The sequence below is a fragment of the Ruegeria sp. EL01 genome (assembly GCF_900313035.1).
Taxonomy (GTDB): domain Bacteria; phylum Pseudomonadota; class Alphaproteobacteria; order Rhodobacterales; family Rhodobacteraceae; genus Ruegeria.
Window position 1 is genome coordinate 57,672 of the sequence record NZ_OMPS01000014.1, and the last position, 57,671, is coordinate 115,342.

Here is a 57,671-nt window from a genome sequence, read left to right on the forward strand (position 1 = left end):
GCGATGCCGTCTTCAAAGATGCTGCATATCAGCGGTGAGATTTCCAACGGCACGTTGTTACGCTCGGCTATTTCCTGGAACAACCCGACGTCTTTTTTGACTAGATCCATGGTAAACGAAATATCCCGAGAACCATTTAAAATGACCTGGCTTTCCGTGACATGGCTGAACGAAGTGCCGGAAGAGATCTTGATCGCTTCATATGTCGTATTCAGGTCCATTCCGGCGGCTTTGGCGGTTACCAGTGCCTCGGCGCTAGCGGCCAGATGAACGGTCGCAAGATAGTTCGTCAGCACTTTCAGCATCGACGCTGATCCAAGATCACCTGTATGCAAAACGCGACGCCCCAAAGTGGTCAGCAAAGGCAGAATGCGTTCGAACGTGGCGCGATCACAGCCCGCAAAGATCGAAATGTTCCCAGTGTCGGCCCGGTGGCATCCACCCGAAACGGGGCAATCTACTGCGGCCCCGCCTGCTGCAATCACCAGACCTCCAAGACGTTCGGCCTCGGACTGATCAGTCGTGGACATCTCCATCCAGATCTTGCTTTCGCAAATCTCAGGCAACATCTCCTGCATGACTGCATCAGAGGCCGCGGGCGACGGCAGGCATGTAATCACTGCATCGCAGTCACGCATCATCTGTGCCGGATTTTCGCCGGCTGTTGCGCCCTTGGCAACTTTTTCGGCAACCAGATCGGGGTTCAGATCATACACAGTCAGATCAAAGCCGTTCCGCAGCAGGCTGCCACTCAGTTTGCCGCCGACATTCCCGAGCCCAATAAATCCTATTTTCATTGTTCCACACCCTGTTGTTGAGAAAAGTTGTAAATCACGTCACCAAAGCGACTTTCCGGAAACCCGTAGATGAACTCAATGCCCTCAGCGCCCGCCGTTATGCCATGTATTGCACCGCCGGGAATGAAGATCGCCATGCCCGACCCAACTGTTGCAATCTTGCCGTCAATTGAAACCTCTGCATATCCGGATACGACAAAATAGAACTCTGCCGGGTCGTGACTGTGCAGCGGCAAACTGCCGAAGGCGGGAATATGCGCAATCCCCAGGACCAAATCCGTCGATTGCATACGGTCCCCGCAAATCAGCGTTTGCCACATGACGTCGCCGTACTTGGCGTCAAAACCGCCTTCGATGGGCGCGTCATCGCGATGGGTCGCCCAGGGGCTGGATGTGTTTTCGGAGTCCGGGCCAGACGGCTCCGGAAGAAAATCGAGGGTGGTGTGCGACATTGCACTCTCCGATGAAATGGCTGCCTTTTTTGGCCAGACCGGGTTGATATTGGGAATGTAAGGATTCGGCTTGGCTCAGGCTGATAACCCGAGCCCGCCTCTGACTTTGAGTTCGATGTAGTCTTCCAGCCCAAACGGCCCACCTTCGCGCCCGTTTCCGGATTGTTTATAACCTCCAAACGGCGAGCCGTAGCTGGTGCTCTGACCGTTGATCGTAACGGTGCCTGCGCGCAACGCGGCACAGACGCGGTTGGCACGCTCCGCGTCTCCGGTCTGAAGGAATGCGGCCAGGCCAAATACAGTATCGTTGGCGATGGTGATCCCTTGCTCTTCGGTCTCAAAGGGAATGATGACCAAAACAGGGCCAAAGATCTCTTCGCGCGCGATGCGCATCTGGTTGTTCACATCCGCGAAAATGGTCGGGCGGGCATACCAGCCGTGTTCGAACCCATCGGGTTTGCCGAGGCCACCAGCTAAAAGCCGCGCACCTTCATCTAGCCCGACCTGGATCATCGCCTGAACGCGGTCATATTGCAGCTGATCGAAGAGAGGTCCGATATGATCACCGGGATCAGCAGGATCCCCGATCTTTTGATCAGCAGCGGCGCGTGACGCAATCTCAAGGACGGTTTCGTAACACCTACGTTCGACTAGCATACGGGTCGGTGCATTGCAGGACTGGCCCGTGTTATGAAAGCAATTGGCAACCGATGCAGTCACCCGCGCCTCCAGATCTTCACCGTTGTCGGCGAAGATCAGGTTGGGGGACTTTCCGCCCAGCTCCAACGCCACGCGTTTGACCGTATCAGCCGCGTCCTTTGACACCAGTATGCCCGCCCGGGTGGAACCGGTGAAGGACATCATGGCAACGTCGGGGTGGTGCGACATTGCCGATCCAACCTCTGGACCATCGCCGAAGACCAAATTGAAAACACCTGCCGGATAACCCGCTTCGTGGACAAACTCCGCAAAAAGCGCGGCCGAAAGCGGCGTGTATTCTGAGGGCTTCAAAACGCAGGTGGCCCCGGTCGCCAAAGCAGGCAGCACCTTTTGCGCGACCTGGCTGATCGGCCAGTTCCAAGGTGTGATCAGCCCACAGACACCGATCGGTTCGCGATACAACACATCGCCGTTGGGCAGGGTCTCGGATTCATGGTGGTCTTTCAGTGTTTCGATAAACGACTTGATATGGTCTATGCCGCAGCCCGCTTGCATTGCACGTGACATGTCGATGGGCGCGCCCATCTCGCGGGTGATCGCCCAAGCCATCTCTTCCAATCGGTTGGTATAGACCTGCAGTAAACAGTTCAAAAGCGCGATACGCTCAGCCTTGGAGGTTTTGGAGAATGTCTCAAAGGCCCGGTTGGCGGCCGCCACGGCCTGATCGACATCTGCAGCGGAACCAAGAGTGACTTCACCCAGAACGCTGTTGTCCGCAGGGTTCCTTATCGGGAAGCGCTTGCCGTTGGTGGGTGCTACCCAACTGCCGTCGATGTAGTGTTTATTCAGGTTTTCCATTGGGTTCACCGTTGATGAGTGATCATGGGTTCACCGGCTCTGTCACCAAGTTCAGGTGCAATTCTTTGCCGGTGTAAGGATGCGCGGCGATGACCGCGTCGTTTAACTCCACACCCAACCCCGGAGACACGGGGGGGAGGACAAAACCCGCCTCCCAAGAGATGGGTGTGGTCAGGAAGTCCATAAGCGGGCCGTCGAAGCGACCGATGGATTCCAGGATTAGAAAATTCGGGCTACAGGTTGCGATCTGGATATTTGCCGCGGCCACAACAGGGCCGCAATACAAATGCGGTGCAATCTGTACCTGACGCGTTTCGGCCATGGATGCTATTTTCTTGGCCTCCAGCAAGCCACCCACCCGACCCAGGTTCATCTGTAAAATTGAGGCTGCGCCAGCTTCGAGCAGGCGGGCAAACTCATGCTTGGTGCAAAGCCTTTCACCTGCGGCAACCGGGATGGCGGTGTAACGGGCAACTTCTGCCATATCGGCAGGGTTTTCTGGCGGAATGGGTTCTTCAAACCAAAGCGGGTCATACGCCTCGAGCCGTCGTGCCATCCGTTTGGCACCTGACACCGTGAACTGACCGTGGGTACCAAACAGAAGATCGGCCTTATCGCCCACAGCGCTACGGATCTGCCGGCAAAACGCTTCGGACAGGTCCAGATCGCTAAGCCGTGGCTGATGACCATCATAGACGGTGTACGGACCTGCGGGGTCGAATTTGACGGCGGTAAAGCCTTGTTCAACAGCCCGCACCGCCGCCTCAGCGGCGATATCCGCGTCATTGTAGACATTGGGCTTATCAAGGTCTGGGTAAACATCCCCGTCAGCCGGGTAGAGGTATGTGTAACTGCGAAGGCAATCATGAACTTTACCACCCAACAGCTGATAGACCGGCTGATCCGCGGCTTTGCCGATTATGTCCCAGCAAGCCATTTCAAGCCCGCTCAGCACTCCCATCACCGTTACGTCGGGGCGCATGGTAAACCCGGCGCCATAGGTCTGACGCCAGAGGCGTTCAATATGGTGCGGATCCCGGCCAGCGAATTGCCGTTCAAACACATCATGTGCCATGGCCGTGCAAAGACCGGGCCCGAAGGTTGCATTGTAAATCTCGCCCACGCCGGTGACGCCGCAGGCCGTTGTGAGGCGCAGAAAGATAAAATACCGGCCACCGTGGCGTGGCGGCGGGTTTGCCACGACAAAGGTTTCGAGCTTTTCGAGTCTCATATGGCACCGCCTTGCCGGATCGGATGTGCCGTATCCTGCAGGATCATTTCAGCGCCGCGCGCGGCCAGCATCATGACAGGTGCATTGGTGTTGCCAGATGTCACGTTCGGAAAGGACGACGCATCAATCACCCGCAACCCCGCCACGCCATGCACCCGCAATCGCGCATCCAGAACCGAAGATTTTTCCGAGGCGCCCATGCGGCAGGTGCAACTGGCATGGTAAACTGAACCGGCACGCGCCTGGAAATCCGCAAGCAAATCATTGTCGGACATAGCGGCGATATCCGGACCGTCGCGCGATACAGATTGAATGGCTGGCGTACCTGCCAGTTTTTGGGCGGCACGGCCTGCTGCGATGGCCAGCGCGCAGTCGTCGTTGGTCGAAAGCGAATAAGGCCTGATGTCTGGCCCAACTTTTGGATCCGCTGATGTGATCGTAACCTCGCCCCGGCTGGTCGGGCGGCACGGCTGCGCGCATATCAGAAACCCTGCCTTAGATGCGACGTCAGGTTTGCCATCAGCGCGCATTGTGTAAGACATCGGGTTGCAGTACATCTGCAAATCGGCACGCTGACCCTGATCGGAACGCACAAAGCCACTCACCTGATTGATCGGTACACTGAGCGGCCCAGCCCGTGTCAAAAGGTACTGTAGCCCTGCCGCGATTTTACCGGGCCAATTACCCAGACTGTTGTTCAATGTCGGTTCGGTCGCGGCAAACTGATAGGAAATCCCCAGATGATCCTGCAGCCCCTGCCCCACCTGCGACAGGTTGGCGTGAACTTTGATCCCGTGGCGCTGCAACACCTCTGCCGGGCCGATCCCTGAAATCTGCAAAAGCTGTGGCGAGTTGATCGCGCCAGCGCTGACAATCACTTCGCGTGCCGCCCTAGCCTGCACGCGCTGCGTGCCTTGAGTGTACTCGACACCAGTGGCAACACCATTTTGTAAAACAACGCGTTCTACCAGAGCGTTGGACACAACGCGCAGGTTGTTTCGCTTCAAGGCTGGCCGCAAAAACGCATCAGCTGCCGACCAGCGCCGACCGTTTTTTACAGTACTGCGCAGTCGCGCAATCCCTTCTCGTTTTGACCCGTTCAAATCGTCAACGACGGGCCAACCCGCCTGCCGGGCCGCCTGCAGAAAATGAGCGGAGAACGGGTGCATCCGCGCGCTGGTGTCACTGACATGCACGCGCCCGAAACTGGGTTTTTCAGCTTCGCTGGGGGCTACCTGTGTTTCAAGCTGGGAATAGGTTGCCCTGACGGATTGCCAGTTCCAACCTACCGCACCTGCGGTCTCCCAATCGTCGAAGTCATGCGGAAGGCCTTGCAGATAGGCCATCGCATTGATCGAAGACGACCCGCCAATCACCCGGCCACGCGGCCAAAAGGTGGTACGATTGGCAAGCCCAGGGTCTGCCTTGGCAGTGTAGCACCAGTTCAAAGATGGATCATCGTAGGTTTTGCCATACCCCAACGGGACCTTGATCCTGAAGCGGCGGTCACTGCCGCCCGCCTCGATCAGCAAAACCTTGTGACGTCCACTCGCCGAAAGCCGATCAGCCAGAACACATCCTGCTGAGCCTGCCCCAACAACAATGAAATCGTACGTCTCCACCCATGTCTCTCCCTGCAATTGCCGTGGCGTAGCTGTTGGCCAAGTGACAGTTCTGCAAAGAGTTCCCACATGGAGATTGTTAAATCAAACAATGGATTTTATGGTATTGACCTAAAATAATTTAAAGGTCATGCACTCATGGAGTTACCTCATCCAACATGGCTTCGCACGTTCGAAGCAGCCACTCGGCTCGGTAGTTTTTCTGCTGCGGCCGCTGAACTTGGGTTGACGCCAGCAGCAGTCAGTCAACAGATGCGCTTGCTTGAAAAGCATTTGAAAACAACGTTGTTTGAAAGATTGCCGCGCGGAGTTGCTTTGACGGATATGGGCAAAGCCTACGCCCAACCTGTGCGGAAAGGCCTGAGCGATATGCAGGTCGCCACCACCGGTTTGTTCGGCGGGGCGAAACGACAACACGTCAAAGTCCGGGCATCAATCTCTTTTGCGGCCTTGATCATCGCACCCAGGCTGAACGAGTTTCTCGCCAGTCATCCCCATATCGAAGTGGAGCTGTCTACTTTCGTCTGGGCAAACAGATTTCAGGACGGGATAAGTGACGTCGATATCCGTTTTGGATATGGCGATTGGTCGGATGGTCATATTACACACCTTGGTCATGAATTTGCCGTCCCGGTTTGTCGCCCGGACTACCTGGCAAGTTTCCAAGGCAAACCAACGCTCGATAAGCTCGCCGCCCAGCATATCATCACAATTCATGGGTCGGAGTCCGACTGGCCACATCTGTTTCAACAACTCGATCTTTCTATGCCTGTGCAGACGAAGGTAACGCGTTTTGATTCATCCTTGATGGCTTTGCAGGCCATCAGTGCCGGACCCGGAATGGCCATCGTACTAGAGAGCTTTGCGCAATCGTTTATTCAAAAAGGTCTTGTTACATGCCCGGTGGCGGAGAAAATTGCCATCCGCCCCGCTCATTTTTTGGTGGAACGCGACGGCGCCGAACGCCGTGACGAGATCCGCGCTTTTTCGGATTGGATCAGAACCATCTATTTGGGAGTCGCAGGCTAACCGTTCCACCAATTGCTTGGTTTCTCGCGCCCGCCGCGTTTGCGATCCAGCCACAGCGCCAACTTGCGGAACCGCGACAGCGCCAATTTAAGCCAAACGCGATGATGCCATTTCTTGAAGTCACGGTTAAACGGGCAAACGCGCATGCAGATCGCACAATCAGTTGATGTTTTTGCCCAAAAACTAAAACACTTCTCTGCATCCGAGGTCCACTTTTTAACGCCCTTGATTGCAGAAACATTGCGGCCTCCTACTTCGGGTGGCCCAAAAGGCAACGCCTTGACCGGGCAGGCATCTGCGCATTTGGAGCAGATGTCGCAAAAATCCCTAACACCTTTTGGTATGGGCGTATCGTGTGTGACGGGTAAATTCGTGAAGATTTTTGAAAACCGCAACCGCGGTCCGAATTCCGGCGTTATCACAAGCTGGTTTCGCGCATATTCTCCTAACCCGGCCTTGATCGCAAAAGGTATGACAAGGCCTGAGTCATTCATCGACGCAACCGCCTCATAGCCCAAATTCCGAATATATGCCGCCAATTGCATGACGATGGCCGCCTCATGCGAGTATTCTCTTCCTGTCGCTGCGCCCGCTAAAGCTGAAGGGTATGTAGCGACCAGATCAGCATCCATTTCGTGACCCAGAACTATGACCGATGTCATTCCTTCCGGAAGGTCGTTTGGTGACTCTGAAAAATCGCGCGTGTCAACTCGGCTGGTGTAAAGCCATCTTTCGTCCATGTCCGTTATTCCGCACAGGTCAGCACCAAAGAACTTTGCGACGCGCTTTACTTCCTTGGACATTTCCGCCGGATCGTCGATGTCGATCCGATCTGGGGCAACAGGTGTGTCATAGCTGATTGGGGCCTGAAACCCTTCGCGACGCCCTTGATCCGCATATCGGTCTGTCATTACATCCGATATGAGCCAGGCCGCGTTTCTAAGCGCAAAATCACGCTGCGTGAAACCGTCCCCACGCCTTGGGGTTGCCTCCATTCTGTAGGACGCAAAGAATCCATCGCTCTGTTTGCTTCGAACGGTTCCATCCCAAAATGCGCGGGAAAAGACATCATTACGCTGGGAAAAGCGTTCAAATTCTGGCGTTACCTCAATACCGCTTTCGGCATCTCCGTCTCGTCGGGAAAATTCGTTTTTTGGATAAACCATTCGGATATGTTAACTTTCCCTGTGAACGTTGTGCAACCGCATGGTCAATAGCTGACTGGCTGGCCATTGCGTCGGATAGAACAAAGCTGCCAAGGCACAAGAAATCAACCCGGATTACCCTTCGGAAGGATCTCATATCAGGGGGGTTGGGCACATCTGTCATTTCTGCCCGAAAATCGGCTGCTTGAATGCCCAGACCTGTGGCATCCCCTCAGCTTTGATCTCTTAGTCGCGCCTATGGTCTTCCGATTTCCCGATCATTGAGGCGGACCGATCAGATGGGCTGGAGACAGGGCAGAGCTCCGGGCCTTAAATTCGACTTTGAGGACAAACACTCTTTGGTCTTATTGGTTTGACGGTTCACCTGAAAAACGTCGATTTCGTACGTCTCTTGGCTTTGTTTTATAATGAGCCAAAAACGCCCGCGTCAGAGAAACATTTGATGAAAACCCTGTTGCAGCGGAAATTTCACTCTGCGACATATCCGTAAGTCGCAAAAGACTATGCGCGCGTTCGATGCGAAGTTCCCGGTAAGTCGCCAGAAGCTTTGCGCCTGTCTTGCTCTGGAACCGGCGCTGAAGCTGGCGAGTGGACGTGTTAAGTAAATTCGAAAGATCCGATATACTCAGTGGGTCTTCGATATGGTTCAACATTGTATCCAAGGCGAGCGTGATCAGGTGATCTCCTCCCGCACGATGAGTCAGCCGCATGGCAAGCTGGCTCTCATAATTTCGCTGAGGTTCCGTCAAACCGATATAGCCGCGCAAGATATCTGCCAAATATGCCCCATGGTCTTGCGTCACGAATTCCGACATCAGACGAAGCGCACCCAATCGAGTAGAGGCACTATGCGTGCGCCCATCCGTTGCAAAGTGGGTTCCTGCACCACTGTTTGTAAGGCCAAGCTCCAGCGCTGCTGCTTCAAAGTTGGAATGGATGGCGGCAGGCACTTGGTCCGGTCTGCCAATCTGGGCAAGCAATAGCACCGCTCCACCAACCAGAACCGTTCTGGAAGACAGGTTCAGAACCTGTGAGGTCCAAGACCTCTCTGATTCCAGAAGTGTCCATTTGTTTTCAAGATCACCCCAAAAAATTGCCGTGCGCCCTGACCAATACAACGGCCCGCCAGCCGGTTCTTCGGCGGGGACACGCAGGTTAACAACATAAGTTTGATCGCAAACCAGATTGCTCAAAGCCTGATAAAATTCGACGATTATTTCGGCAGACGCTTTTGCCGCGCTGTCGCAAAGAATGACATCGATGTTGCGAACTCGCTCGGACATCGTGGTCTCGTCCTCGACCACGTTCGAGTTATTATTTTTGAGGACATAGTGTTTCATTATTCCTCCACCGCATTGGAATGGGTTACTCCAATGCTCCACAAACAGCATTTGGAAAACCCCCGCTTTATTGCGGGGGTTTTTTGTGTGTGAGATTATTCTGCGGCGTCTTCGTAGTCTGACATTGGTGGGCATGTGCAGATGAGGTTTCGATCGCCATATGCGTTGTCGACGCGGTTGACGGGGGACCAGTATTTGTCGACGCCCATGGAGCCCGGGGGGAAGCAGGCCTGTTCGCGGGTGTAGGGGCGGTCCCAGTCGCCGACCAGATCGCGCACCGTGTGGGGGGCGTTTTTCAGCGGGTTGTTCTCCGCGTCGATCTTGCCGTCGATGATGTCCTGCGCTTCGGCCCGGATTGACAGCATGGCGTCGCAGAAGCGGTCCAGCTCGTCTTTGGGTTCGGATTCCGTGGGCTCGACCATCAGGGTGCCGGCCACCGGCCAGGACATGGTTGGCGCGTGAAAGCCGGAATCGACCAGACGCTTGGCCACGTCGTCGACACTGACATGCGCCGCCTCGTCCAAGGGTCGGGTGTCGAGGATGCATTCATGCGCGACACGACCCGTTTCCGAGGTGTAGAGGATCGGATAGGCCTCAGCCAGGCGCGCCGCGATGTAGTTGGCGTTCAGGATCGCCACTTTGGTCGCCTGCGTCAGACCGGCACCGCCCATCAGCAGCACATAGGCCCAGCTGACCGGCAGAATGGACGGAGATCCAAATGGTGCGGCCGAGACCGGACCCACGGCGGTGCCGTATTCCGGGTGACCCGGCAGGTGTTCTTCCAGATGCGCCTTGACGCCGATCGGACCCATGCCGGGGCCGCCACCGCCATGCGGAATGCAGAAGGTCTTGTGCAGGTTCAGGTGGCTGACATCGCCGCCGATATCGCCGGGACGCGACAGGCCGACCATGGCGTTCATGTTCGCGCCGTCGATATAGACCTGACCGCCGTGATCATGGGTGATCTGGCAGACCTCCTGCACGGTGGTCTCGAACACGCCATGGGTCGAGGGGTAGGTGATCATGCAGGCGGCCAGATGGTCGGAGTGCTTCTCGGCCTTTTCGCGGAAATCGGCGACGTCGATATTGCCCTTGTCGTCCGCTTTCACCGGCACAACCTGATAGCCCACCATCTGCGCCGAGGCCGGGTTGGTGCCATGCGCCGAGGTCGGGATCAGGCAGACATTGCGGTGCGCCTCACCCCGCGCAGCGTGATAGTTGCGGATGGTCAGAAGACCCGCATATTCGCCCTGCGCGCCCGAGTTGGGCTGCTGGGAGATCGCGTCATAGCCGGTGATCTGGCACAGCTTGTCGTTCAGATCCGCAATCATCTCGTGATAGCCCTGCGCCTGATCTTGCGGGCAGAACGGGTGCAAATTGCCGAACTCGGGCCAGGTGACCGGGATCATCTCGACCGTTGCGTTCAGCTTCATGGTGCAGGAGCCCAGCGGGATCATCGCCCGGTCCAGCGCCAGATCGCGGTCGGCCAGACGGCGCATATACCGCGTGATCTCGGCCTCGGCCCGGTTCTTGTGGAAGATCGGGTGGGTCAGATAGGCGCTTTCGCGCAGGGCGTAATCCGGCAGGCGGTATTGCTTGTTCGAACTGTCATCCTGGCGGTCGATGCCGAAGGCCCCCCAGACCGCCTCGATGGTCTCGGGGCGGGTCTGTTCGTCCAGGCTGATGCCGACCTTGCTGTCCCCCACCTTGCGCAGGTTGACGCCGCGGGCCACGGCGGCCTCCATGACGACGTTCTGCAGATGGCCAACCTCAACCGTGATGGTATCGAAGAACACCTCTGGTTCCACGGCAAAGCCCGCCTCTTCCAGACCGGCAGCCAGGCGCGAGGTCTTGCGGTGCACCGATTGCGCGATGGCCTTGATGCCATCGGGGCCGTGATACACGGCATACATCGAGGCAATCACCGCCAGCAGCGCCTGCGCGGTACAGACGTTCGAGTTGGCTTTTTCGCGGCGGATATGCTGTTCGCGGGTCTGCAGCGACAGGCGGTAGGCCTTGTTGCCACGGCTGTCGATCGACACCCCGATGATCCGGCCCGGCATCGACCGCTTCAGCTTGTCGGTGGTTGCCATATAGGCCGCGTGCGGGCCACCATAGCCCATCGGCACCCCAAAGCGCTGGGTCGAGCCGATGGCAATGTCCGCGCCCATCTCACCCGGCGACTTCAGCAGCGCCAGCGACAGGATGTCAGCCGCCACGATGGCAATCGCTTTATGTTCATGCAGCGCCGCGATTTCCGATGTGAAGTCGCGCACGTGACCATGGGTGCCCGGGTACTGGAAGATCGCACCAAAGACCGCGCCCGCATCCAGCGTGTCCGGATCGGCCACCTGCACGTCGATGCCCAAAGGCTCGGCCCGGGTCTTGATCACTGCGATGGTCTGCGGGTGGCAGTTCTTGTCGACAAAGAAGGCCGCGTTGTTGGCCTTGGAGCGGCCACCGCGCTTGGCCATCGCCATCGCTTCGGCAGCAGCAGTCGCCTCGTCCAGCAGCGAGGCATTGGCCACGTCCAGCCCGGTCAGATCGCTGACCATGGTCTGGAAGTTCAACAACGCCTCAAGCCGGCCCTGGCTGATCTCGGGCTGATACGGCGTATACGCCGTGTACCAGGCCGGGTTTTCCAGGATGTTGCGCAGGATCGGCGCCGGGGTGGTGGTGCCGTGGTATCCCTGACCGATCAGCGAGGTCAGAACCTTGTTCTTGCTCGCCACCTCTTTCATGTAGAACAGCGCATCGCGTTCCGTCATCGCCGGACCCCAGTCCAGCGGGTCTTTCTGCCGGATCGCAGGCGGGACGGTGGCATCGATCAGCTCGTCCAGCGTCTTGAAGCCGATCACCTTGAGCATGTCGCGCATCTCGGTAGGCGACGGGCCGATATGGCGGCGATTGGCAAAGTCATAGGCTTCGTAGTCGGTCAGTTTGAAGGCCATTGCAGCGCTCCTCAAGGAATGTCTCACCCAGCCGCCCTGGCAGGAGCCTCCGGCGGGAGTATTTATCAAAAAGATGAAGCGGCGGGCCCACGTAAGGACCCGGCCAGGGATCAGCCGATCAGGGCCTTGTAGCCGTCCAGATCCATCAGATCTTCCAGCTGCGCGGCATCCGTAATCTTGATCTTGTAGATCCACGCCTCGCCCTCGGGATCATCGTTCAGCGAACCGGGATTGTCACCCAGCGCCTCGTTCACCTCAACGATCTCACCATCAACCGGCGCGTAAAGCTCAGACGCCGCCTTGACGGATTCGATCACGCCGATCTCGCCGCCCTTCTCGAACTCATCGCCTGCTTCCTGCTGTTCCACGAACACCACATCGCCCAGCTGTTCAGCCGCGTGTTTGGTGATGCCCAGCGTGGCGGTGTCTCCTTCGACGGTCAGCCATTCATGCTCTTCGGAATAATAGGTTGCCATGTTGTCTCTCTCCTGACTTCAACGCTTGTAATTCTGGGTGACAAAGGGCAGCGCCACGATCTCAGCTGGTTGCGACTTGCCCCGAATGATAAGGTTCACTTTCTCGCCCGGCTCACCATGGCCTGCCGCGACATAGCCCATTGCAACAGGGCCGCTGACCGTTGGGCCAAACCCGCCCGAGGTGATCTGGCCGATGGTGTTGCCATGCGCGCATTGGATCTCAACGCCCTGACGGGCGGGCGCGCGGCCTTCGGGCTTGATGCCAACCAGTTTGCGCGCGGCCCCTTCGGCCAGTTCCTTTTGCACCCGCTCCGCGCCCGGAAAGCCGCCCTCTTCCTTGCGGCGCTTCTGGATCGCCCAACCAAGGCTGGCCTCGATCGGTGAGGTGCTCTGGTCGATGTCATTGCCATACAGGCACAGGCCCGCCTCCAGCCGCAGGCTGTCGCGCGCGCCCAAACCGGCTGCTTCGCAATCCTCATGCGCCAGGAACGCTTTGGTGACCTCGATGGCCTTATCCTCGGGGATCGAGATCTCGTAGCCATCCTCGCCCGTATAACCCAGCCGCGAGATCCGGCATTCAACGCCGTTGATGTCGGCCACGATGGTCTCCATGAACTTCATATCGCGCGCAGCGGGGCAGAGCGCACCCACAACGTTTTCCGCCGCAGGACCCTGCACAGCCACAAGCGCTCGGTCAAAGATCTCGATCACCTCAACGCCGTCCAGATGAGCCTGCATATGAGAAATGTCCTGATGGCGCAGCGCCGCGTTCACCACCACAAAGTAATGATCCCCCGCATTCGACACGATCAGGTCATCCATGATCCCGCCGTCCGCGTTCGTAAAGAAACCGTATCGCGCCTTGCCCGGCTTCAGCGTCGCATAAGCCTGAGGGCAAAGCGCCTCAAGCTTCTCGCCCACATTCTCGCCCCGCAGGATCACCTGACCCATATGAGACACATCAAAAACCGACGCCTTCTCACGACAATGAACATGCTCACCCATAATCCCCAACGGATACTGAACAGGCATCTCCCAACCAGCAAAATCAACCAGCTTACCGCCCAACTCAACATGCAAATCATACAACGGTGTGCGCTTCAGTAATGTCATAGGATAATCCTCTTTTTGCAGTTGGTATCAGTCGCGGACGACCACGACAGTGCAATGTGCATTTCGCACCACACGCGCCAGATTCGGGCCGATTTCATAGTTCGGGAAGTCGCCCTTGGCCGAGGCCATGACGATCATGTCAAAGCCGTCCTTATGAGCCAGCTTCAGAATCTCGCGGTAAACGCTGCCTTCTTCGATATGCACGGGAACGTTCGCGGCGTTGCCGTTTTCTAGAACGGCCTGAACGGCCTGACAGACGTGATCTTTCGCCCCAGCGCCATAGTTGGCAGGCAGGTTGGGCAGCTGGATGATCTCGGGGATGACGGAAACTGCATGCAGCTCCGCGCCATAGAATTTCGCTTGTTCAAGGGCGACAGGCAGAGCCTTTTTCCATGAACGGTCATCGGTATGGTCAATCGGAAGCAGGATTCTCGTAGCCATCGCGCATCTCCTCAAGAATTGGAACTCTGTTTCGGGGATAGGAGGGCCGGAATGGCCCCCCCGGTGTTTTCATGCCGATTTATTCGGCAGGTGTGTTGTCCGGCTCTTCGGACTGACCACCACTGGCAAAGAACTCTTTCGTCAGTTTGAAGACGATCGGGCTTAGCAAGACCAGAGCGATCAGGTTCGGAAGCGCCATCATCGCGTTCAACGTATCCGCCAGCAGCCAGATGAAGCCGAGATCCGCGGTTGCGCCAAAGTAGATCATGACGATCCACAGGACGCGGTAAGGGATCAGAGACTTGACGCCCAGCAGGAACTCAACGCATTTCTCGCCATAGAACGACCAGCCCAGAATGGTGGTGAAGGCAAAGATCGACAGAGCGATAGCGATCAGGTAGCCACCGATACCCGGCAGCGACAGTTCGAACGCTGCCGAGGTCAGCGCCGCGCCGGATTCACCCGAGGTCCAGGCACCCGATGAGATGATCGCGAGACCAGTGATCGAGCAGACGATGATGGTGTCAATAAAGGTTCCCAGCATCGCGATCAGGCCTTGGTTGACCGGACCTTTGGTCTCGGCTGCGGCATGCGCGATTGGGGCGGAACCCAAACCGGCCTCGTTCGAGAACACACCACGGGCCACACCAAAGCGAATAGCAGCCCAGACGGCCGCGCCCGCAAAACCACCTTCGGCGGCGGACGGGGTGAAGGCGTGAGTAAAGACCAGCGACAGGGCGTTGCCGATTTCGCCAATGTTGATCAGCAGAACCAGCAGACCGGCGAGGATGTAGGCAACCGCCATGAACGGAACCAGCTTACCTGCAACCGCACCGATGCGGGTGATGCCACCCAGGATCACGGCTGCGGTCAGAACCATCAGAACGACGCCGGTGACCGAAGTGTTCAGGCCAAAATTCGATTCCAGAACCTGCGCCACACCGTTGGCTTGCACTCCGTTGCCGATGCCGAAGGCTGCAACAGCACCGAACAGTGCAAACGCGGCACCCAGCCAGGCCCATTTTGCGCCAAGACCGTTCTTGATGTAGTACATCGGGCCGCCAACATAGTTGCCCAGCTCGTCCTGCTCGCGGTATTTTACCGCCAGAACAGCTTCGGCGTATTTTGTAGCCATGCCCACCAGAGCGGTCATCCACATCCAGAACAATGCACCCGGACCGCCCAAGAAAACAGCAGTGGCCACACCGGCAATGTTGCCGGTACCGATGGTTGCTGACAGCGATGTCATCAGCGCGTTGAACGGGCTGATCTGGCCGTCACCTTGGCTTTCACGACCCGCGAACAGCAGCTTAAAGCCGGTGCCGACGCGCAGAATCGGCATGAACTTCAGCCCGACCTGCAAGAAAAAGCCAGCACCCAGTATGAGGACCAACATTGGCACCCCCCATACGATGCCATTTATATCCCCTACAAAGTTAGTTAACGCTTCCATGGTATCCCTCCCATTTGCGTTTGAATTATGCCCGGTTGGCGATGGCCCGCTGGCGGGCTTGCTTAAGGGCGGCAAAATCTTCGTCCGCGTGGAACGACGAACGGGTCAGCGGGGTTGCTGACACGTGTAGGAAGCCCTTGGAACGCGCGATCTGTTCCAGTTGGGCAAATTCTTCGGGCGACCAGAAACGGTCGATTGGATGGTGTTTCGGCGTCGGTTGCAAGTATTGGCCGACGGTCAGAAAATCGACCTGCGCGGCGCGCAGATCATCCATCACCTGACGTACATCGTTCAGGGTTTCACCCAGACCGACCATCAGGCCGGATTTGGTGAAGATTTCGGGGTTGGCCCGTTTGGCGTCATCCAGCAACCGTAGCGAGCTGTAATATCGCGCACCGGGGCGAACGGTCGGATAGAGATGCGGCACGGTTTCCAGATTGTGGTTGAACACATCCGGTGCGGCGTCGAACACGATGTCAGCCGCCTCACCCTTACCCAGAAAGTCCGGCGTCAGAACCTCGACCGTTGTGCCGGGGTTCTGATGGCGCACGGCGCGAATAGTTTGCGCGATGTGCTGGGCACCACCGTCTGCCAGATCATCGCGATCTACCGAAGTTATGACGACGTGGCGCAGTTCCAGTTTCTTCACCGCAGCCGCAACGCGACCGGGTTCAAAGCCATCCAGCGCATCAGGGCGGCCGGTGGTTACGTTGCAGAACGAACATCCCCGGGTGCAGATCTCACCCATGATCATCATGGTCGCATGCCGCTTGGACCAGCACTCGCCGATGTTCGGGCAGGCAGCCTCTTCGCAAACCGTCGTCAGATTATGATCCCGCATCAGGCGACGGGTTTCATAATACTCAGGCCCCTCGATCTTTTTCTTGCGAATCCACTTGGGTTTGCGCGGAATAGTGCTGTCAGCCTTCTTGGCTTTTTCCGGGTGGCGGGGACGGAGCTGGATGGTCATCTGGCTGTTCTCCTTTACGCGTGGATCGCGCGGTCCATGGCGTCAAGACAGGCCTCTTTGACCGCCTCGCCCATAGCCGGGTGTGCGTGGCAGGTCGAGGCGACCTCGGCCACTGTTGCGCCCTTGGTCATTGCCAGAACCAGCTCGGCGATCAGATCGCCACCATGTGCGCCGCAGATATGCGCGCCCAGGATTTTACCATTCACGTCGGCCAGAACCTTCACTGCGCCATCCGTGTCACCGGTCGAGCGGGCGCGCGAGTTGGCCATGAAGGCGAACTTGCCGACGGCATAGTCTGTCCCTGCGTCTTTCAGCGCCTCTTCGGTCAGCCCGACCGAGGCCACCTCGGGGTCGGTGTAAACGACACCCGGCACGGTGTTGTAATCCACATGCCCGGCCTCGCCTGCCAACATCTCGACACAGGCAACGCCGTCTTCTTCGGCTTTATGCGCCAGCATCGGCCCGGGTATGCAATCCCCAATGGCGTAAACGCCCGACACCGAGGTTTGGAATGTGCCATCGACTTCGATGAAGCCGCGTGCATTTACCGCAACGCCCAGTTCTCCCAGACCAAGCCCGCGTGTGACAGGACGGCGGCCAACTGCGATCAGGACCTTGTCAGCCCCGATCACCTCTTCCTTGTCCTTGCCGACGCGGTCCATCGTCAGGGTCAAACCAGAATCGGTTTTGTCGACAGATTTCAGAGCCCGGCCCAGCTGAAACTTCAGACCGCGTTTGGACAGTGCCCGCTGCGCCAGTTTGGCGATCTCACCATCGATGCCCGGCAGCACACGATCCAGATATTCAACAACGGTAACTTTGGCGCCCAATCGCGCCCAGACCTGCCCCAATTCCAGACCGATTACGCCAGCACCGATCACGACCAGATGCTCTGGCACCTGGTCCTGCGCAATCGCGCCGGTCGAGCTGAGGATGTCCTGTTCGTCAATCTCGACCCCGTTCAGCGGTGTCGGCTCGGATCCGGTGGCGATCAGAATGCTTTTGGCTTCATGGATCGCGTCGCCAACCTTGACCTGACCTGCAGCCGGGATGCTTGCCCAACCTTCGATCATGTCGACCCCGTTCTTGTTGAACAGAAACGCAATACCCTTGGTCAGATCACTGACAATCTTGTCCTTGTGCGCCATCATCGCGCCGACGTCGATACTGGCCCCTTCCACAGCAATGCCGTGGGAGGAGAGATGCGAAAGTTCGGCATATTTGGCCGAGGAGGTCAGCAACGCTTTGGAGGGGATACACCCGACATTCAGACAGGTCCCACCGAGTGCACCGCGCCCTTCGACGCAAGCCACTTTCAGGCCCAGCTGCGCCGCACGGATTGCAGCGACATATCCGCCCGGACCGCCACCAATGACGATAAGATCGTAAGTGCTCATGGGGTTTCCCTCAGTAAATCGGGTGATTGGCGCAGAGGGCGCGCACTTGCTGGCGGGTTTCTTTTTCGACCACCTCATCGCCATCCGAAGAATGTGCCAGCGCATCCAGTACATTGCCGATCAGATGACCGATTTGCTTGAATTCTTCGGGCCCAAAGCCCCGGCTGCATCCCGCAGCAGTTCCCAGGCGAACACCACTTGTAACTGTCGGTTTTTCCGGGTCACCGGGCACGCTGTTCTTGTTACAGGTGAACCCGGCGCGTTCCAGTGCGGCTTCGGCGGCATTGCCTTTGACCCCGATGGGTCGCAGATCCACCAACATCAGATGGTTGTCAGTCCCGCCCGATACGATGTCACATCCGCGCGACATCATCACATTGGCCAACGCATCTGCACTGTCGACAACACGCTGCATGTAGCCTTTGAATTCCGGCTGCAGCACCTCGCCGAACGCCACGGCTTTGCCCGCGATCACATGCATCAGCGGCCCGCCCTGAAGGCCCGGAAACACGGCTGAATTGATCTTTTTCGCCAGCGCTTCGTCGTTTGTCAGGATGATCCCACCGCGTGGGCCCCGCAGAGTCTTATGGGTGGTGGATGTCACCACATGGGCATGGCCAACCGGAGAGGGATGCAGACCCGTGGCCACCAAACCCGCGATATGGGCCATATCCGCCAGCAACCAGGCGCCAACCTGATCGGCGATTTCACGGAAACGGACAAAGTCGATCTTGCGGGAATAGGCAGATGCGCCTGCGATGATCAGCTTGGGTTTTTCGGCCTTTGCTAGGTCTTCGACCTGATCGTAGTCGATAAGCCCCGCATCGGTCAGGCCGTATTGCACGGGGCGAAACCATTTGCCGGACTGCGCAGGCTTTGCGCCATGGGTCAGGTGCCCACCTGCATCCAGCGACATTCCAAGAATGGTGTCGCCCGGGCTAAGCAGAGCCAGCTTGACCGCGCCGTTGGCCTGTGCGCCCGAATGCGGTTGCACGTTGGCGTAGCCGCAGCCAAAGATCTGCTTTAACCGGTCGATGGCCTCGACCTCGACCTCGTCGACGAATTCGCAGCCGCCATAGTAGCGGCGCCCCGGATACCCTTCGGCATATTTATTGGTCAGAACGGACCCCTGAGCATCGATCACGGCCCGTGAAACGATGTTTTCGGATGCGATTAATTCGATCTGCTCGGCCTGACGCGCTCCTTCACGCGAAATCGACGCGGCAATAACCGGATCTGCTTTGGTCAGCGACGTTTTGAACATGGTCCTCTCCTCCAGCACCGAATCCTCAGTACGAAATTTTGTTTCCTATAGTGGATTTTATTCCCTTATAGCAACACAAATCTCTTATTCGTGAAGTATCGTCCCTATAGGGGAATCTGTTATCCTAGGGAAAACAAGGAGATCTCTATGACCGAAGACATACGCGTCGACGTTTCCGGACCAGAAGAACAGGATGATGGGGCAGCCTTGGGTCGTTCCATCCGCGATGCGCGCCGCGCAAAGGGCTGGACCCTGGAAGAAGCCGGCCGCGCGGCGGAGATTGGCCGATCAACACTTTCGAAAATCGAGAACAATCAGACGCGCCCCAGCTTTGACATTGTCCGCCGCCTGACGCAGGCGTTGGACATGAACACACCGCAGCTGTTTCTGCAATCGGGTCAATCAGGCATTTCGGGCCGCAGGGATTTTACCGCGAAAGGTGAGGGGGAAATCAGGCAAACGGCAACTTATTTGCACGAACTGCTATGCTCTGAGTTGACCAGCAAACGGATGCTACCCTACATCGCGACGATCAACGCCCGCGATGTGTCAGAATTTGAAAACTGGGTCCGACATTCAGGTGAAGAGTTCATGTATGTTCTCAGTGGCGAACTGATTTTCATCTCAGAACACTACCGGCCATTGCCGATGAAAGCCGGTGACTCGCTCTATTACGACAGCGGCATGGGGCACGGTTGTATCTCGACCAGTGCTGAAGACGCTCAGGTGCTTTGGGTTTCGATGGAGTAATCACCACCACCCGTGCACGCATTTCTTCGACGGCCATAGCCTGTCAGACAGACTTGAACGCATCGCATAGCAGGCGGAACTCGATCATCGGGAGTGCGACCTCATGATGTTTCGGAAAGCATCCAGAATGATCAATGTGACGCCGCCTATCGAACGGGTCAGCCGCTACGCCGTCTGATGCGACACGGATCGTCGGTCGATGTCTTCAAAAGCAACCTGATGGAATTCCAGAGCCGATTGGAACAAAGACATCCCAGAATTCGCGCTTCAACGTGAGCGTGCAACATGCCAGAGCCGTTCACTGGCCCCGCGGGCCAAACGGTGTCACATATCGACTCCGCGAAGGGGTTGTCCGTACATGTCGCGAAGTTCCGGGGTTGATGCCAAGGTTGCGGGCATGTTTGCTATCGCCCGCCCCGCATAGATCACAAAGGCAGCCATATGAATTTGTTTCAAGTTGACCAGCTCCAAAAAGACTGCGCCCAACCCGATCGAAATACCCAGCGCAATCAAGAAATGTCACCCGGACGCTAACTGGCGCAAAACAGCTTTGGCAATAGCGATATCCTGAACTGCAACACCTGTCAGATCGGCAACCGTGATCTGGTCCTCGTTTTCCCGCCCGCTAGACTGACCAGAGATGACATTGCCCAGCTCGACGGCTTTGCCCTTGTGCAGCACACCGGCGCGGAGCGCCTGCCAGATCTCGCCACGCAATTCACACTGTGTCAGGCTGTCCGCGATCACAACATCCGCAAGCGCGAGAATCTCGGGAGCAATCTCGGTCTTCTCTGGCGTGTCGGCCCCGATGGCAGTGATATGAGTGCCCGGGCGGATCATGGGCGCCTTCAGCAAGGGCTGTTCGGATGGCGTGGTGGTGACGATCAGCCGAGAGCGATCGCACAGTTCGTCGAGTGTTTGCGAGACCGTCACCTGATAGCCCATCGCCATGACATCGGAAACCGCCCGCTCTATCTGAGCACCCTCGCGGGCCCAGATTGTCAGGTCCCGACAATCCGTGACGCGCCGCAGATAATCCGCCTGAAGCCGTGCCTGAGTGCCACAGCCGACGATCCCGATTGTTCGCGGGGTCGCGGGTGCCAGCGTTCTGGCAACGACCGCTCCGGCGGCGGCCGTGCGGTGATTGGTCAGCTCGCCCTCTTCCAAAAGAACGGAGTCGATCAGCCCAGTCTTCTGACTGACGGCAATCATACAACCGCCAAAGGGCGGCAGTCCGATTTTCGGGTTGTTATAAAACCCGGTGGCTACCTTGATGACACAGACATCGTCGCCTCGGATAGAGCCGTATTTAATGTGCAGTTCACCCGCGCACTCCGGAAACAGCAGTTCCCCGACAGGAGGCACCTCGACATCTCCGCGCGAGAAGGCGACAAATCCTCGCGCAATTTCCTCGACGACATCCACCTCTGGCAGAACCGCTTCAATCTCGCTGCGTGTATAAACTACTGTCATTGTTGGCGTCTCCGAAGTGCCTATAGCTATGATGCGTATCGACGCGTGAGCAGAGCTTGTACAGCCGTAAAAGCTGACGCACCAATCTGAACATCACGCGTTATTGGTCGCCTTGGCGGCCAGGCAGTCGAAAAATTCGCAAGCCGGCCTCAAGATTAGCAGCACGGCGGGATGGGAACTGACCAACTGTTTCAATCTTGCATTGATCGATGCGGCAGTCCGCGCCGTCAAGCGCTTCACCCGCAAAGCAGCCGCATTAAATAGCACTACCGATCGGAGGCGATCAGCTAAATCTACTTGCCTCTAAGCCTTCAAAAGATATTTCGGGTGCCCTGCCAGATACCAAATCCGCGACGGCTCGTCCCGAGCCGCAGGCCATTGTCCACCCAAGTGTGCCGTGTCCAGTATTTAGAAACAAATTTTTGAATCGAGTTTTGCCGAGCACAGGCGTTCCATCAGGTGTCATTGGGCGAAGCCCCGTCCAGTCTTCTGCCTTCGACACATCGCCCCCTTTGGGGAAAAGATCGGTGACGACATGGCGTACAGCATCGGTTGCATGTTTACCGAGGCGGTGGTTGTAGCCAATGATCTCGGCCTGCCCGGCGACGCGAATGCGGTCTCCAAGGCGGGTAATGGCAACTTTGTAAGTTTCATCCATCAATGTTGATTGCGGGGCTGCATCCGAATCCGTAACCGGCAAGGTAATCAAATACCCTTTGACCGGGTAAATCGGGAGCCGAATTCCTATCTTCTTAAGTAGAATGGCCGAGTATGGCCCGAGGCAGCAGACAAACTGGTCACCGGTTTCCCGGTCTCTGTCAGTCTCGATACTCGCGATTTTTCCGTTTTCGACAACCAGGCTTCGTATGGTCTCGTTGTAGTGGAACGTCACTCCCAATTTTTCTGCTTCACGCGAAAGCTGGCTGGTGAATTTACGGCAGTCCCCGGTCCGATCAGCGGTCAAACGGAGCCCCCCGACGAATTTCTCAACCACATGGGCCAGGCCCGGCTCTGCCGCAATGCAGGCCTCCCGGTCCAGAACTTCAAAAGGGGAACCAAATTCTTTCAAAACGTTCTGATCTAGTGCCGATGCTTCAAGTTGTTTTTCCTTACGAAAAAGCTGAAGCGTTCCCAAATCTCTTCGATCAAATTCCAACGGCAGCTCCGAGCACAAATCCGTCAATGCATCTCGACTGTAATTTGAAACCCGCACCATCCTTCCTTTGTTGGTGCGGTAGCGAGCCTCGTTGCAATTCCTCAACATTTTCAAACCCCAAGACCACATTGTCGGGCTGAGCAGAGGCCAGATCGTCAAAGGACGGTGCCGCATCAACAACCATTTCAGCGCTTTTTGGGGAACACCGGGCGCGGCCCAAGGCGAGGTCATGCCATAGGACAGCTCTCCGGCATTGGCAAAACTCGTCTCCAATCCTGCTTCACGCTGACGATCAATAACAGTGACATCAATGCCTTGCTTCGCCAGATAATAAGCCGTCGTGACACCTATGACCCCAGCCCCTAGAACAACTACCTTCATGTGATCCTCGTCTTTTGTATCGGGCATCGCGTCTACCCGCGTTTGTGGCTCAGATGGTGGCCTAAACATGCGACAATGACGAATAGTATTCGCCCGCTCTACCTTCTCAGCCCATCCGACAGACAAGCGCAGACCGAGGTCAGTTTGCCCCGCTACCCTTTCTCAGGCAGATGGTCTTAGTGTTGGGCCGTAGAGTGCGGAGGGCTGCTTGCAGTACCAGGCCCAGATCCAGTTGCCATAGTCAAAGTGCCACCATTCGCCCATTGGCTAGGGCTACGGACAGCATCTAACGACAGCACTGTTTGAAGGTCGCAATTGTTGTCTTCTGACCGACGCGGGACCTCTGTCTTTGATACCTGGAACCGCAAGTTGAGCGTTTGTCAATTTGGGTCTAGCCTAGCAAAAGACCCGCTGGCAGGGCTGCCTCAGTTAACAGAGCAGCCATCGCCCAAGCAAAAAACAGTAGCAGTTGCGCCCCGCATAGTCGTGGATTCCAATGCAGCAAGCCCGAGCATCAGGCATCAGCACGACTGTCATCAACCCACAATCTGACAGAGCTTACAAATATGTAAGGAAGCGGCAGAGACGTTGTAAACCTGAGACCTCATTTTGCTCTCATCGGCCAAGAGCCACACACCGAAGATGAGGAAATATGATGACTAACAAGATTTCTGCAGCAACCCCGTTCATTGCATCGATCATTTCAGCCGCAATCCTGGTAACTGTCGCCAGCGAAGCCTTTGCTGAAAGCGATCCTGTTGAGGAGTTTTCTCTGACAGACATGCTGGACGTCACCATCAGCTTTGAGCAGGCCACGAAGATCGCGATAGAAAATGCGACCGGTCAGATTGTTGAAATCGCGTTGGACGAGTTCGACGGTCAGACAGTTTACTACGCATCTCTGGCAAGCGAGACCAGCCTGTCCGATCTGACCATCAGCGGCGAAGACGGCAGCATCCTGGCCACCTCCGTGCAAACGGCTGCGTCCCCTGAAATCATGGATGCCTTTCTTGAGCAGGAGTTCGAGTTCGCCATCGAGTTCGGTGAAATGATGGGCGGTTTTGTCGAGCTCGAACTGTTGGATGCCATGTTCACCGAAGATGGTCTGGCGTGTGAGCCTGTGATCACCGAAGAGTAATAAATCATACCGATCAGGCCGCGGTCGCCCTGCGATCTGATCACACATGATCCCCAAACGGGCGGTGGTCAGACCATCGCCCAAACCCGATAAATCCTCACATCATAGGAATACTGAAATGCGAACAATCCTAATCTGCTGCGCAGCCGCCACCGGCCTGACCGCCTGTTCAAATACGTTTGAAGAGCCCCTGCTGGTCGACGGCACCAAAAATCAAAACTATCAATCCGATTTGCAGGCTTGCCGCTCTCTGGCCGTAAACTATGGGGAAGGCGATGTGCAGTCCTCGGCGCTTGGCGGCGCGGCGATTGGAGGCGTGCTCGGTGCCATTGACAGCGAAGATGGATACCGGGCGGATGATGCGTTGGTGGGTGCTGTCGTCGGCGGTGGCCTCGGTGCCTTGGAGGGGCATAACAAACTGGATGAAACCCGGCGGGCGATCCTGCTACGCTGTATGCAGGGACGTGGGCATCGCGCGCTTATCTAATGAAGCGGGCCTGGTTACATTGCGACAACTGAACGAACACCCTAAAGCGATACAGATCGCCATGTAACGTGGTTCCGCGATCACATGCGTTGGTTCGGAAGGAAATAAAATGCGAATATTGCTGCTGGAAGACGATAAGGACATCGGGCAATGGACCACGCAAGGGCTGACCGCAGCAGGTCACGTTGTCGACTGGCTGCAAAGCGGTCGCGATGCGCTTTTGGCGGCAACAACCCGTGACTATGATGTTCTGGTATTTGATCGTATGACGCCGGAACTTGACGGGTTGTCCGCCCTTAAAACTCTGCGCGGAGCCAACATAAAGACCCCGTTGATCCTGCTAACAGCCCTGGGCGAGGTCGAAGATCGCGTCGAAGGGTTGGAAGCGGGCGCTGATGATTACCTGAGTAAACCCTTCGCCATGACCGAGCTTCTTGCGCGCGTTTCTGCTCTGGGCAGACGTGGCCATTCCGAGGGCGCCGACACGTCGACCAAGCTGGCCCATGACGGGCTCGAACTCGACCTTTTGGCGCAAAAATGTAGGGTCAACGGTGAACGTGTTTTGCTTAACCCGAAAGAGTTTCGTCTGCTCGAGGTTCTGATGCGCTCAAAGGGGCGTATTCAGACTCGGGCGATGTTGCTGGACAAGGTCTGGGACATCAACTTTGAACCCTCGACCAGTGTGGTCGAGACCCATATCAGCAGATTGCGCAACAAAATTGAACGTCCATTCGCCAAAGAGTTCATCAAGACAATTCGGGGGTCCGGATATGTTTTTGGTGATTAAACGCATATTTCGAATGAGCGCGTTGCGTCAGGCGGTTGTGCTATCACTCTCATTTCTCGTTTTGCTGAGCGCCGGTGGTGTACTTTTGAACCGCTACCTAACGCGAGAACTTCAGACTGAAATCGATGACGAACTCAGACGGGAGTTTGCAACAATCAGCCGGAGTTTGCGTGCGCAGGGCCAGGTGCCCGAAGGATTTGGTCAGACTGATCTACTTTCGGCGATAGAGATGTCGCGGGCCTTTTTGCACGAAGATGGCACTGTTAGCGGATCGGTGAAGGCGGATGTGTTTAAAACAAACGGTTTGAAAACCCTACAGGATGCAGATCTGTTTTCCGAACAGACCCAGCGCGAATTTTTTGCTGCGATCGAGGCTGAACTTGCCGGCTTTGAGAGTGATGATGACACGAGCACCGAGTTGTTCGTCGGAGGTGAGTTTGATCCCGTCTGGCGGATATTTGTTGGCCCGGCATTGGATGGAAGGCTTGTGGTTTTTGCCCCGACCATTGGCGGGTTGGGCACTGAACTGTCCGCTGTCATTTCAATCGCGGTTATCCTTTTGTCGATCCCAACGCTGGCGGTGGGCGTTATCTTTGGCCTACGAGCGCAGGCGAGGCTGGACCGGATCGGGAAAGGCTATGAACGGATTGCCGACGGTGACCTGAGTGTCAGACTGGCTCCGACCGTCGTTGTCGATGATCTGGACCGCTTGACCCAGCGGATTGACGACGCGACCGCGAAATTGCAAACCTCCTTGCGGCAGATGTCAGAATTTTCCTCGAACATCGCCCATGATCTGCGCACACCGCTGACAAGGTTACGCGTCCATCTGGATCAGGCCGAAGCTGAAGAGACTCTGAGCGATCATGAACTGTCATCCATCGAACAGGTGGACAGCATCATATCGGTCTTTGACTCGATCCAACGCATCGCACGTCTGCGGACCGGGGAACGCCGGGCTAAGTTCCAGCCCGTAAATCTGGGAGCGCTGGTGAACCACGCAGCCGAGATTTACGAGGCCGTGGCTGAGGATGAGGGGCGCGTATTGGTCTGCAGGCTAGATAACCCCGCGACGATAAGTGGTGATCAAGGACTTCTGACACAATTGCTTGCCAATCTGATTGAAAATGCGATCAAACATACCGATCAGGGCGCGACCATAACCATTGCCGTCAAGGATCGGATCCTGAGTGTCTGTGATAATGGCCCCGGAATACCGACGAAGGAACGGCCCAAGGTTTTGGAACCGCTTTATCGCCTGGAAACTAGCCGCGGCACCCCCGGTGCCGGGATTGGGCTGGCGATGGTCAAAGCCATTGCTGATTTGCATGAGGCGGAAATTGCTTTGAGCGAGGGAGAACACCACATCGGGCTCAAAGTTGCTCTTCAATTTGGTGATATTGCCAGCGAGGCCAAGTAGTGCAGATAGAGGAATATAGCGTACAAAACCATATCCTTAAGGAAGTGACAGCCGTTCGGAAGACCATGCTAAAACCTGCTCGCGATTGACCTGCAGGCATCAAGCGCTTTCTTCAACTGCTGCCCAAGTTTGCGACGCTTCAAATCGACAAATCAAACCGACTCACGACAGATCTGTCAGGTTCTATCTTGCGCGCCAATTGCTAAAAAGGATGCAACGTTGCGCCAATTTGTGCAGACTGTCCATGAAATCAAAGGGAGAGTGCGCATGTGCCAAGTATTTGCCGGTCAAGACCCGGAACGTTATGCAAGTGCCACACGCCGCATTCGTATCAATGGCCAAAGCACCAGTATCAGACTCGAAAACGCTTTTTGGCAGGTTATCGATACGATCGCAGACAACGATGGCATGACGACACCGATTTTCATCTCGAAACTACACTCTGAGGTTCTGGAGCTTCGGGGGGAGCCCGTTAATTTCACATCACTTTTGCGCTGCGCTTGTTTGAAGTTTATGGAAATCTCCACCCTTGATGATCAAACTGCTGTAGCGGCTGAATAGCCGCCTGTATTTTGCAAAGAATTTCTGAAGGGTAGTAAGCCTATACTACCTGCCCAACAGAGCTTGGTCTGTAAACTGCTTCTGTCAGAACAGAAGGGGGGGAGCAGGCTTTGGCGAAAGCAATACACTCGATGATACGTGTTTTGGACGAGGCACGATCAGTCAGATTCTACGACAAAGCGTTCGGACTTAAGATCTCCGATCGCCTTGATTTCGAAAATTTCACACTTGTCTATCTCAGCAACCCTGAAAGCGGCTTTGAGCTGGAGCTGACCATCAACAAGGGCCAGACCGAAGCCTATGAGCTGGGAAATGGCTACGGCCATTTTGCCGTGTCGGTTGACAACCTTGACGAAGAACATGCGCGGTTTGAACGCGAAGGGCTGTCTCCACGCAAGCTTGTCGCCTTTGCGCCGGATGGTAAACTTGTCGGCCGTTTTTTCTTTGTGGCCGACCCGGACGGCTACGAGATCGAAGTTCTCGAACGGTCCGGGCGCTTTCAGTAACATCCAACGGAGGAATAAATGGAGAGCTTAAAAAGCCAAAAAGGGCTGACACGACGTCAACTTTTATCAAATGCGACAGCAATAGGCGCGTCCTTCGTTGTCGGCACGACATTCATTGCAGCGCCCAACGCAGCGTGGGCCGTTGAAACATCCGTTCTCAAACCCGAGACATATGCCACGCTCGTACAGATGGCACGCGATATCTATCCCCACGACAAGGTCGGTGATGAGTTCTATGTGATTGCCGTCAAGGGATACGATACAGAAGACTCGTCGGCCGCCATCGAAGCCGGAATAGACGCCCTGAATGCGGCTGCCCAAGGCAGAGGATTTGACAGCTATTTGGGCACAGGCTGGGAACGAGATCGCGTCGACATCCTGCGAAGCATGGAAGATAGCCCGTTTTTTCAGACAGTTCGCGGTGGCCTTGTCACCGGACTTTATAACCAAAAGGCCGTATGGCCGATTTTTGGATATGAAGGATCTTCCTTCGAGTTCGGTGGCTACATCGACCGGGGTTTCAACGACATCAACTGGCTTTAAGGGAGAGATGGCACCATGACGGCACCTATTGATCTCACTGACGACAGCGTTGTTGTCGTAATAGGAACAGGCGCGGGCGGGGGCGTTCTTGCCAACGAATTAGCGCAGAAGGGCATCAGCGTAGTGGCGCTGGAGGCTGGCGGTCGATACCTGCCAGAGGATTATGTCAACGATGAATGGGCAAGCTTTGGACAGCTGGCCTGGGTTGACCCGCGCACCACATCAGGCGATTGGCGCGTGGCCAAGGATTTCTCTGGATTGCCCGCCTGGATCGTAAAAGCGGTTGGCGGCACAACCACACACTGGGCCGGGGCATCCCTGCGGTTCCAAGACCACGAATGGAAAGCCGCGACCAATTATGGCACTGTTCAGGGTGCCAACCTTCTTGATTGGCCCATCGATCCACGCGAAATGGACGATTATTACACAAAAGCGGAAAACAAGCTGGGGGTGACTCGCACCGGCGACCGCGCTGGCCTGCCCGGGAACAACAACTATCTCGTATTCGAAAAAGGCGCCAAGGCGCTTGGGTATGAGGAGGTTCATACTGGCCGTATGGCAATCAATTCAGCCGAAACCGAAGATCGATTGGCTTGCCAACAAACAGGATTTTGTTTTCAGGGATGTAAATGGGGTGCCAAATGGTCCGCAGCGTACACCGATATCCCCGCGGGCGAAGCGACTGGCAATCTTGAAGTGCGCGAGAACTCTCATGTCGCGCGCATCCTGCACAATGACGAAGGCAAAGTTACCGGAGTCGAATATTTCGACCAGGACGGCAACCTTCAGATGCAGCAAGCCCGAGTAGTCTGCGTCGCAGGCAACTCGTTCGAAAGCCCAAGAATGCTTTTGAATTCAGCTTCTTCGATGTTTCCGGACGGTCTGGCCAACAGTTCCGGTCAGGTTGGTCGAAACTATATGCGCCATATGACTGGCTCGGTCTATGCTGTCTTCGATCAGCCCGTGAAAATGTGGCGCGGAACCACCATGGCGGGGATCATTCAAGATGAATCACGCCATGACCCAAGTCGCGGTTTTGTTGGCGGGTACGAGCTTGAAACCCTGGCGCTCGGGTTGCCCTTCATGGCAGCTTTCCTGGATCCGGGGGCATGGGGACGCGAGTTCACATCGGCCTTGGATTCGTATGAAAACATGGCCGGTATGTGGATTGTAGGCGAAGACATGCCGCAGGAAACCAACCGCATCACGCTCAACCATGAGGTTATTGACCAGCACGGGCTGCCCGTGGTCAATGTGCATTTCGACGATCACCCCAATGATATCGCAATGCGAAACCACGCATATGCACAAGGGGCCGCGGTCTACGAAGCGGTTGGCGCGACACGGGTTTTCCCAACACCTCCCTACCCCTCGACACATAACCTCGGGACAAATCGCATGTCCGAAAACCCACGGGATGGTGTTGTCAACAAGTGGGGTCAAACCCACGATATTGCGAACCTCTACATCTCAGACGGATCGCAATTTACAACCGGTGCAGCCGAGAACCCGACATTAACAATCGTGGCACTCGCAATCCGTCAAGCCGATCACCTGGCCGAACAAATGTCAGCAGGTAATCTTTGAAACGCAGGCTGCTGTGCCCGGGCAAACCGGGCACAGCAATTCTTACCAGATGCAAATGCTAGGTCGCGCTCCTTAACAATCTGACCAGATGACTGCGACGACTATCATGGCGAAAGCCTTTGGAACCGGTTTTGCGTGGCCAGCATCTTGCGTGAAAAAGCGCATTGCTCCGCTGTTTTCGATGGCGGATCACGGAGTGGAGTTTAGACGCAGAAACATCAAGACATCGCATTGGCACCTTAAAAAAATAGCACAATTCCGCTGAAACCCGTTTTTGAAGGCCAAACGGCGCCAAAGTCCATATTTTTAAGGGCTTTTCCTTGATGTATTGGGCGCTCGGACTAGACTCTGAGGGCTGCAATTGCTAGTTTTACATGCATAATAAAAAGCCAGAATGACGCGCCGACAAAAGTAACCCTTAGTATCACGGTTGTTGCGACGCCGCTTTTTTTGGCGCACCGAACAAACAGGGAACTGTGAGACTAGGCAATGGTTGATATCTTCTCGAAAAAAGACGGGCCGCGCCGTGAAGACCAAGACGCACGACGCCTTCTGCAGGGAAATGGCGCAACAATTCGCCGCCTCGCAGACCAAATTAGCAATGGTGCATATTCGCGTTCACGCGCGGCCATGGCCGATGCAAAAAAAGAACCCACACCAGACGGCCTGAACATCCATGTATATGGCGGACCGTCGGCCCCTTCGGAACCAAATCCCGTCGTTCGGATCAGCACGAATGAACGTGTTTTCGTGATGGATGCGAATTCAGGAAAACAAATGGAGTTCCTTGGGCAATTGTGTGTGAAAGACGGCGTCAAGTATTTCGCGCTGGCGACGAAGGAAAACGGATTCATTTCACCGCCCCCCGAGGAAATCACTGACATCCTGAGCGATCTGAACAATGTCGTAATCGACTCCGATGAGATAAAGGAAAAACTCGCCGACGTCATAACACGTCGCCTCGAACTTTGAGGCCGTCGCGGAAGTAGCCGTTTTTTGAGCCGCATCACAATTTGAAGTGGCGTCAGTGAAAGAAAAACATGCGAAACAGATCCTCCAGCTCACAATCTAACCGACCGACCCAAGCCAGTAGTGATCGCGATCAAAAAGCGACTATGAACGCTTGGGAAACCTTCGTCGATAGTGGACGCAAATCCGAAGAGGTCGAAAGAAACGTTAGGCGCGAAATTCTGGATTCGTGGACGAGATGTACAGATTTGGGCATCAACGCACTGACACCAGCAGGAACACCGCAGAAAATTGGCGAAGAGCGCGTAGACGAATTAAAGCGGAAGAATGCCTCGTTGTGTCGCGCTGCGCGCGCAGCTTTTCTGCGTCTTGGCCCGCATTTGTCTGAATCCGGTGCTGTCCTTCTTTTGACTGACAGAAATGGGACGATAATTGATGCCATCGGTGACGACAAAACGCTGGACGAAGGACGGGAAATCCAACTCGAAGTCGGCGGAGTCTGGGACGAAAATGTCATCGGCACCAACGGTATTGGCACAGCGTTGAGAAGTGGCAAGCCAACCTATGTACATGCTTCAGAACACTTTTGTCAGGGCATCAAATCCTGGACCTGTGCTGGCGTTCCGATCTTTGATCCTTTGGACCGCCAGGTTTTGGGGGTCGTCGATCTGTCAGGACCGCTGGATATTTTTCGACCCCATAATCTGGCGTTGGTGGTGGCTGCCGCAAAAGAAATCGAGATTGCCCTGGCAGAGCAACAAAGAGAAGAACGGACCAATCTGCTTGAGGCCTTTATCGATTTGCAAAAGCCACGCAGTTCTGACGACACGGTCGTCTTGCTGGACTCGACTGGCCGAATAATCTTTAGCCGGAACACCGAAGTTGAACCAATTCTGAAAACTGGAGATCTGCCGATCGGAAAGCAGCTGTTGTCCTGGACACCAGGCATGACAGACGGAGACCTGGCCGCAGCATTGCCATCCTCCCTCAGTGGCATCGAGATAGACATTCTCAAATCCGGCACTCAGATTCAGGGTGCCGCTCTTATCCTGGCCGAAAAAAGATCTTCACCCACGCCCATGAAATCTGCGGGCATCACCATTCCAGCCCGACATGGCGTCGAAGAAGAAGAAATCAAAATCCTTGGCGAATGCCCAAAGATGCTGGAGGCAATCGAGTTTGCCCAAAGGGCCGCAAAAGCAAATGTGACGGTTCTTGTTCAAGGTGAAACAGGTGTCGGGAAAGAGCTCTTTGCACGCCTGATTCACAGCCATCACTCAGATAGGAAAGCCCCTTTTATCGCCGTAAATTGTGCCGCCATTTCCGGTGAACTCATCGGTGGTGAGTTGTTCGGCCATGTTGCCGGCGCTTTCACCGGTGCCCTGCGGGAGGGTCGTCCCGGGAAGTTTGAACTGGCAAACGGTGGTGTTCTTTGCCTTGATGAAATCGGAGACATGCCCCCCGAGTTGCAAACGTATCTGCTCCGTACTCTGGAACAACGAGCACTGTATCGGATGGGATGCGACAAGCGTCGTCCGATTGATGTGCAACTGGTGGCTGTGACCAATAGAAATCTGCGCCAGGACATTGAAGCTGGGCGCTTCCGGCGTGATCTGTTCTACCGAATTGGCACGATCGTCATCGATGTACCGCCACTGCGCGAACGCGGGCGCGATATCATTTTGTTGGCCGAGCACTTCAATCAAAAACTATCGAAGAATTTTGATCGGGAGCCTTTGCAGTTCGACCAAGAAGCAATGGCGGCACTACAAAGCTACCATTGGCCTGGCAACGTCCGTGAATTGAGAAATGTAGTCGAAAGACTTTGTCTTTTGCACAGCGGTAGTTCTGTTTCATTTGTTGATCTGCCTGAAGAGATTTCCAACCCCGAACCCCGCGACAGCATGTTTGGAAACACACCACCGACAACACCCGCAAATTTGGATCTGCACGGTATCGAGTCGGTCGCCATTCAACGCGCTATTGAGCAAGAAAACGGGAACCTCACCAAAGTAGCTTTGTCACTCGGAATTTCTCGACCGACCTTGTATCGAAAGATCAGCCTGTATGGCTTGGATCGCAAAAAGTAAGGGATGCGGCGATAGACAGAAATCTGCCGCCGCACTATAGGGACCGATGTTCCATGGGGAGACGAAGAGAACGGGTTTCCCTAAATTGAACGGCGTCATTGATGACTTCTCATGGGCATTCTCAACAACGATGCCAGATTCATCCAATCAGGGAACGATAACGCCGCGACCGGTGAAACGTCGGTTTTTGAAATCGTCGATCGCCTGATTGATGTTATCGAGTGAATACTCAGTTTGGTGCATTTTCACCAAACCATCGGCATTCAGCTCCATCAGTTCGACCAGTTCGGTGTAATCGCCAACGAGGCTGCCGCCGATTTTGATCTCATTCACCACCAGATCGACAGTTGGAATCTCGATCTTTCCACCATAGCCGACAACGATTAGTTCTCCGCCCTGTCGCAGCAGCTTCCAGCAAATATTTTCGACGCCAAGTTCACCGACAAAATCAATGACAACATGACTGCCGCCGCCCGTGGCATCCATGACCTGTTCGATCAGATCGGGACCTCCGTCCAGAACAATATCTGCGCCAAGATCTTTGGCCAGAGCTTGGGCACCCGGCTCGCGATCAATTGCAATGACACGGGCACCACACAGGTTTTTAAGGCACTGAATTGCAATGTGCCCCAGGCCGCCTACACCAAGAACCGTGACATATGCTCCGGGATACACCAACTCGGCTGCACGCTTTGCGGCACGGTAAGCGGTGATACCCGCGTCTGCCATCGGGGCCACTTCAAGCGGTGTGACATTCGTGTTCAGCTTGATTAGTGAACTTTCGTTGGTGACGAAGTATTCTGCAAACCCGCCATCCAGACCAAGACCGGGAAACAACCCGTGGTCACAATACATATCGTGGCCATAGCGACAGTTCAGACAAATTCCGCAACTGCGGTGCGGATGGCAAATCACGGCATCACCTGGTTTCACAGATGTTACATTGCTGCCAACATCTTCCACCCAACCAGCATTTTCATGACCCATGATGTAAGGCAAAAGACTGCCTTCGACATCCATGATGTCCTTCCATACCCCTTCGATGATGTGCAAATCCGTGCGGCACAGTCCTGCGGCGCCGACCTTCACAATCACCTCGTCCGGAGAGTTGACTGTTGGGGCGGCAACTTCTTCGATTTTTAGCTGAACATTCATGGCCGGGTCGTAGTCATATAAGCGTGCGGCTTTCATGTTTCATTCCTTTTCTTAACGTGTTCCGGTTTTTCAAAATCAAGCAGTTACGGGCGACCCAGCAATTCTGCACCCCCGCCCAATGCCGGTCCTTCGGTCGGATCGGCTTCGCCTTCTGAGAGGTCACCGACCAATGTTTCCGTAGTCAGGATCAGCGTCGCCACGGATGTTGCATTGACCAAAGCACTTGCTGTGACACGCACTGGATCGATGATCCCGGCTTCGAACATGTCGCGGAATTCGCCTTTGGACGCGTCAAACCCATGCCCATTGGGACCAGCAGTGATTGATGCAATCACCGCATTTGGATCAGTTCCGGCGTTGCTGGCTATCCTTTCGACAGGGCAGGTCAGAACCGAGCGAACCAATTCGACACCTTGGCAAACATCTCCATCATTTGCCGATACGATCCCTTCCAGGACTGAACCAATTTGCGCCAGCGCCGTTCCGCCGCCTGCGACAACGCCGTCCTCAGATGCTGCGCGGACTGCACATAGCGAGTCTTCGATCAGCTGAATTTTGCGTTTTTGTTCGACCGGTGTGAAACCGCCCGCATAGATTACAGCAGTCCCACCAGACAGCTTGGAAACGCGTTCGCGCAGCTTGTCCTGTTCGATATTCGGCGGAGCGGCGTCATGTTGGCGTTGCACCTGAGCGCGGCGTGCCCGTACGGCAGCGGGATCACCATCACCCTTCAGGATACTCGTTAGCGAAGATGTAACGCGCGCCTTTTGCGCACCACCCAATTGGCCCAGCGTTACGTTTTCGATCTTTTTCCCGAGATCACGCGCCAGCACTTCGCCGCCCGTCATGATCGCAAGATCATCCATCATAGCTGAACGCCAGTGACCATATTCCGGCGGATGCACAATCAGGTATTTTCCCGCACCGTTATTGTCCATCAGCGAGATCACAACTTCCGGTGCAATTTCTTCAGCGACAATCAACAGCGGACGGTTTTGTTCGTTCGCAATGCGCCTGGCACCATCCAGAATCTCGGGGCGCAGGATCTTTTGATCCGTCATCAGGATCAACGGATTATCCAGAACCGCTTCCATGTTTTCGCGGTCGGTCACCATGTGATGCGAGATATACCCGCGTTCAAATGACATGCCCTCAACAACTTCGAGTGTGGTATCGATCGTCACTGCAAAATCAGCCGTGATCACCCCTTCTTTCCCGACACGCTTAAAGGCTTCTGCAACTAAAGACCCAAGCTCGGGATCAGTGGCGGACACACGTGCGACCGATTCCAGATAGCTTGGGTTATCGTCACAGGAACGCGAAGCCTCGTCCAAGGCATCAATGATCTTGTGAACGGCCAATTCTATGCCTTTGCATAAGTCCACCGGCTTCACACCAGTGGCCGTCAGTTCGACACCTTTTTGGATCAACGCATTGGCCAAGACGATCGCGGTGGTGGTGCCGTCACCGGCAACCTCATTGGTCTGCATCGATACTTCGCGCACCACTTGCGCGCCCATGTTTTCGAAGCGGTCCGATAGTTCAATTTCGGATGCAATGGATACGCCATCGCGGGTCACCAAAGGGGTTCCGACGGGCCGATCTATCATTGCATTCAACCCTTTTGGACCAAGCGTCGGCTCGACAGCAGCGGCCAGTTTGAAAACACCATTGGCGAGCGCACGCCGTGCTGTTCCGTTGTGTATCATCAGTTTTGCCATGACTTCTCCCTTCCATCGACGCGGGGTCGATGGCCTCATGTGTTGACGGTTTACGCGTGAAACGTTTTTAGTTGCGGGCTTCTGAAACTCTCGGCGGCACCCGGTTCTGAATGAAATCGATCAACGTCGGGCCATCCTCACCAATTTCAACCTCCTTGTAGCGCGTGGACTGAAGCCCCCGGCACAGCGCGCCGTTGAACTCCATATTGATCCGAACCCCCCGAAGCTGAGCAAGGTAATCCCGCAATCCGGCAGCTGTTAGTTGTTCACCTTCCCAGGTTACGAATGCCGGATCATCGCTCGTCTTTGCCAAGCCTTGCGATAGCAGCAACTCTCGATATCGTGGTTTTTGCTTTTCCTCTTCGCCACCTGCGAAATCGATGGCATCAAGTTGGGCAAGGGTCATGCTTACGATCCTGGGTCCCGAAAAACCCGAAGCTTCCAACCCAAGCAAAACGGTTTCCTGTCGACGCACAAAGGCCTTCTCAAGAAATTTCACGCGGATTGAATTGAGGTCATCACCATTACAATACTCGGAAAACACTTCGATGAAATCTTTGCCCCCGTTTACCCCGTCATTCACACGGTCAGCAAAACAGTGATCATTCAGCGTAACTTTGATCTTGTGAACCCAGCTTAGTTTGCCAATCTCATGGCGAATATCGAACGCCATGAGAAAGGCAAAGTTTGGAGAGCACCAGTAGGTCGGAAGCCTAAATTCAACCTCCACCAGATTTGAATCCGTGTTTACGTCAACACGTTCGACAAACCCCATGTCGGTGATCGGTTCGTCCAACTCGGGGTCCGTAACCAGATCAAGACGTTGCCAAATTTCCAATTCCAGCTCATCTCTGTGCATCTCCAAAAACATCGGCTTACTCCGCCGCAATCTGGACAGGTGACGCGCTAAGCTGGGCTTTTTTGGCCTCGACATCGATATCGTAAAGCGCTGCAGCATTCAGACCCAAGATCTTTTCTTTAATCTCATCGGTCAGCTGAACACCTCTTTCTTTGGCGATGTCTTCGGGGATCTGGTACTCCCAGAATTGCTCAACCAGCCACTGAGGCGTCCAAATCGCATAATCCGAACCAAACAGGATCTTGTCTTCGCCGATCCAGAACAGAAGCTCTGCCATCATTTCGCCGAAGTACCTTGGGCGAGAGAAAATGAACGGCATGGCAACGGCTAAACCGCCATAAACGTTGGTTTCCTGCGTTGCGATCCAGCAAAAGTCATCCAGACGCGGTAAGCCGCAATGTTCGATGATCCAGTTGAGGTTCTGGAAATCGGTTGCAGCATAATCCACATCGCGCACGTCAAACGCATCCATGCTTAGCGGAATGATCGTCGGACCTTTGTGAACATGGATGTTCTTGATGCCCAGCTTGTCGCACAGCTCAAAGCATTTGTAGGCCGCAGGGTCATTCAGCGCCCAACCCTTGCTTTCTCCGTTCCATTCGGCGGTGTACATTTTGACGCCCTGGATATCGAAGTTTTCCTTCATGTAATGGATGTACTCGAGCGCTTTTTCGCCATCACGTGGATCAAATGAGCCATTCACAATAAAGCGTTCGGGATGGCGTGACGCCATCGTGCTGCTGCGCTCAATGCTGGAGAATCCGTTCTTGTAGAAATCCTTCAGATAGGTTGACTGAATGATCGCCACGTCATCTGGCCCATCGATGAACAGATCACGATAAACGTCGTCTTCCGAATACTTTTCGAAACGCGCTTTTTCCCAAAGCTGCTCAGGTGGGCTCAGATTGGTGTGATAGGCATAAAAGCAGTCAATGAATTGCTTGCCGTGAACGTTGCTCTGGTTTTCCGGGCTGCCGTCCCAAAAATGAGTGTGGCCGTCGACCACAAAAATCTCTTTTCCATCTTTGGTTCTAAACATCGATTCCTCCTCAGGTATTCTAGATTTTCACGCCGTGAAATGGGGTCGTGCAAACCCGGTGGTTTCCGGGTCTGCACAGTGGTTTCTTCATTCGATATATTCGAACACGTCATCCATATTTCCGAACAGAACGACAGTGTTGTCATCCACCCGAACCATCCGGCCATAGTGCGTGGATGTGTTGACTTCGAAGGTTTCCGCCGTCATTTCACGGCCCAGGAATTCACTGATCTCATCCATTTTGAAAGTCAGTTTTCCTTCGCCATCCACACGGATGGTTGCGGGGTTATGAGTCACGGTGACTTTGGGATCTTCGGCCATGAACTCGGCAATTGCGCGAGCTTCGACAGAGTCATTCATCGTAACGCCACATTGGTGCGAAATGGTCTGCTCAAACTTGATTTCCTTCATCGATTTGAAGATGTTCTGGTTTGAGGCGTCGCGTGCTGTACTCGACATAACTAATACTCCTTTGGATTAACGGCTCAGGCCAAGTTCGGACAGGATTTGGCCAAGACGCTCCTGAGAGACGGCTTTGACATCTTCGAAGGCAACAGGCTTGGAATGTGGTTGCGACCAGACTGGCTGCAGTGCCAGCACGGCTTTGTCAGCCAGGTCACCATGTTTCTTGATCCAGGACTGGAACAACGCTTTGTTATGCGCACTGTGTTCTTCGTCGTTTGCCAACAGGTACATAAGGTCGATTGTGTTTGCGAGGTTGCGCTCATAATCGGCCTCGGCCGCAGAAATGACCGGCGGCGTGATGAAGTCGTTATTCGCTGCCGCTGCCTGCATCAGGAATCCGGAACGGAAGAGTTCCCCAACAAGCGGTTCAAAGATCAAGTTGATCGCGAAATACTGTTCAAGATAATCTTCGGACCCCATGATGGTTTCGATCGCTTCACGGCAAGGCTGCCACATCGGATCTTCCAACCAGGCTTTCTTGCCCAGATCATCATTCCAGCCTTCGATGTCCATTCCAATTTCGGCCAGATACAGGGTGATATCCTGACACAGCCGCATTTTGTAGGACGAGTTGGTCAACGTCGCATTGTTGATCATCTGGGTATAGCCATACCGCTGGGCTTGCATCAGCGATGTACCAAGACCAAATTCCGCGTGTTTCCAAGCACCTAGGTGTGTCTGCAGGATACGATCCCACACCTTGTCAAACGACTTGTGAGCGCCCGCCTTGCGGGCGTTGTCGACGACCGATTTAACCATCGAGCAAATCTTGGACTGACGCTGATAGTGCGTGCGTTCCCATTCCTGGTCAGGCGCCCGAAAGGCGTGCCAATTCGAACTCAACGCCGCAGTGTTATCCTTCTGGTAAGCCCCGCCGCCTTTGCCGCCTTCGAACTCAATGATCCAGTTTTGGATCAGATAGCGTTCAGGATCGGGCTGGACGTCAACGGTTACATCTTCGTAATGGGTGGCGCGCTTACCGCGCGGCTCAAAGTAGTTGTACTTGCGGCTGGCTGAACCGACGAACGTAGCAGCGCCTGCGGCACCGGATCCAACGGAACTTGATGTAGCTACCATGGTAGCCTCCCTTATTGTGTTTCATTCACATGACTAGCGATCAGCCCAGCATCAGTGGGCCGATGAACCGGAAGTCGGTGTGAACTTGTCGTAGAAAACGCGATCGCCATCGAAATCGTTCATGAACAGCACCGGCGTCAGCGCATCGATCATCGGCGGCGGTCCGCAGGCATAAACATCGCCCTCGCCGTCAACGTCCAATTCCTTCAGATATTGATCTACTGCCTCGTGAACGAACCCGCGCGCGCCAGACCAACTGTCGTCATCATCCGCGTGGCTCAGCACCGGTACGAACTCGACGTTCGGATTGGCGCCGGTGATTTCCGCGATCTCCTCCAACTTGAACAGATCGTTTTGTGTACGGGCCCCGTAGAAGAAATAGATCTTTCGGTCTTCGCCGCTGCTGAGTTGATCATTCAGGATTGACCAGACCGGCGACATGCCTGACCCCGCCCCGACAAGGATTACCGGTCCTTCTCGGTCTTCCCGTCGGAAGCACATTCCGTAGGGTCCACTGATTTCGACCGTTGCTCCTTTTTTGATCCCTCCTGCGTCGAGCTCGTTTGAGAAGCGTCCGTCCGGGTATTTTTTGATGATGAAGGAGAGTTTCTGGGCTTCGCTCGGCGAATTTGCCATGGAGAACGAGCGTGTAATCTTCTCCCCTTTTTCGGTGGTAACCGTGATGTCGACATATTGCCCCGCCCAAAATTTGAGCGGTGTATCAATTTCAATATCAACACCGCGAATGTCATGGGTCAGCTTTTGGAAATCGACAATTCGGCCATTGAATTCTTTGACCGGAATGGATTTCGATAAAACCTCCTCGTCGTAGTTCAGGAGTTCGATTTCGACATCGCTGTAAGCCACCGTTCGGCACATCAGAACGTGGCCACTGTCCTTCTCAAAGTCATTGAGAGCGAAGGTTGAATACTTCAACATTTCGGTTTCGCCATCCAACTGAACGCATTTGCAAGCCGAACATTGGCCTTCCTTGCATCCGTGCGGCAGAGCAATTCCCTGGCGGAAAGCGGCGTCAAGAATGGTTTCATCCTCTTCAACCTCGATTTCCAAGCCAACCGGCTCAAAGCGAACCCTGTATATTTCACCCATTAGTCGAGTCTCCTGTGTCCCGAAATCGTTCACGGATTTCGGACCTTCCTGTATGCAAGGGCCAATGAAGGCCCTTGCAAAAGATTGCTTTAGTTGAACGGGGTGATGGTGAAGCCAGCACGATACTCGGCCAGATGCGCCTCACGGTCAGCATCAGACATGCCGCGCAGTGCATTGAGCGGCGAGCCAAGGGTGTGGCCACGAACATCGTCCAGCGTCCACATATCCTTGTTGTCAAAACGCAGATGCGGCTGCGGAACCAGAGTTTTGCCGTCTTCACGAACAAAGTTGAGGTCCTTAATGGCGTCCGCCAGATCCCAACCATCGTAAACGGTTTCCCATTCACGCTTGCCCGAGAACTTGCCCATCGCTGGCGTTGGCCGACCTTGGTATTCGTCCGCGAACGCTTCAACCGCAGTCCAGCGATCAAGCTCATGCGCAAAGGTGTGCAACTGCCCGTCGATTTCATCGACAACCATGTCTTCACGGATCAGGCACGGCACCAGGCACGACCAGCAGCGATGCGGATACACATAGCCAACTTCTTCGTTGAAGGTGATGACCTTCTGACCCGGCACGCTCAGCTTGGCATACCACTTCCAGAAGTCGCCAAACTCGGCGTACCAACCCGGATACTTGTGCTCGAACCACTCAAAGTCTTTTTCGGTTTGAGCTTCAATCCGCCAGAAGTTCACCGGCCAACCGACAGCGAAGAACTGTGCGACCTTATGCACGTAGTTCTTTTCTGTGATCCGCTTCCACGCTTCTTGAACATCATCATGATGTACTTTCACGCCATATTTCTCGAGCGGCAGCATGTAGGTCCGGTAGTAGTCCTCAAAGATCCAGCGATGCCACATTTCCGCGTAGGATTCTTTTTCCTTGTCGCGATTGGTGGTGCCGTATTCGATGAACGTACCGATCGCCGCATCAACGATGGCGTGGTTCTGCCAGAAGGAATAGCGCAGGTCGCGTTCCAGAAGCAGATGGTTCTCCGGCTCTTTCAGCGCGGCCATCAACAGCGAGTGACCGTTACCAATGTGGCGGCTTTCGTCAGACTGAACCGATAAGAACACGGTCGGCAATGCATAGTCGCCATTTCGGGCGGCTTCGGAAGGCATTGCCACAAAGAGCGTGTTCGTGAAGGCGGTTTCAGCAACAACGGTCAGATACATGCACGCGGCGGTCATGGTATCGCCGGTGATGAACCCTTCGCCGAACTGACGGCCGATGGTGGTGGCGTAACACTTACCGAAGGCTTCTTCGGTGATGTCGAAACCAGCCGGATCGATGTAGTTTTCCATGTACCACTTCTTCAGGTTCATCTGAATTGTGGAGTGACGGAATTCATCAACCATCTGCATGGTAAAGCCCGTGCGCAGGTCTTCGCCCGGCGCCAGACGTGCTACCATGGCCATCGAACGCGCAGCCGAGATTTCCGGGAACGGAATGATCGCCAGGAACAGCTTCATCCATTCGATCCAACGCGGCTCAACGTTGCGGAACATGTCACCGCGCAGCGCAGCGTCAAGCGCACCGTAAACCCGGTTGTCTTTTTCTTCTTCCATCGGGAAGTAAGAGCGCAGAACCTGCTTCATCGGATCGCGCGGGGCTTTGGTGATCTTGTAGTCAGTTGGGAAAGTATTCGCTTCCTGAACATAGGTTGGATTCCAACCCAAGTCCGAAATTTTCTTGGTGGCCTCCCCCACTGAGATTCCCCTCTGGGAGGTAATTTTATTTAGCGTAATCGCCATGCCATGAGACTCCTTCGTTTCTGACCGATCTCTCGGTCGGTTGGAGACAGCGCATGCTGCCGTTACTTCGACCCGAACACTGCACAACGCCAGAAGGCGCTTTCAGTTGAACCGGTCGCTCGGATCACGGCAAAGGTTTCGGTAGGTACCGTCAGCACTGCGTGTCATGGCCCACCGATGTTAACGGTTGGGCTGTCACTTCGTTGGCTGACCCCTCCCTGGTCCTTCGTTCTTGGTGGTCCCCCTTTCACGGGGAACGCGGCGTTATGACTAATTACATGCAAGGGCCGTGCCAGTTTCTGGATCTGAAAGGGAATTTCCCTTCAGACTGTCGGAGATATGATCTATCATCATGTATTTAAACGACATTTTTTTTGATATTTTTGGGGATCTCTGCACTTTCTGTGAATCAACAACATTAGGGCATCACCTGAAATCAGCGCAAAGTGTCACGTTGCTTTACAAACTTTACGTTCACAACACCGTTTACATATGGCGTTACGATTCAGCCGAACCGTACTCTACCGGGCTGGTACTGAACCTCGGCCCTTGCCGTCGGCAGCCGCTTTCCTGGCTTTGGAAAGAATAGGTAACGCAGAGATGCGCATTTTTTTGAAGATTTGTACCGGGGGTGGCAGGGTGGATCTAGGTGAGCTCGCTATGAAAGCGCGCGGTAGCTAACGGCTGCAATACAATGCGCGAATCACCATCCGGATGAATCTTAGGATTCAGTCAGACCTCGCACCCCGGATTTCTGCTTTGTAAAACAATGAAACTAATCCTCGTTACACTCTGTAAACAAGTTTGACTAATCTCTCTTAGGTTGTGGAAAAAGGTGTCTTTCTAACGCATGTTATGCTCGGAACTTTCTTTGAGCACCGGACAACAGATGATAATTTGAGCCCTGCGAACAACAAGTGTTTCAAGCTGGATGGGCGGTCAGCCCGGACCATATCGAGCGAAACATTTGAAGGCACCAAATGCGACTGTGAACGGTGTTTTCACAGTGTCTTGAGTGGGGATTCAAATGGACGGACAAAGCCGAACAAAAATCGCTTCAAAACACCACTTGGCAAATATTCAGCTGTCAGTTTGGTCGGCCGGTTTTCACCGCATAGGGCATCTGATCCCAAATTGCTTCGATATCATTTCGCAGGTGAGCATGAAGCTCTCGCAGTATCTGTTCACGCAGCTCTTCGGGAATTTGTGCCAACGCCTCCTGCGCATTCACGCAATTGATCGGAGAGGTCTCAGACACCGCCTTTTCTGCCGCTTGGGCAAGCGGGCTGTCCTTACCACAAAATTCTACGCTGACTTTGTGCAGACCCTGAAAAAACCGATCCGTTGCGTCTTTCTGAGTCACAAGACACCTCTCATCTGTTTCGAGCGACAGCTCGGACTCCTACAGGAGGTTTGAATGACCGGTCAATCCTCAGCCGTCCCGGAGCTGTTTCTCAAACGTGTGGAGCTGATCAACAGCCTGTCGCAGGCGAACGTGGGTCACTTGCGCATTCTGCAGCAGATCGCCGGCTACGACATTTTGCTGATGAAAGACCCGAACTCAGAGGAAACGCTCAGCGCGATGGAAATGTCATCCAACGAACTAACCGCTTCGCAGGAACAGATCGACACTCTGGAACGGGACGTAGCGAAGATTGATGAACAAATTGAACAAGCCCGCAATCTGGAGGACGAATAATGGTTGAAAACAGTGCCGCAGGCCTCTCTCTGTTTGATTTGCTGGGCAGAGACTGGGCGTTGGACGATGCAATAGATCAAGTCATCTTCAATGAAGATGACAGTTGCGCAGTCTTTAAGCTGACATCGGGCAAGCTGGCATTAGCCGCTATCGAAGATGCCGAGAGTCCGAAAATTCGAACCCGGATGGATTTGGAAACCGGCCGAACAACGATCCGTCCACGTGAAAATCCCATAACACCAGTCAAAACTCCGGATATTTCGGTATGTCCCAAGCTTTCCATCGTTCGGTTCGGGACACAGGGTTTTGCTGCAATCTGTGAGGATGGAGTTCTGAGGCAGATCACAGCAGGCGGTCAGGTCGTTGACAGACGCAAATCTGACGGACAGACCGTGACGGCAATCGCCGGAACCCGCAAGGGCGACCAGATCGCGATTGCCAAAGGCACACTGATAGAAGTGGTCTCAACATCGGAGTTAACGGCAATTGCCGAGTTTACGCCGGATCATTCGGTTGCCTGTATGTCCTATTCCGACGATGGCAGAACCCTTGCCGCCTGGGGTGATGGCAAGCTGAGCGTGTTTGGTGTGTCTGACCCGGGAATGGATTTCGCCACCTACGACGTTGCAAGCGAGATCACGGAAATCGGATGGCGTGATACTGGAAGCCACCTGTGCTGCGCATCAACAGATAACAGCTTTTATCTGATCGACCGGGTCGAGGGGTCGTCCCAACGGGTAGAAGGCTACCCTGCCCCGGTGCACAATGTGGCTTTCAGCAAATCCGCCAATGCGCTGGTAACATCCGGGGCCTTCCGCCTTGTCGGCTGGGACGCCAACGATCTGCCTCAGAATGATGAACCCGGCACGCCAATTACAACCGGCAAACCCGGCTTTGTCGTTCTGAATGCGATTGCCGCGCACCCAGAACGCGATGTTGTGGCAACCGGATACGCAAGCGGGTTGGTTACGTTAGCCAGCGTTGGGACCCCTCAGGACATGATGCTGCATCAGGAACGCGGCACCGAAGTGAGCAGCCTGTGTTGGTCCAAAACCGGAGAACACCTGGCAATCGGATTCGCGTCTGGGAAAGCAGCGATCGCGACCTTCCCATCTCAGTTGTTCAAATAAACCACCTCATTCAAGCCATCAGGAGATAGCCAATGTCCAAGACCCTGTCTGCAGAAGAACAAAGCAAAGACAAATATTTCGCCCAATTGTCCAAGATCTCGGAAGAGATGATCGAAGAGCATGGCAAAGATTTTGCCATGGGCGCTTTGGTTATGGCGGCGCAATGGATCGCCAAGAACCAACTGGGCGCGCAGGAAGATGTTGTCCACTAGATCTAACTGTGGAGAGCTTCCAACTCGCCAACCGCGAGCATCCGTCTCAGTTGATCAACGGTTACTTCGGAAATCAGCGGCGTCAAGCGCCCGATACAATCATTTGCATCGGGCATTGCTGCATTGTGAACAGCGGCCAAATCCTGACCGAATTCAGCATTAAGAACATGAGAATACGCACACATCTCTTGCAGCCGCAGAGTGACGAAATAAAGACAGTCACCGGTTTCGCTAAACTGGCCAGCCACAGGCTTGAGTCCGCTTTTGCGGGCGTCTGTGAACGAGGTGTGAACAGCGGTACCCAGGATCGATTTCACCTGTTGGCGCCACGCGGCATATGCGCCATCTTGATCGAACTCCAAACCCGCGCGATAAAGCCTTTCGCTGACCGCTTTGAAAGCGCGCCCGCCAGCGATATGACGGCGCCAGAAGTCCTGAGCTTCTTCGATGGTCGTGCATTCGACAAATCGTTTCGCCAGCTTGGGTCTGGACACAAACGCCAGTGCCATATCGACATCTTCGGAAATCGACCGCGCAATTTGCATGGATGGCGTCGGCAAATCGTGCAGGAAAAGCAGGCGAATTGCGTCCAGCTGCTCAATCATTCGGAAGGTGAGCGCCCGAAGCGCTTCCCATTGGGCTGTTGTAAGCCCGCCGGTGGGCAGATCAATCGCCGCAGCCGCAGCGCTGTGCAGCGATGCAACCCAAATAGCAGCCTGATCGAACATAAAAAAGGTGTCGACCGCGTGGCTATCAAGGCCAGTGTCCCAATCCTCGAAAAGGCGGAAACCACGGAACCTGACAATCGTCTTTCGCCAAACGTCATCCAAATCAAGACCTCTCGCAGACCACATCTGTCTGGTGCGCGCAAGAAGCTGAGGCGAAACACCCGGATAGCTACTTTCAAAAGAGCCAGGAAAACCGTGAGGCGCATCGAATTGCATAGCGGGATTATCTTTCCTTGGGTCGAGCCAGTCTATCAACGATCCCCGACACAACAAACTACCAATGCGGATGGCCGTTCCCAGGTAACCCGTAATGTCATCCGTTTTTCAATATCTGAGGCTTGAGAGGTAAACCAATGGTGATGAGTTTCAGGCATTCACAGCGTCAGGCCGGCCTCTTGAACCACTCGATGGTTCAAGCTTTCAAGTTAATGCGCATGCACAAAGTCGAACTGCTGAGTCATTTGGCACAAGCAGTCGAAGAAAACCCTTTTCTTGAAACCGGGCCTGAAGATTTCGACTTGCGATTGGGCGGCTCAGCGGCGCCTTTTCCGGATGTGTCAGATACCATCGTAGACACCAAAATCAGCCTGTATCAAAAAATCGCAGAACAATTGCCGCTGATCTTTGACAGCGAAAACGACATGCTGATCGCCCTGGCATTTATGGCCGAGATCGAGCCCACCGGATGGCTTGGTCTTTCCGTGGACGAATTTGCCACTATGTACGGCTATTGTCCCAGAATCTGCGCCGAGGTTCTTTCGAAACTACAGACAGTAGAACCTGCCGGGTTGTTTGCCCGTGACCTCAAAGAATGCCTGCGTCTTCAAGCCTTTGATCGGGGATTGATGGACGGGGCCATGGCAAGCCTGATCGATAATCTTGACGCGCTGATGGACTTTGACCTACCCGTTCTGGCGCGAAAACTGGATGCCGATCTGGCCGATATCGCCCGCTGTTTGGACGATATTCGTAAGATGGATCCAAAGCCGGGTGCCTCTTTTGATCCCGACGAAACGCTCGCCCGCGAAAGCGACGCAACAGTGGTGGTTGCCGGTTCCGACTTGCTGATTGAGCTTAACAATTCGAGTTTTCCAACCGTCCGGTTGTCCCGCGCGCTCACCTCCAGCGGATCGATCAAAACAGCGCTACAAGATCGTCATGTTTCGATGATACGACAAGCCAAATCATTACGCTCGGCATTGGAAGTCAGAAACTCGACAGCGCTAGCGGTGATAACGGAAATATTCATGCGACAACGTGAATTTCTAACGCGCGGTTATTGTGCGCTTAGTCCAATGCGCATGACCGATATCGCCGAGGACACCGGCCTTAGCGAAGCGACAATCAGCCGTGTTCTGTCCGGCCTTACCATTCATTGCTCACAGGGCAACGTAACAGCAAAGTCTCTGTTTTGTGCCCCGGTTTACTATGGCGCCCAGCCCCAAACAAAGCATGTTGCGCTACAGATGATCAGATCATTGATTGCGGCAGAAGATAAGTCTTCCCCTCTCAGCGATGGCGACATTGCCGGGCGGGTAAAACGTTCAGGCCTGAGCCTGTCGCGGCGAACAGTGGCAAAATACCGGCAATCTATGGGAGTTAGCGCACCCAGCGTCCGTCGAAAAAATGCCGAGATTGCGATGCTGTCGACGAGTGCCCGAGAAAGCAAAACCTGCGGGCAAGGTGAGCTTAGAGGACAGCGTAGCTTTACAAACTGAACATCCAGAGCAGTGATTTCCGCATCCCATTTCCGACTATCAAAGCCTCACTCATTCAGAGAAACCCGGCAAAATCAACAGCAACGTTTAACACTCAATTCAGAGCCACCATGAAGCAAACTGCCAACGAACACGAACAGCCAGTCATGCTGCGCAGCCTGCGGCCGATATCGGACCAAGACGGTTCGGCGATACATTCTGCACTTCAAGACCCGGATCTCGTTTTCTGGCTTGCGGCGCTGCCATTGGAAGTCGACCGGGATACTTCGCAAAAGTATCTGGACTTTCTTCTGGATCCCGAGGTCGAAGCCAGTGCAATTTGTTTGGGCAACCGGTTGGCTGGAACGATCAGTCTTGGCGTTGAACTATCATTCTGGCTGCTTCCCCGTTTTCATGGACGGGGTTTGGGCCGTTGGGCCGTTGAAACATTCATTCAGGATCTACCAGCGTCGTATGACGACATCACGGCATGCTGCATGCTTGATAACTACGCCGCGTCGTCGGTGCTAAAATCCAATGGATTTCAGCGGGACGCTTCCACCTTGAGGCGGTTTTCATTTGCCCACGAACATTCGGTCCCGATGTGGCGCTACAAACTGAACCGTTCCAATCTCAGTTAACAACCAAGAGGGATTCGACCCGCAGCCGGAATGACTCTGTCGCAAATTTTTCCCCGTGTCGTCGGTTGTGTAGCAAACTTTGCGCAGCGGTTGATGAAAACCCCTGTCCTGACGCTGGATGTCTTCAATTGGAATTGCCAAATTGTTTGATCATGGCGTCTTTGCGATCTGTCCTGAAAGAACATTCCGGCGCTCATCCCACGCTTAAGGGACTTCCTTTTTCCGCACGAAGTCATCGCCTATGCCGTTTGGGCGTATCAGATGTCGCCTGCCGGATTTGGTCGCCGAGGCGATTTTGGTTTATAGTTTTCTGCATAGCCGTAAGGAGCTCAATTATGAACATCGAGATTCTCCAGCCCAAGCCCTTTGACATTGTCGGCAGCACCATCATGATGGCGGGAAATGCTGTTGGCTTCGAAGGTCATCTTTCAATCTCTATCAGCGAAGGACATGTCGAATTTGGCGGCGCAGCCTCAGCTGGTGCAATTGCGCTGCGGCAATTTCAGGCCACGGTAGAGATACCAGACAACCCCAATTTCCAGCTTGATCGTCTTTTTGTGACGGTGACGGATGACAGTGCTGGCGGGGAAGGCGTGATCCCTACTGTCCATGTTCCCGTGTTTTACGGACCCCGTATTTTGCCGAACTATGTTGGCTATCGGAACTACACTGTTGCGCCGGGTGACACGCTGAGTGCGATCTCAACGGCACAGTATGGTGATCCAGGCCAAGTGTCCGTTATCCAGCGCGCTAACGCACATCTTATTGATGATCCCAATGTGATTTTCCCGGGTCAGAACTTGCGCATTCCGATTGCCTAACAGCAATTTCATAGGCACAGGACCCATCAATTTGCATGCCGCCAACTCAGCAGCCTAGCTCAAGTTTCTGATCTTGCAGGGCGCAGAATGGGTGATGATCTGCGTATGCTGATCAGAATCGAGTCTATCAATCGCTTGAGCTGCGGTGGTCTGATGCGTTTCGTGAATATGTTCGCCAAAACGCTCCACAACCGATGGAAGTAGTGGAGCGAAATGGATGTGTTTGCTCGGGTCGCGGGCAATCGCTGCGACAGGCACTGACCACCTCAAGCCGGAGTCCGCTGAGAATGCCCATTCATTTGGGATTTGCGAGCAACCAGGCTTCCTTCGCACTGATACCCAGCTCTTTGCAAAAGAAACCGACATGCTCACGTTTCGGGGACACCCGCACACCTTTGGCATCAACCAAGACACCCTGTAGGCTAGCCCCGCACATCAATCCCTGACTTTTTCGCAGCTGGAATAGCTCTGAGCTGCGCCATTCGAACGGAATTGGGTCGCCGATGATGGGTATGATCAGCGTACCGTTGCCAAATCGCCAGGCGCCCACTTTCATCGCATCGCCAATCGCATCACGTTCGGTCGTGGATGATGCGTTAGGGGCATGGTCAGTCGTGCGTTCAGCGAAGTTACACGGAGGTTTTAGGTTGAGCTTCAGCATCTGCTGTTTTACGCCCTTCGAGCGGTATTTGAAGATGCATTCAGTGCCGTTCTCATTTGATGAAACTGTTGCAAGTTCGACCACAAGCTCTTGTGCGATCGCTGTCGATACCACGAAGAATGTCACAGCAGCGGACACTGAGACAAAGACTCCGGCGAACCACCTCACTTCATTTTCCAATACCAAATTTGCTCGGAGCGCTCAAAATAGTCCCGGCTGCCGTGCGCAACATGCTCACCATTCCACAGGTCGATGTGATCTCCCTGATTTCCCTCGCCCCAAAAATTGATGAATGCAACGATTCCTCGTTGTCCCAAATAGTCTTCGAACGTCTTTTGTGGAACGCCAGGCCGGCTTCTGGATATCTTTGCTTTGCCGACAAATTTTGCACGATCGGAGTTTAGCCAGAGTTTCATCTCCTCAACGCGCAAAGGGTGTTTCTTGCCGTGGCCGTGCCAACAAAAGACGCCTGGATAACGTGAAATCTTTTGACCTGATTTTGTGAGCGCAACACCTAACCGGATACAACATTGGTTAGTGAAATTCGGAAAACCGTCACTTCGACAAGGATCGCTCACGGGCGGAAACTGGTTAGCAGGATGGTTTTCCCAGAAATCATCAAATTTTGACATTCTAATTTCCTCGCTGGCTAAAGCGCTGTCGACCATATCAGATCTGGCGCAAAACTACTTCGACTTGAATGAGATGATCATAGCGCAAAACACCCGGAAATTTGACATTTTCTTCGGGTCAGGACCATTTGATTTCCACCGGGCACCGAGGTTCGCCGCTCGAAGAACGGGCGGTGGCCGGTCTGATCATTTTGGCTAAGTGAGGCGCCCTAAACTCTATTTCCCCCAAATTCACGGCAGACCCTGCGTTGATGATAGACGTCTTCTTGGTGGATTTTTCTTCATTATCTGCAATAGGTTAGATTGGGCAGATGACATGAGAACTCACGAGCCGCCGTGCACGACGACGAGAACAGTCATGATTGATGCGACCTCTCCCAAGGCGCGCAGCACCGCGACCAGCGTGGGCGCGTGATCGGGAGAACCAAGAACGGTATGATCGCTGTCCCAATGCCGTCCTGTCCGCCATCGCACTCGCCACATCCGTGATCTACTATCTATGAGCCCAGCACGAACCCCATTCTCCAATACTGGGTACCTAACTGTTATACGGAATCGTCTGGACTCCCTGCCCCGGTTGCAGTGGGTTGCGGCCTGTTTCAATCGTTTCGACGATCAACTACTGTCGGGCAAACAAAGGTGATCCAACCTGGGTCACGAACAGTCCCTTCCCGCTCAGCCGTTCTCCCAGCAAGCCATAGACCTGCGTATGGACAAGCGCCGCGCACCTGCGCCACAACTTTCGATAACCTCGTGAACCATATATTCATTGACAATTGATATGTTAAAGATATAGATGTTAATTAATGTAATCGTCAGCACCTACCCGTCGGAACACCCTCGAAGATGAGGACATCACTGTAGTCCAGGATCGGAGTGGCGACGCGCAACACAAGATTAAATGGGGATTGCCATGAGTGAACTAGACCTGAAAATTGAAAAGCTGAACGGCCACCTTGCACGTTTCAAGGGCACCGGACTCCTCAATCGAATCGCTGGTCAGGATCAACCGGGGTCAGCAGGTACGTTTCAATCAATCTCTCCCGTCGACAAAAGCGTGATCTGTGATGTTGCACGTGCCGATGCCACAGATGTTGACCGGGCAGCCGAGGCGGCAGCCGCCGCTTTTCCGGCGTGGCGCGACATGCCTGCGCTTGAGCGCAAGAAAATCCTGATCAACGTCGCAGAAGCGATTGAGGCTCGGGCTGAAGAAATCGCGCTGTGCGAATGCTGGGATACAGGACAAACTTGGCGTTTCATGTCCAAGGCTGCACTGCGCGGGGCCGAAAACTTCCGCTACTTTGCGGATCAGGTCACGTCGGCAAGGGATGGTCAGCATCTGAAATCGCCCACGTTGATGAACGTGACCACGCGCACGCCCATTGGCCCGGTAGGGGTGATCACCCCTTGGAATACACCGTTCATGCTGTCCACCTGGAAAATTGCACCCGCGCTTGCTGCGGGTTGCACGGTTGTGCACAAGCCCGCAGAGGATAGCCCATTGACAGCACGCCTGTTGGTGGAAATTGCCGAGGAAGCTGGCCTTCCACCGGGCGTGTTGAACACGGTCAATGGATATGGTCACGACGCTGGCAAACGCCTGACCGAACACCCCGCCATCAAGGCCATCGCCTTTGTCGGCGAAAGCCGCACCGGCAGTATCATCACAAAGCAGGGCGCCGATACGCTCAAACGGATGCATCTGGAGTTGGGCGGTAAAAACCCCGTCATAGTATTCGATGATTGCGATATGGAACGCGCGCTGGATGCGGTGATCTTCATGATCTACTCGATCAACGGGGAGCGGTGCACATCATCCTCGCGCCTGTTCATTCAGGATACGATCAAAGAGGAATTCGAAGCACGGCTGGTCGAGCGGGTCAACAACATCAAAGTTGGTCACCCGCTGGATCCCGCGACCGAAATTGGCCCGATCGTGACCCAAGAGCACTACAACAAAGTGGTGTCCTACTTTGACATCGCCAATGAAGACGGTGCAACGGTTGCCGCAGGCGGGATTAAGGTCGGCGACGAGGGTTACTTTGTGCGTCCCACGCTCTTTACTGACGCCTCCAACCAGATGCGCATTGCGCGCGAAGAAATCTTTGGCCCGGTCCTAACGTCAATTCCATTCTCGAATGAGGCAGAAGCCCTGGAGATGGCAAACGACACGGAATATGGTCTGACGGGTTATATCTGGACAAACGATCTTGCCCGCAGCTTACGCTTTTCGGACAAGCTTGAGGCTGGCATGATCTGGGTCAACTCCGAGAATGTGCGTCACCTACCAGCACCATTTGGTGGCATCAAAGCCAGCGGGATTGGCCGTGATGGCGGAGATTGGTCATTCGAGTTTTACATGGAGCAAAAGAACATCGCATTCGCCGTCGGCGAGCACAAAATTATGCGCCTCGGCGCATAATCCGAAGCTGTACCGACCGCGTAATTTGGAACACGAACCTGGAAGGACTCTGTCATGGGTGAACTCGTACTCGCTGCCAAGATGACACATGTTCCGACACTGCTGATGTCGGAACAAGAAGGCCCGGTCAAAGGCAAGCGTCAGCCTGCCATCGATGGTCACCGCGAAATCGCACGTCGCGCCAAAGAGCTGGGTGCGACAACCGTCGTCATCTGCGACACCCACTGGGTGCTGAACGCAGGGTTTCACGTCAATGCCAATGACCACTTTGAGGGCTTATTCACGTCCAACGAGTTTCCGCAGTTCATCCAGAATTTGCCCTACAAGTATGATGGAAACCCCGAACTTGGAGACGCCATCGCAAAAATTGCGACAGACAAGGGTGCCTATACGCTGGCGCACCATCTCGACAGTCTCGAAGTCGAGTACGGCACCCTTGTTCCCATGCGCTTTATGAGCCGCGAGCACGAGATGAAAGTCGTGTCCGTCGGTGCCTGGTGCACGGCGCACAGCCACGATGAAAGCCGCATCATCGGTGAAGCCATCCGCGAGGCCATCGAGGCCAGCGATGAAAAGGTCCTGCTTGTCGCGTCCGGATCCCTGAGCCACAAAATCTGGGCCAACAAAGACTACGCTGCCAACAATGGCACCTTCACAATTTCCAGCGAGTTCAATCGGCAAATGGACTTGCACGTCTTGGAGATGTGGAAGAACGGCGATCACGCAACCTTCCTCAAAATGCTAGGAGACTATGCCGAGTTCTGCTGCGGCGAGGGATCAATGCACGATACAGCCATGCTCTACGGTGCTTTGGGCTGGGATGCTTACGAGGCGAAATGCGAGGTCGTAACAGACTACTTCCCGTCCTCCGGAACAGGTCAAACCAACGTGGTTTTCCCCATTCACTAAAGAACGCGCCCCTGCCCTGCACACTGAAAACCGGTGATAGCGGATTGTCGCCTGCTACACCGGACCCTTTTTTGCATTAAATTCTGGACTTCGAATGCTCCACCTCAACGACCCTTCGCTTCTGAAACAGGCCGCACTTGTCGGCGGCTCTTGGATCGACGCAGACCCTGACACCGGTGTTGCCGTCACAAACCCGGCTTCGGGCGATCTTATTGGTTATGTACCCTCACTGAACAGTGAGAACATACGTAAAGCCATCGAGGTGGCAGAGGTTGTGCGCCACTCCTGGGCCAAACGCACCGCCAGGGAGAGAAGCCAAATTCTTCGTCGGTGGTACGACCTGATCATGGAAAACCAGCATGATCTGGGCACTATTCTGACAGCAGAGCAAGGCAAACCGCTGTCAGAGGCCAAGGGCGAAGTCGCCTATGGAGCCTCGTTCATTGAATGGTTCGCCGAAGAAGCGCGACGTGCTTACGGCGATGTCACACCTGGGCACGCCCCCGACAAACGCATCATTACGATCAAACAACCGATTGGTGTCGTTGCGGCAATCACACCGTGGAATTTTCCAAACGCAATGATCACACGCAAGGCGGCGCCCGCATTTGCCGCAGGCTGCGCAATGGTGTTGAAACCCGCATCGCAAACCCCCTTCTCGGCTATCGCTTTGGCGGTTTTGGCGCAGCGTGCGGGTCTACCAGACGGTCTGTTTTCTGTTGTCACAGGATCAGCTCGCATCATCGGCGAGGAAATGACATCCAGCAAGATGGTCCAGAAGCTTACGTTTACAGGCTCGACCGAAATCGGTGCGCTGCTTTATGCGCAATGTGCCCCGACAATCAAAAAACTGGGGTTGGAACTGGGCGGCAACGCGCCGTTCGTGGTCTTTAATGATGCCGATATTGAGGCCGCCGTCGACGGCGCACTCATCGCCAAGTTTCGCAACAACGGTCAAACCTGCGTTTGTGCCAACCGGATCTATGTGCAGTCGGGCATTTATGATGCTTTTGCACAAAAGCTGGCCGAAAAGCTCAAGCTCCTCGCAGTCGGTAACGGCTTTGACGAGGGCGCCGTTTTCGGCCCACTCATCGACGACGCTGCTGTCAGCAAGGTCGAAGAGCATATAAGCGACGCGACCCAAAAAGGCGCGCACGTGGCACTTGGTGGTGCGCGTCACGCATTGGGCGGCACATTCTTTGAACCAACAATTCTCACCGGGGTGACCTCCGACATGTTGGTCGCGCATGAAGAGACTTTTGGACCCATCGCACCGCTGTTCAGATTTGAATCCGAGGCTGAAGTGATTGCATCCGCCAATGATACCGAATTTGGCCTGGCATCCTACATCTTCACCCGCGACATGGCCCGTATTTGGCGCGTGAGTGAAGCGCTGGACTATGGGATGGTTGGGATCAACACCGGGTTGATTTCAACTGCCGAAGCGCCGTTTGGCGGGGTCAAAATGTCGGGGCTTGGGCGCGAAGGATCACGTCACGGCCTCGATGACTTTATGGAACTCAAATACTTGTGCATGGGCGGAATTGATCCCGCAAACGAGGAGTAAGTTATGCGCTTTGCAACCTATACCGCTGGCGGTGAAACCTTTTACGGGGCCATTACAGATGATGGCGCGATCGCACTGAACGATCACTTCCCAAAATGGCCAACACTTTATGATGCGATTGCAGCCGAAGGGTTGTCCGCCCTGATCGAAGGCACATCGGGCAAATCCGTCACGCATACCGAATATGACTTTCAGATGGTCATGCCAAACGCGCCGCGCATTCTGTGTGTTGGTGTGAACTTTCCCGACCGCAACGCGGAATACAAAGACGGCAGCGATTTGCCAAAATACATGTCGCTCTTTCCGCGCTTTGCCAGCGGCTTCACTGGTCACAATCGCCCCCTGATCCGCCCGCCCGAGAACCACACGCTGGACTATGAGGGTGAGGTTGCGATCGTCATTGGCAAGGGTGGTCGCCGTATTAGCCAGGACGACGCTTATGACCACATCGCAGCTCTGACAATCTGCAACGAGGGCACGATCCGCGATTGGGTGCGCCACGCGAAATTCAACGTCACGCAAGGCAAAAACTGGGATCACACCGGCGCCATCGGCCCATGGCTGGTGCCATTTACCGATGCCAAACAGCTTGACGATGCGCGCATTCTGACCCGGGTGAACGGCGAGGTCCGACAGGATGATACGCTGGACCGCATGATGTTCCCGATCCGGCGCGAGATCGAATATATCTCTACCTTCATGACCCTGAAGCCCGGCGACATCATTGTGACCGGCACGCCAACCGGTGCAGGTGCCCGGTTTGATCCGCCCAGATACCTCGCCCCCGGTGATGTAGTCGAGGTCGAAGTCAATGGCATCGGCACGCTGGTCAACACCATCGAAGACGAGGTCCTGGCATGACCCCGGAAGATCACAGACAAGCCGCCACAGATTTACTGGAGGCCGAAACCACCGGAGAGCAGATCAGGCTGCTGACCTTGCGCCATCCCGAAATGGCGATGGATGACGCCTATGAGGTACAGAACGCGATCCTCCGCGCCAAACTTGCCGCGGGCCGAAAAGTGATTGGCTGGAAAATAGGCCTGACTTCCAAGGCGATGCAATACGCTCTTGGGATCGACATTCCAGACAGTGGGATCCTGTTTGACGATATGATGTTTGAGAACGGGGCGACGGTTCCCAAAGGCCGGTTCATCCAACCGCGGATCGAGGCCGAGATTGCGTTTGTCATGAAATCCCCCTTGGGCGGTGCGGATGTTACGCGTGACGACGTAATGGCTGCCACCGACTATGTCGCGCCGTCGATAGAAATTCTCGACACCCGCATCATGCGCGTCGATCCTGACACGGGAAAGACCCGGACGGTGCTGGATACCATCAGCGACAATGCCGCCAACGCGGGCATCGTTCTCGGACAGGAACGTCAGTCACCGGATGCCTTTGATCTACGCTGGGTCGGCGCCATCACAAGCCGCAATGGCGACGTCGAAGAAACCGGCCTTGGCGCGGGCGTTCTCGATGATCCTGCCGAAAGTGTCGCCTGGCTGGCCAAGCGTATGGCCCAATATGGCCAACAGATCGAAGCGGGGCAGGTCATCTTGTCAGGTTCTTTCATCCGGCCCGTCGAATGCCCGTCAGGTACGAATATCCACGCTGATTTTGGTAGCTTCGGCTCTGTCGATGTCAGCTTCAAATAGGAACCGAGCCCATGCCCGCACCACATAATCCGTTCAAGGCCGCAATCGCTGCCGGAAAACCTCAGGTCGGATGTTGGCTGGGTCTGGCCGATCCATATATCTCGGAAATCAGCGCAAAAGCCGGGTTTGACTGGCTGCTGGTCGATGGAGAGCACGCCCCCAATGATTTGCGCTCGGTGGTTGCTCAACTGCAAGTGATCGCCGCCACCAACAGCCACGCAATCGTGCGACCTGTGGTGGGTGAGACCTGGATGATCAAGCAGTATCTTGATGCAGGGGTGCAAACCTTGCTTGTGCCGATGGTCGAAAGTGCCGAACAGGCACAGGAGCTGGTCAGCGCTGTCACCTATCCACCCCATGGCATCCGCGGCGTCGGTTCCGCCCTTGCCCGCGCCTCCGACTTTGCAGGTATTCCCGATTATCTGACAACTGCGCGGGATGAAATTTGCCTGCTTGTCCAGGTCGAAAACCGGGCGGGTATGGCCGCGCTTGATGACATTCTGCAAGTCGACGGCATTGATGGTGTTTTCATTGGTCCTTCCGATCTGGCGGCCGACATGGGTCACATTGGCAAAGCCGATGCGCCTGTCGTCAAAGAGGCCGTTCTTGATGGCATGCGTCGGATTGTGGCGGCGGGAAAGGCGGG

At 54.8% G+C, this 57,671-nt stretch carries 54 protein-coding genes and 1 pseudogene (2 of these 55 cut by a window edge); 25 read left to right on the forward strand and 30 right to left on the reverse strand.

Translation table 11 applies throughout. The annotated features are described in order from the left end of the window. From D9K61_RS07855 to D9K61_RS07875, 5 genes are all read right to left on the reverse strand, one after another. Positions 1-797, reverse strand: the 5' portion of a protein-coding gene (locus D9K61_RS07855; RefSeq protein ID WP_120632699.1) for an NAD(P)-dependent oxidoreductase. The gene continues 154 nt to the left of window position 1, outside the view; the window shows 797 of its 951 coding nt (coding positions 1-797); the start codon lies at positions 795-797; its stop codon lies beyond the left edge, outside the window. Beyond that, positions 794-1,249 carry a cupin domain-containing protein gene (locus tag D9K61_RS07860; protein WP_120632700.1) on the reverse strand — a complete coding sequence of 152 codons (456 nt, stop codon included), beginning with the start codon at positions 1,247-1,249 and terminating at the stop codon, positions 794-796. The genes D9K61_RS07855 and D9K61_RS07860 overlap by 4 nt, the downstream gene beginning before the upstream one ends. A 75-nt stretch (positions 1,250-1,324) precedes the next feature. Then, positions 1,325-2,767, reverse strand: a complete 1,443-nt coding sequence (locus D9K61_RS07865) for an aldehyde dehydrogenase family protein (RefSeq protein WP_120632701.1) — start codon at positions 2,765-2,767, stop codon at positions 1,325-1,327. Between the two features lie 22 nt (positions 2,768-2,789). Further along, positions 2,790-3,998 carry a mandelate racemase/muconate lactonizing enzyme family protein gene (locus D9K61_RS07870; protein ID WP_120632702.1) on the reverse strand — a complete coding sequence of 403 codons (1,209 nt, stop codon included), beginning with the start codon at positions 3,996-3,998 and terminating at the stop codon, positions 2,790-2,792. After that, positions 3,995-5,620 carry a GMC family oxidoreductase gene (locus D9K61_RS07875; protein WP_120632703.1) on the reverse strand — a complete coding sequence of 542 codons (1,626 nt, stop codon included), beginning with the start codon at positions 5,618-5,620 and terminating at the stop codon, positions 3,995-3,997. The genes D9K61_RS07870 and D9K61_RS07875 overlap by 4 nt, the downstream gene beginning before the upstream one ends. A gap of 138 nt (positions 5,621-5,758) precedes the next feature. Between D9K61_RS07875 and D9K61_RS27475 the strand changes: the two are divergent. Both D9K61_RS27475 and D9K61_RS07880 read left to right on the forward strand, forming a co-directional pair. Next, a pseudogene (locus D9K61_RS27475) lies at positions 5,759-5,938 on the forward strand (LysR family transcriptional regulator); the annotation flags it as partial. Positions 5,939-5,989: 51 nt separating this feature from the next. Then, a complete protein-coding gene (locus D9K61_RS07880; RefSeq protein WP_254055722.1) occupies positions 5,990-6,649 on the forward strand; it encodes a LysR substrate-binding domain-containing protein in 660 nt (219 codons plus the stop codon). On the opposite strand, the gene D9K61_RS07885 is transcribed toward D9K61_RS07880, so the two are convergent. The 10 genes from D9K61_RS07885 to glyA all read right to left on the reverse strand — a co-directional run bounded on the left by D9K61_RS07885 (position 6,646) and on the right by glyA (position 19,220). Then, positions 6,646-7,815, reverse strand: coding sequence for a reductive dehalogenase (locus tag D9K61_RS07885; RefSeq protein ID WP_120632705.1), 1,170 nt, complete (start codon positions 7,813-7,815; stop codon positions 6,646-6,648). The genes D9K61_RS07880 and D9K61_RS07885 overlap by 4 nt on opposite strands. A gap of 344 nt (positions 7,816-8,159) precedes the next feature. Then, positions 8,160-9,290, reverse strand: coding sequence for a helix-turn-helix domain-containing protein (locus D9K61_RS07890; RefSeq protein ID WP_120632706.1), 1,131 nt, complete (start codon positions 9,288-9,290; stop codon positions 8,160-8,162). Continuing rightward, positions 9,251-12,106, reverse strand: a complete 2,856-nt coding sequence (gene gcvP, locus D9K61_RS07895) for an aminomethyl-transferring glycine dehydrogenase (protein WP_120632707.1) — start codon at positions 12,104-12,106, stop codon at positions 9,251-9,253. The genes D9K61_RS07890 and gcvP overlap by 40 nt, the downstream gene beginning before the upstream one ends. A 110-nt stretch (positions 12,107-12,216) precedes the next feature. Beyond that, positions 12,217-12,582: a glycine cleavage system protein GcvH gene (gene gcvH, locus D9K61_RS07900; RefSeq protein ID WP_120632708.1), complete on the reverse strand. Its 366-nt coding sequence runs from the start codon at positions 12,580-12,582 to the stop codon at positions 12,217-12,219. An 18-nt stretch (positions 12,583-12,600) separates the two neighbouring features. Beyond that, entirely contained in the window at positions 12,601-13,695 is a 1,095-nt protein-coding gene (gene gcvT, locus D9K61_RS07905; protein ID WP_120632709.1) for a glycine cleavage system aminomethyltransferase GcvT, read from the reverse strand. A gap of 27 nt (positions 13,696-13,722) precedes the next feature. Then, positions 13,723-14,136 carry a universal stress protein gene (locus tag D9K61_RS07910; RefSeq protein ID WP_120632710.1) on the reverse strand — a complete coding sequence of 138 codons (414 nt, stop codon included), beginning with the start codon at positions 14,134-14,136 and terminating at the stop codon, positions 13,723-13,725. A 79-nt stretch (positions 14,137-14,215) separates the two neighbouring features. After that, positions 14,216-15,589 (reverse strand): sodium:alanine symporter family protein, encoded by a 1,374-nt coding sequence (locus D9K61_RS07915; RefSeq protein ID WP_120632711.1) that lies wholly within the window; start codon positions 15,587-15,589, stop codon positions 14,216-14,218. 25 nt (positions 15,590-15,614) lie between these two features. Beyond that, positions 15,615-16,559, reverse strand: a complete 945-nt coding sequence (gene lipA, locus D9K61_RS07920; protein ID WP_120632712.1) for a lipoyl synthase — start codon at positions 16,557-16,559, stop codon at positions 15,615-15,617. Between the two features lie 14 nt (positions 16,560-16,573). Continuing rightward, entirely contained in the window at positions 16,574-17,956 is a 1,383-nt protein-coding gene (gene lpdA, locus D9K61_RS07925; RefSeq protein ID WP_120632713.1) for a dihydrolipoyl dehydrogenase, read from the reverse strand. Positions 17,957-17,966: 10 nt separating this feature from the next. Then, positions 17,967-19,220 (reverse strand): serine hydroxymethyltransferase, encoded by a 1,254-nt coding sequence (gene glyA, locus D9K61_RS07930; protein ID WP_120632714.1) that lies wholly within the window; start codon positions 19,218-19,220, stop codon positions 17,967-17,969. A gap of 147 nt (positions 19,221-19,367) precedes the next feature. Between glyA and D9K61_RS07935 the strand changes: the two genes are divergently transcribed. Beyond that, entirely contained in the window at positions 19,368-19,970 is a 603-nt protein-coding gene (locus D9K61_RS07935; RefSeq protein WP_120632715.1) for a helix-turn-helix domain-containing protein, read from the forward strand. A gap of 519 nt (positions 19,971-20,489) precedes the next feature. On the opposite strand, the gene D9K61_RS07945 is transcribed toward D9K61_RS07935, so the two are convergent. Beyond that, on the reverse strand, positions 20,490-21,443 hold the full coding sequence (locus tag D9K61_RS07945; RefSeq protein ID WP_120632717.1) for an ornithine cyclodeaminase family protein: 954 nt from the start codon (positions 21,441-21,443) through the stop codon (positions 20,490-20,492). Between the two features lie 283 nt (positions 21,444-21,726). Beyond that, positions 21,727-23,049: a D-amino acid dehydrogenase gene (locus D9K61_RS07950; protein WP_371688462.1), complete on the reverse strand. Its 1,323-nt coding sequence runs from the start codon at positions 23,047-23,049 to the stop codon at positions 21,727-21,729. Between the two features lie 586 nt (positions 23,050-23,635). Here D9K61_RS07950 and D9K61_RS07955 point away from each other — a divergent pair. The 10 genes from D9K61_RS07955 (at position 23,636) to D9K61_RS08000 (ending at position 33,068) form a co-directional block, all read left to right on the forward strand. Next, positions 23,636-24,118, forward strand: a complete 483-nt coding sequence (locus D9K61_RS07955; RefSeq protein ID WP_162946803.1) for a PepSY domain-containing protein — start codon at positions 23,636-23,638, stop codon at positions 24,116-24,118. Positions 24,119-24,236: 118 nt separating this feature from the next. Next, complete coding sequence (locus tag D9K61_RS07960; protein WP_120632719.1) at positions 24,237-24,605, forward strand: glycine zipper family protein; 369 nt, start codon at positions 24,237-24,239, stop codon at positions 24,603-24,605. 109 nt (positions 24,606-24,714) lie between these two features. Beyond that, positions 24,715-25,392 (forward strand): response regulator transcription factor, encoded by a 678-nt coding sequence (locus D9K61_RS07965; RefSeq protein ID WP_120632720.1) that lies wholly within the window; start codon positions 24,715-24,717, stop codon positions 25,390-25,392. Continuing rightward, complete coding sequence (locus D9K61_RS07970) at positions 25,376-26,812, forward strand: HAMP domain-containing sensor histidine kinase (RefSeq protein WP_254055718.1); 1,437 nt, start codon at positions 25,376-25,378, stop codon at positions 26,810-26,812. Before D9K61_RS07965 ends, D9K61_RS07970 begins: the two co-directional genes overlap by 17 nt. Before the next feature lie 267 nt (positions 26,813-27,079). Then, positions 27,080-27,373 carry a ribbon-helix-helix domain-containing protein gene (locus D9K61_RS07975; RefSeq protein WP_120632722.1) on the forward strand — a complete coding sequence of 98 codons (294 nt, stop codon included), beginning with the start codon at positions 27,080-27,082 and terminating at the stop codon, positions 27,371-27,373. Positions 27,374-27,483: 110 nt separating this feature from the next. Further along, on the forward strand, positions 27,484-27,879 hold the full coding sequence (locus tag D9K61_RS07980) for a VOC family protein (protein WP_120632723.1): 396 nt from the start codon (positions 27,484-27,486) through the stop codon (positions 27,877-27,879). A gap of 18 nt (positions 27,880-27,897) precedes the next feature. After that, positions 27,898-28,422, forward strand: a complete 525-nt coding sequence (locus D9K61_RS07985; protein ID WP_120632724.1) for a twin-arginine translocation signal domain-containing protein — start codon at positions 27,898-27,900, stop codon at positions 28,420-28,422. A 15-nt stretch (positions 28,423-28,437) separates the two neighbouring features. After that, on the forward strand, positions 28,438-30,009 hold the full coding sequence (locus D9K61_RS07990) for a GMC family oxidoreductase (protein WP_120632725.1): 1,572 nt from the start codon (positions 28,438-28,440) through the stop codon (positions 30,007-30,009). Positions 30,010-30,498: 489 nt separating this feature from the next. Continuing rightward, on the forward strand, positions 30,499-30,981 hold the full coding sequence (locus D9K61_RS07995; RefSeq protein WP_120632726.1) for a hypothetical protein: 483 nt from the start codon (positions 30,499-30,501) through the stop codon (positions 30,979-30,981). A gap of 143 nt (positions 30,982-31,124) precedes the next feature. After that, complete coding sequence (locus tag D9K61_RS08000) at positions 31,125-33,068, forward strand: sigma-54-dependent Fis family transcriptional regulator (protein ID WP_120632727.1); 1,944 nt, start codon at positions 31,125-31,127, stop codon at positions 33,066-33,068. A 147-nt stretch (positions 33,069-33,215) separates the two neighbouring features. Here the strand turns inward: D9K61_RS08000 and D9K61_RS08005 are convergent, their stop codons facing one another. From D9K61_RS08005 to D9K61_RS08045, 9 genes are all read right to left on the reverse strand, one after another. Then, complete coding sequence (locus tag D9K61_RS08005; protein WP_120632728.1) at positions 33,216-34,259, reverse strand: NAD(P)-dependent alcohol dehydrogenase; 1,044 nt, start codon at positions 34,257-34,259, stop codon at positions 33,216-33,218. Between the two features lie 47 nt (positions 34,260-34,306). Further along, a complete protein-coding gene (locus D9K61_RS08010) occupies positions 34,307-35,944 on the reverse strand; it encodes a molecular chaperone GroEL (protein ID WP_120632729.1) in 1,638 nt (545 codons plus the stop codon). A 67-nt stretch (positions 35,945-36,011) separates the two neighbouring features. Then, positions 36,012-36,815 (reverse strand): iron-sulfur cluster assembly protein, encoded by an 804-nt coding sequence (locus D9K61_RS08015; protein ID WP_120632730.1) that lies wholly within the window; start codon positions 36,813-36,815, stop codon positions 36,012-36,014. A 4-nt stretch (positions 36,816-36,819) separates the two neighbouring features. After that, positions 36,820-37,842, reverse strand: a complete 1,023-nt coding sequence (locus D9K61_RS08020; RefSeq protein WP_120632731.1) for an amidohydrolase family protein — start codon at positions 37,840-37,842, stop codon at positions 36,820-36,822. 87 nt (positions 37,843-37,929) lie between these two features. Further along, positions 37,930-38,301, reverse strand: a complete 372-nt coding sequence (locus D9K61_RS08025; RefSeq protein WP_120632732.1) for an MmoB/DmpM family protein — start codon at positions 38,299-38,301, stop codon at positions 37,930-37,932. 18 nt (positions 38,302-38,319) lie between these two features. Then, positions 38,320-39,384, reverse strand: coding sequence for an aromatic/alkene monooxygenase hydroxylase subunit beta (locus D9K61_RS08030; RefSeq protein ID WP_120632733.1), 1,065 nt, complete (start codon positions 39,382-39,384; stop codon positions 38,320-38,322). Between the two features lie 51 nt (positions 39,385-39,435). Next, positions 39,436-40,494, reverse strand: a complete 1,059-nt coding sequence (locus D9K61_RS08035; RefSeq protein WP_120632734.1) for an NADH:ubiquinone reductase (Na(+)-transporting) subunit F — start codon at positions 40,492-40,494, stop codon at positions 39,436-39,438. Positions 40,495-40,583: 89 nt separating this feature from the next. Further along, on the reverse strand, positions 40,584-42,248 hold the full coding sequence (locus tag D9K61_RS08040) for an aromatic/alkene/methane monooxygenase hydroxylase/oxygenase subunit alpha (protein ID WP_120632735.1): 1,665 nt from the start codon (positions 42,246-42,248) through the stop codon (positions 40,584-40,586). A 1,087-nt stretch (positions 42,249-43,335) separates the two neighbouring features. Beyond that, positions 43,336-43,611 (reverse strand): hypothetical protein, encoded by a 276-nt coding sequence (locus D9K61_RS08045; RefSeq protein ID WP_120632736.1) that lies wholly within the window; start codon positions 43,609-43,611, stop codon positions 43,336-43,338. A 54-nt stretch (positions 43,612-43,665) separates the two neighbouring features. Between D9K61_RS08045 and D9K61_RS08050 the strand changes: the two genes are divergently transcribed. From D9K61_RS08050 to D9K61_RS08060, 3 genes are read left to right on the forward strand one after another with little or no spacing between them, the layout of a single operon-like run. Further along, positions 43,666-43,947 carry a hypothetical protein gene (locus tag D9K61_RS08050; RefSeq protein WP_120632737.1) on the forward strand — a complete coding sequence of 94 codons (282 nt, stop codon included), beginning with the start codon at positions 43,666-43,668 and terminating at the stop codon, positions 43,945-43,947. After that, positions 43,947-45,077: a WD40 repeat domain-containing protein gene (locus D9K61_RS08055; RefSeq protein WP_120632738.1), complete on the forward strand. Its 1,131-nt coding sequence runs from the start codon at positions 43,947-43,949 to the stop codon at positions 45,075-45,077. The genes D9K61_RS08050 and D9K61_RS08055 overlap by 1 nt, the downstream gene beginning before the upstream one ends. 32 nt (positions 45,078-45,109) lie before the next feature. Further along, entirely contained in the window at positions 45,110-45,289 is a 180-nt protein-coding gene (locus D9K61_RS08060; RefSeq protein ID WP_120632739.1) for a hypothetical protein, read from the forward strand. A gap of 2 nt (positions 45,290-45,291) precedes the next feature. Here D9K61_RS08060 and D9K61_RS08065 read toward each other — a convergent pair whose 3' ends face one another. Next, positions 45,292-46,119, reverse strand: coding sequence for a hypothetical protein (locus tag D9K61_RS08065; RefSeq protein ID WP_162946804.1), 828 nt, complete (start codon positions 46,117-46,119; stop codon positions 45,292-45,294). A gap of 257 nt (positions 46,120-46,376) precedes the next feature. Here D9K61_RS08065 and D9K61_RS08070 point away from each other — a divergent pair, with 257 nt between their 5' ends. The 3 genes from D9K61_RS08070 (at position 46,377) to D9K61_RS08080 (ending at position 49,176) form a co-directional block, all read left to right on the forward strand. Next, a complete protein-coding gene (locus D9K61_RS08070) occupies positions 46,377-47,735 on the forward strand; it encodes an RNA polymerase sigma-54 factor (protein WP_256386742.1) in 1,359 nt (452 codons plus the stop codon). Between the two features lie 110 nt (positions 47,736-47,845). After that, a complete protein-coding gene (locus tag D9K61_RS08075) occupies positions 47,846-48,355 on the forward strand; it encodes a GNAT family N-acetyltransferase (protein WP_120632742.1) in 510 nt (169 codons plus the stop codon). Between the two features lie 335 nt (positions 48,356-48,690). Then, complete coding sequence (locus tag D9K61_RS08080; RefSeq protein ID WP_120632743.1) at positions 48,691-49,176, forward strand: LysM peptidoglycan-binding domain-containing protein; 486 nt, start codon at positions 48,691-48,693, stop codon at positions 49,174-49,176. 295 nt (positions 49,177-49,471) lie between these two features. Here D9K61_RS08080 and D9K61_RS08085 read toward each other — a convergent pair whose 3' ends face one another. From D9K61_RS08085 to D9K61_RS26905, 3 genes are all read right to left on the reverse strand, one after another. Then, positions 49,472-50,005 (reverse strand): hypothetical protein, encoded by a 534-nt coding sequence (locus D9K61_RS08085; RefSeq protein ID WP_120632744.1) that lies wholly within the window; start codon positions 50,003-50,005, stop codon positions 49,472-49,474. Then, positions 50,002-50,469, reverse strand: a complete 468-nt coding sequence (locus D9K61_RS08090) for a type VI secretion system amidase effector protein Tae4 (protein ID WP_162946806.1) — start codon at positions 50,467-50,469, stop codon at positions 50,002-50,004. Before D9K61_RS08090 ends, D9K61_RS08085 begins: the two co-directional genes overlap by 4 nt. A 324-nt stretch (positions 50,470-50,793) precedes the next feature. Beyond that, complete coding sequence (locus D9K61_RS26905; RefSeq protein ID WP_162946807.1) at positions 50,794-50,943, reverse strand: hypothetical protein; 150 nt, start codon at positions 50,941-50,943, stop codon at positions 50,794-50,796. Between the two features lie 439 nt (positions 50,944-51,382). Here D9K61_RS26905 and hpaE point away from each other — a divergent pair, with 439 nt between their 5' ends. The 6 genes from hpaE to D9K61_RS08120 form a co-directional block, all read left to right on the forward strand. Continuing rightward, positions 51,383-52,891, forward strand: coding sequence for a 5-carboxymethyl-2-hydroxymuconate semialdehyde dehydrogenase (gene hpaE, locus D9K61_RS08095; protein ID WP_120632746.1), 1,509 nt, complete (start codon positions 51,383-51,385; stop codon positions 52,889-52,891). Between the two features lie 54 nt (positions 52,892-52,945). Next, the gene (hpaD, locus tag D9K61_RS08100) at positions 52,946-53,800 is read left to right on the forward strand and encodes a 3,4-dihydroxyphenylacetate 2,3-dioxygenase (RefSeq protein WP_120632747.1); all 855 of its coding nucleotides are present in this window, start codon (positions 52,946-52,948) and stop codon (positions 53,798-53,800) included. A 94-nt stretch (positions 53,801-53,894) separates the two neighbouring features. Beyond that, positions 53,895-55,367, forward strand: coding sequence for an NAD-dependent succinate-semialdehyde dehydrogenase (locus tag D9K61_RS08105; protein ID WP_120632748.1), 1,473 nt, complete (start codon positions 53,895-53,897; stop codon positions 55,365-55,367). 3 nt (positions 55,368-55,370) lie between these two features. Beyond that, positions 55,371-56,228, forward strand: a complete 858-nt coding sequence (locus tag D9K61_RS08110; RefSeq protein WP_120632749.1) for a fumarylacetoacetate hydrolase family protein — start codon at positions 55,371-55,373, stop codon at positions 56,226-56,228. Further along, positions 56,225-57,025: a 2-oxo-hept-4-ene-1,7-dioate hydratase gene (hpaH, locus tag D9K61_RS08115; RefSeq protein ID WP_120632750.1), complete on the forward strand. Its 801-nt coding sequence runs from the start codon at positions 56,225-56,227 to the stop codon at positions 57,023-57,025. Before D9K61_RS08110 ends, hpaH begins: the two co-directional genes overlap by 4 nt. Before the next feature lie 11 nt (positions 57,026-57,036). Next, positions 57,037-57,671, forward strand: the 5' portion of a protein-coding gene (locus tag D9K61_RS08120; RefSeq protein ID WP_120632751.1) for an aldolase/citrate lyase family protein. The gene runs 424 nt beyond the window's last position; the window shows 635 of its 1,059 coding nt (coding positions 1-635); its start codon is at positions 57,037-57,039; its stop codon lies beyond the right edge, outside the window.

What these genes read in the sequence shown, in the direction of transcription:
- D9K61_RS08010 (WP_120632729.1), bottom strand. Translation starts at nt 35,944, where the DNA reads ATGGCAAAACTGATGATACACAACGGAACAGCACGGCGTGCGCTCGCC.
- D9K61_RS08055 (WP_120632738.1), top strand. Translation starts at nt 43,947, where the DNA reads ATGGTTGAAAACAGTGCCGCAGGCCTCTCTCTGTTTGATTTGCTGGGC.
- D9K61_RS07995 (WP_120632726.1), top strand. Translation starts at nt 30,499, where the DNA reads ATGGTTGATATCTTCTCGAAAAAAGACGGGCCGCGCCGTGAAGACCAA.
- D9K61_RS07935 (WP_120632715.1), top strand. Translation starts at nt 19,368, where the DNA reads ATGACCGAAGACATACGCGTCGACGTTTCCGGACCAGAAGAACAGGAT.
- lpdA (WP_120632713.1), bottom strand. Translation starts at nt 17,956, where the DNA reads ATGAGCACTTACGATCTTATCGTCATTGGTGGCGGTCCGGGCGGATAT.
- D9K61_RS07890 (WP_120632706.1), bottom strand. Translation starts at nt 9,290, where the DNA reads ATGCCCACCAATGTCAGACTACGAAGACGCCGCAGAATAATCTCACAC.
- D9K61_RS07910 (WP_120632710.1), bottom strand. Translation starts at nt 14,136, where the DNA reads ATGGCTACGAGAATCCTGCTTCCGATTGACCATACCGATGACCGTTCA.
- D9K61_RS07945 (WP_120632717.1), bottom strand. Translation starts at nt 21,443, where the DNA reads ATGACAGTAGTTTATACACGCAGCGAGATTGAAGCGGTTCTGCCAGAG.
- D9K61_RS07865 (WP_120632701.1), bottom strand. Translation starts at nt 2,767, where the DNA reads ATGGAAAACCTGAATAAACACTACATCGACGGCAGTTGGGTAGCACCC.
- D9K61_RS07965 (WP_120632720.1), top strand. Translation starts at nt 24,715, where the DNA reads ATGCGAATATTGCTGCTGGAAGACGATAAGGACATCGGGCAATGGACC.
- D9K61_RS07985 (WP_120632724.1), top strand. Translation starts at nt 27,898, where the DNA reads ATGGAGAGCTTAAAAAGCCAAAAAGGGCTGACACGACGTCAACTTTTA.
- gcvT (WP_120632709.1), bottom strand. Translation starts at nt 13,695, where the DNA reads ATGACATTACTGAAGCGCACACCGTTGTATGATTTGCATGTTGAGTTG.
- D9K61_RS07950 (WP_371688462.1), bottom strand. Translation starts at nt 23,049, where the DNA reads ATGTTTAGGCCACCATCTGAGCCACAAACGCGGGTAGACGCGATGCCC.
- D9K61_RS08050 (WP_120632737.1), top strand. Translation starts at nt 43,666, where the DNA reads ATGACCGGTCAATCCTCAGCCGTCCCGGAGCTGTTTCTCAAACGTGTG.
- D9K61_RS08075 (WP_120632742.1), top strand. Translation starts at nt 47,846, where the DNA reads ATGAAGCAAACTGCCAACGAACACGAACAGCCAGTCATGCTGCGCAGC.
- D9K61_RS08060 (WP_120632739.1), top strand. Translation starts at nt 45,110, where the DNA reads ATGTCCAAGACCCTGTCTGCAGAAGAACAAAGCAAAGACAAATATTTC.
- hpaD (WP_120632747.1), top strand. Translation starts at nt 52,946, where the DNA reads ATGGGTGAACTCGTACTCGCTGCCAAGATGACACATGTTCCGACACTG.
- D9K61_RS08080 (WP_120632743.1), top strand. Translation starts at nt 48,691, where the DNA reads ATGAACATCGAGATTCTCCAGCCCAAGCCCTTTGACATTGTCGGCAGC.
- D9K61_RS07915 (WP_120632711.1), bottom strand. Translation starts at nt 15,589, where the DNA reads ATGGAAGCGTTAACTAACTTTGTAGGGGATATAAATGGCATCGTATGG.
- D9K61_RS07990 (WP_120632725.1), top strand. Translation starts at nt 28,438, where the DNA reads ATGACGGCACCTATTGATCTCACTGACGACAGCGTTGTTGTCGTAATA.
- D9K61_RS07975 (WP_120632722.1), top strand. Translation starts at nt 27,080, where the DNA reads ATGTGCCAAGTATTTGCCGGTCAAGACCCGGAACGTTATGCAAGTGCC.
- D9K61_RS07955 (WP_162946803.1), top strand. Translation starts at nt 23,636, where the DNA reads ATGACTAACAAGATTTCTGCAGCAACCCCGTTCATTGCATCGATCATT.
- hpaH (WP_120632750.1), top strand. Translation starts at nt 56,225, where the DNA reads ATGACCCCGGAAGATCACAGACAAGCCGCCACAGATTTACTGGAGGCC.
- D9K61_RS07860 (WP_120632700.1), bottom strand. Translation starts at nt 1,249, where the DNA reads ATGTCGCACACCACCCTCGATTTTCTTCCGGAGCCGTCTGGCCCGGAC.
- D9K61_RS08040 (WP_120632735.1), bottom strand. Translation starts at nt 42,248, where the DNA reads ATGGCGATTACGCTAAATAAAATTACCTCCCAGAGGGGAATCTCAGTG.
- D9K61_RS08000 (WP_120632727.1), top strand. Translation starts at nt 31,125, where the DNA reads ATGAACGCTTGGGAAACCTTCGTCGATAGTGGACGCAAATCCGAAGAG.
- D9K61_RS08015 (WP_120632730.1), bottom strand. Translation starts at nt 36,815, where the DNA reads ATGTTTTTGGAGATGCACAGAGATGAGCTGGAATTGGAAATTTGGCAA.
- D9K61_RS08025 (WP_120632732.1), bottom strand. Translation starts at nt 38,301, where the DNA reads ATGTCGAGTACAGCACGCGACGCCTCAAACCAGAACATCTTCAAATCG.
- D9K61_RS07960 (WP_120632719.1), top strand. Translation starts at nt 24,237, where the DNA reads ATGCGAACAATCCTAATCTGCTGCGCAGCCGCCACCGGCCTGACCGCC.
- glyA (WP_120632714.1), bottom strand. Translation starts at nt 19,220, where the DNA reads ATGTTCAAAACGTCGCTGACCAAAGCAGATCCGGTTATTGCCGCGTCG.
- D9K61_RS08030 (WP_120632733.1), bottom strand. Translation starts at nt 39,384, where the DNA reads ATGGTAGCTACATCAAGTTCCGTTGGATCCGGTGCCGCAGGCGCTGCT.
- D9K61_RS07870 (WP_120632702.1), bottom strand. Translation starts at nt 3,998, where the DNA reads ATGAGACTCGAAAAGCTCGAAACCTTTGTCGTGGCAAACCCGCCGCCA.
- gcvH (WP_120632708.1), bottom strand. Translation starts at nt 12,582, where the DNA reads ATGGCAACCTATTATTCCGAAGAGCATGAATGGCTGACCGTCGAAGGA.
- D9K61_RS08020 (WP_120632731.1), bottom strand. Translation starts at nt 37,842, where the DNA reads ATGTTTAGAACCAAAGATGGAAAAGAGATTTTTGTGGTCGACGGCCAC.
- D9K61_RS07885 (WP_120632705.1), bottom strand. Translation starts at nt 7,815, where the DNA reads ATGGTTTATCCAAAAAACGAATTTTCCCGACGAGACGGAGATGCCGAA.
- D9K61_RS07880 (WP_254055722.1), top strand. Translation starts at nt 5,990, where the DNA reads ATGCAGGTCGCCACCACCGGTTTGTTCGGCGGGGCGAAACGACAACAC.
- D9K61_RS07970 (WP_254055718.1), top strand. Translation starts at nt 25,376, where the DNA reads ATGTTTTTGGTGATTAAACGCATATTTCGAATGAGCGCGTTGCGTCAG.
- D9K61_RS08070 (WP_256386742.1), top strand. Translation starts at nt 46,377, where the DNA reads ATGAGTTTCAGGCATTCACAGCGTCAGGCCGGCCTCTTGAACCACTCG.
- D9K61_RS08110 (WP_120632749.1), top strand. Translation starts at nt 55,371, where the DNA reads ATGCGCTTTGCAACCTATACCGCTGGCGGTGAAACCTTTTACGGGGCC.
- gcvP (WP_120632707.1), bottom strand. Translation starts at nt 12,106, where the DNA reads ATGGCCTTCAAACTGACCGACTACGAAGCCTATGACTTTGCCAATCGC.
- D9K61_RS08035 (WP_120632734.1), bottom strand. Translation starts at nt 40,494, where the DNA reads ATGGGTGAAATATACAGGGTTCGCTTTGAGCCGGTTGGCTTGGAAATC.
- D9K61_RS08005 (WP_120632728.1), bottom strand. Translation starts at nt 34,259, where the DNA reads ATGAAAGCCGCACGCTTATATGACTACGACCCGGCCATGAATGTTCAG.
- D9K61_RS08090 (WP_162946806.1), bottom strand. Translation starts at nt 50,469, where the DNA reads ATGTCAAAATTTGATGATTTCTGGGAAAACCATCCTGCTAACCAGTTT.
- lipA (WP_120632712.1), bottom strand. Translation starts at nt 16,559, where the DNA reads ATGACCATCCAGCTCCGTCCCCGCCACCCGGAAAAAGCCAAGAAGGCT.
- D9K61_RS08105 (WP_120632748.1), top strand. Translation starts at nt 53,895, where the DNA reads ATGCTCCACCTCAACGACCCTTCGCTTCTGAAACAGGCCGCACTTGTC.
- hpaE (WP_120632746.1), top strand. Translation starts at nt 51,383, where the DNA reads ATGAGTGAACTAGACCTGAAAATTGAAAAGCTGAACGGCCACCTTGCA.